Annotated in this window: 34 protein-coding genes (1 of these 34 running past the window's edge); 29 read left to right on the top strand and 5 right to left on the bottom strand. The window is 35.6% G+C overall.

Features of this window, described 5'->3' with window-relative positions:
- Both Q9Q97_RS22015 and Q9Q97_RS22010 read left to right on the top strand, forming a co-directional pair.
- On the top strand, positions 1-3,925 hold the 3' portion of the coding sequence (locus Q9Q97_RS22015; RefSeq protein WP_306161082.1) for an HYR domain-containing protein. The gene continues 3,446 nt to the left of window position 1, outside the view; the window shows 3,925 of its 7,371 coding nt (coding positions 3,447-7,371); its start codon lies off the left edge, out of view; it ends in the stop codon at positions 3,923-3,925.
- Positions 3,926-3,928: 3 nt separating this feature from the next.
- Positions 3,929-4,846 (top strand): type IX secretion system membrane protein PorP/SprF, encoded by a 918-nt coding sequence (locus Q9Q97_RS22010; protein ID WP_306161080.1) that lies wholly within the window; start codon positions 3,929-3,931, stop codon positions 4,844-4,846.
- Here Q9Q97_RS22010 and Q9Q97_RS22005 read toward each other — a convergent pair whose 3' ends face one another.
- Positions 4,847-5,488: a response regulator transcription factor gene (locus tag Q9Q97_RS22005; protein WP_306161078.1), complete on the bottom strand. Its 642-nt coding sequence runs from the start codon at positions 5,486-5,488 to the stop codon at positions 4,847-4,849.
- 12 nt (positions 5,489-5,500) lie between these two features.
- Complete coding sequence (locus Q9Q97_RS22000) at positions 5,501-7,690, bottom strand: sensor histidine kinase (RefSeq protein ID WP_306161076.1); 2,190 nt, start codon at positions 7,688-7,690, stop codon at positions 5,501-5,503.
- A gap of 301 nt (positions 7,691-7,991) precedes the next feature.
- On the opposite strand from Q9Q97_RS22000, the gene Q9Q97_RS21995 reads away from it, so the two are divergent.
- The 19 genes from Q9Q97_RS21995 to Q9Q97_RS21905 all read left to right on the top strand — a co-directional run bounded on the left by Q9Q97_RS21995 (position 7,992) and on the right by Q9Q97_RS21905 (position 40,135).
- Positions 7,992-8,441: a PepSY-like domain-containing protein gene (locus Q9Q97_RS21995; protein ID WP_306161074.1), complete on the top strand. Its 450-nt coding sequence runs from the start codon at positions 7,992-7,994 to the stop codon at positions 8,439-8,441.
- 320 nt (positions 8,442-8,761) lie between these two features.
- Entirely contained in the window at positions 8,762-9,790 is a 1,029-nt protein-coding gene (locus Q9Q97_RS21990; protein ID WP_306161072.1) for a LacI family DNA-binding transcriptional regulator, read from the top strand.
- A 482-nt stretch (positions 9,791-10,272) separates the two neighbouring features.
- Positions 10,273-12,426, top strand: coding sequence for an alpha-glucuronidase family glycosyl hydrolase (locus Q9Q97_RS21985; RefSeq protein ID WP_306161089.1), 2,154 nt, complete (start codon positions 10,273-10,275; stop codon positions 12,424-12,426).
- Positions 12,427-12,591: 165 nt separating this feature from the next.
- Positions 12,592-13,329 carry an SDR family NAD(P)-dependent oxidoreductase gene (locus Q9Q97_RS21980; RefSeq protein ID WP_306161069.1) on the top strand — a complete coding sequence of 246 codons (738 nt, stop codon included), beginning with the start codon at positions 12,592-12,594 and terminating at the stop codon, positions 13,327-13,329.
- Positions 13,330-13,549: 220 nt separating this feature from the next.
- On the top strand, positions 13,550-14,713 hold the full coding sequence (gene uxuA, locus Q9Q97_RS21975) for a mannonate dehydratase (RefSeq protein ID WP_306161087.1): 1,164 nt from the start codon (positions 13,550-13,552) through the stop codon (positions 14,711-14,713).
- A 248-nt stretch (positions 14,714-14,961) separates the two neighbouring features.
- Positions 14,962-17,577 (top strand): glycosyl hydrolase 115 family protein, encoded by a 2,616-nt coding sequence (locus tag Q9Q97_RS21970; RefSeq protein ID WP_306161067.1) that lies wholly within the window; start codon positions 14,962-14,964, stop codon positions 17,575-17,577.
- Positions 17,578-17,744: 167 nt separating this feature from the next.
- Positions 17,745-18,854 carry an endo-1,4-beta-xylanase gene (locus tag Q9Q97_RS21965; RefSeq protein WP_306161065.1) on the top strand — a complete coding sequence of 370 codons (1,110 nt, stop codon included), beginning with the start codon at positions 17,745-17,747 and terminating at the stop codon, positions 18,852-18,854.
- 267 nt (positions 18,855-19,121) lie between these two features.
- Positions 19,122-20,555: an MFS transporter gene (locus tag Q9Q97_RS21960; protein ID WP_306161062.1), complete on the top strand. Its 1,434-nt coding sequence runs from the start codon at positions 19,122-19,124 to the stop codon at positions 20,553-20,555.
- 21 nt (positions 20,556-20,576) lie between these two features.
- On the top strand, positions 20,577-21,611 hold the full coding sequence (locus tag Q9Q97_RS21955; protein WP_306161060.1) for a glycoside hydrolase family 43 protein: 1,035 nt from the start codon (positions 20,577-20,579) through the stop codon (positions 21,609-21,611).
- Positions 21,612-22,100: 489 nt separating this feature from the next.
- Positions 22,101-23,108 (top strand): GntR family transcriptional regulator, encoded by a 1,008-nt coding sequence (locus tag Q9Q97_RS21950; RefSeq protein ID WP_306161058.1) that lies wholly within the window; start codon positions 22,101-22,103, stop codon positions 23,106-23,108.
- Positions 23,109-23,112: 4 nt separating this feature from the next.
- Positions 23,113-24,594 carry a xylulokinase gene (locus tag Q9Q97_RS21945; RefSeq protein WP_306161056.1) on the top strand — a complete coding sequence of 494 codons (1,482 nt, stop codon included), beginning with the start codon at positions 23,113-23,115 and terminating at the stop codon, positions 24,592-24,594.
- 9 nt (positions 24,595-24,603) lie between these two features.
- Positions 24,604-25,929 (top strand): xylose isomerase, encoded by a 1,326-nt coding sequence (gene xylA / locus Q9Q97_RS21940; RefSeq protein ID WP_306161054.1) that lies wholly within the window; start codon positions 24,604-24,606, stop codon positions 25,927-25,929.
- Positions 25,930-26,562: 633 nt separating this feature from the next.
- Positions 26,563-27,219, top strand: coding sequence for a fructose-6-phosphate aldolase (fsa, locus tag Q9Q97_RS21935; protein ID WP_306161052.1), 657 nt, complete (start codon positions 26,563-26,565; stop codon positions 27,217-27,219).
- A 577-nt stretch (positions 27,220-27,796) separates the two neighbouring features.
- Positions 27,797-30,964: a TonB-dependent receptor gene (locus Q9Q97_RS21930; protein WP_306161050.1), complete on the top strand. Its 3,168-nt coding sequence runs from the start codon at positions 27,797-27,799 to the stop codon at positions 30,962-30,964.
- Between the two features lie 10 nt (positions 30,965-30,974).
- Positions 30,975-32,606 (top strand): RagB/SusD family nutrient uptake outer membrane protein, encoded by a 1,632-nt coding sequence (locus Q9Q97_RS21925; protein ID WP_306161048.1) that lies wholly within the window; start codon positions 30,975-30,977, stop codon positions 32,604-32,606.
- Positions 32,607-32,637: 31 nt separating this feature from the next.
- Positions 32,638-34,002 carry a glycan-binding surface protein gene (locus Q9Q97_RS21920; RefSeq protein ID WP_306161046.1) on the top strand — a complete coding sequence of 455 codons (1,365 nt, stop codon included), beginning with the start codon at positions 32,638-32,640 and terminating at the stop codon, positions 34,000-34,002.
- Between the two features lie 15 nt (positions 34,003-34,017).
- Positions 34,018-36,228 carry an endo-1,4-beta-xylanase gene (locus Q9Q97_RS21915; protein WP_306161044.1) on the top strand — a complete coding sequence of 737 codons (2,211 nt, stop codon included), beginning with the start codon at positions 34,018-34,020 and terminating at the stop codon, positions 36,226-36,228.
- Positions 36,229-36,440: 212 nt separating this feature from the next.
- Positions 36,441-38,063 carry a DUF5597 domain-containing protein gene (locus Q9Q97_RS21910; RefSeq protein ID WP_306161042.1) on the top strand — a complete coding sequence of 541 codons (1,623 nt, stop codon included), beginning with the start codon at positions 36,441-36,443 and terminating at the stop codon, positions 38,061-38,063.
- Positions 38,064-38,221: 158 nt separating this feature from the next.
- A complete protein-coding gene (locus tag Q9Q97_RS21905) occupies positions 38,222-40,135 on the top strand; it encodes a sialate O-acetylesterase (protein WP_306161040.1) in 1,914 nt (637 codons plus the stop codon).
- A 153-nt stretch (positions 40,136-40,288) separates the two neighbouring features.
- Here Q9Q97_RS21905 and Q9Q97_RS21900 read toward each other — a convergent pair whose 3' ends face one another.
- Positions 40,289-41,164, bottom strand: coding sequence for a LysR substrate-binding domain-containing protein (locus tag Q9Q97_RS21900; RefSeq protein WP_306161038.1), 876 nt, complete (start codon positions 41,162-41,164; stop codon positions 40,289-40,291).
- Between the two features lie 103 nt (positions 41,165-41,267).
- Here Q9Q97_RS21900 and Q9Q97_RS21895 point away from each other — a divergent pair, with 103 nt between their 5' ends.
- Positions 41,268-42,023, top strand: coding sequence for an MBL fold metallo-hydrolase (locus Q9Q97_RS21895; protein WP_306161036.1), 756 nt, complete (start codon positions 41,268-41,270; stop codon positions 42,021-42,023).
- A gap of 95 nt (positions 42,024-42,118) precedes the next feature.
- On the opposite strand, the gene Q9Q97_RS21890 is transcribed toward Q9Q97_RS21895, so the two are convergent.
- Positions 42,119-42,730, bottom strand: a complete 612-nt coding sequence (locus Q9Q97_RS21890) for an RNA polymerase sigma factor (RefSeq protein ID WP_306161034.1) — start codon at positions 42,728-42,730, stop codon at positions 42,119-42,121.
- A 279-nt stretch (positions 42,731-43,009) separates the two neighbouring features.
- On the opposite strand from Q9Q97_RS21890, the gene Q9Q97_RS21885 reads away from it, so the two are divergent.
- The 7 genes from Q9Q97_RS21885 to Q9Q97_RS21855 all read left to right on the top strand — a co-directional run bounded on the left by Q9Q97_RS21885 (position 43,010) and on the right by Q9Q97_RS21855 (position 57,202).
- Positions 43,010-44,161, top strand: a complete 1,152-nt coding sequence (locus tag Q9Q97_RS21885; RefSeq protein ID WP_306161032.1) for a FecR family protein — start codon at positions 43,010-43,012, stop codon at positions 44,159-44,161.
- Positions 44,162-44,406: 245 nt separating this feature from the next.
- Positions 44,407-48,003: a SusC/RagA family TonB-linked outer membrane protein gene (locus Q9Q97_RS21880; RefSeq protein WP_306161030.1), complete on the top strand. Its 3,597-nt coding sequence runs from the start codon at positions 44,407-44,409 to the stop codon at positions 48,001-48,003.
- A gap of 17 nt (positions 48,004-48,020) precedes the next feature.
- Positions 48,021-49,424: a RagB/SusD family nutrient uptake outer membrane protein gene (locus Q9Q97_RS21875; protein ID WP_306161028.1), complete on the top strand. Its 1,404-nt coding sequence runs from the start codon at positions 48,021-48,023 to the stop codon at positions 49,422-49,424.
- 66 nt (positions 49,425-49,490) lie between these two features.
- Positions 49,491-50,693 carry a TlpA disulfide reductase family protein gene (locus Q9Q97_RS21870; protein ID WP_306161026.1) on the top strand — a complete coding sequence of 401 codons (1,203 nt, stop codon included), beginning with the start codon at positions 49,491-49,493 and terminating at the stop codon, positions 50,691-50,693.
- Between the two features lie 213 nt (positions 50,694-50,906).
- Positions 50,907-52,040 carry a TlpA disulfide reductase family protein gene (locus Q9Q97_RS21865; RefSeq protein WP_306161024.1) on the top strand — a complete coding sequence of 378 codons (1,134 nt, stop codon included), beginning with the start codon at positions 50,907-50,909 and terminating at the stop codon, positions 52,038-52,040.
- Between the two features lie 122 nt (positions 52,041-52,162).
- Positions 52,163-54,952 carry a pitrilysin family protein gene (locus Q9Q97_RS21860; protein WP_306161022.1) on the top strand — a complete coding sequence of 930 codons (2,790 nt, stop codon included), beginning with the start codon at positions 52,163-52,165 and terminating at the stop codon, positions 54,950-54,952.
- Positions 54,953-55,195: 243 nt separating this feature from the next.
- Complete coding sequence (locus tag Q9Q97_RS21855; RefSeq protein WP_306161020.1) at positions 55,196-57,202, top strand: cytochrome c biogenesis protein CcdA; 2,007 nt, start codon at positions 55,196-55,198, stop codon at positions 57,200-57,202.
- 134 nt (positions 57,203-57,336) lie between these two features.
- Here Q9Q97_RS21855 and Q9Q97_RS21850 read toward each other — a convergent pair.
- Positions 57,337-57,671, bottom strand: a 335-nt coding sequence (locus Q9Q97_RS21850; RefSeq protein ID WP_306161018.1) for a leucine-rich repeat protein, incomplete at its 5' end; no start/stop codon positions are given.

Here is a 57,671-nt window from a genome sequence, read left to right as displayed (position 1 = left end):
TACGACTAGTAATGCTGGAGATATTAATGGAGATGGAATTCAGGATTTTCTTATTGGTGCAATAAATGAGGGATGTTATGTCATATTCGGAACTTCGTCGGGATTTCCTCCTAATATAAATTTAGGAAAACTGAATGGGATTGACGGATTCAAAATTTTTGATGATGCTGTTACTCCGCCTTCAGAATTTGCTTATGATGTCAGCTCTACAGGAGATATAAATGGAGACGGCATTGATGATTTGATGCTTAGTGACCGTCAGAAAAGAAACGCAGCGAAGAATTTTGCTGGGGCAATCTATGTTATTTACGGAAAAAAGACAGCGTTTTCAGCACAATTCCCTATTTCAGTTATAGATGGAAATAACGGATTTAAAATTCTCGGGGACACTAAAGATGAATTTCTGGGATCAGCTTTAGTTAATATTGGTGATTTTAATAATGATTCATATAGCGATATAGCCATTTTATCTGCCAATGAAGGATCGGGGGGAATTAAAAAATGCTATGTGATTTTTGGGCGCAGTTCTAATTTTCCTGCTTCCGCTACAATTGATCAGCTTATAACTTCTCCTTCCTTTGTAATTGAAGGTGATGTTGGACAAACAGTCGAAGCTTCAGGCGACATCAATGGTGACGGTATAGCCGATTTAATTTTTTCAGGAGATTATACAAAGTATCGTTATGTGGTTTTTGGGTCTTCTAGCTTACCTTCAAAAATAAATACTTCAAGTTTAAACGGATCAAATGGTTTTAGAATAGAAAATTCGGCAACTGCACTCAACACAAGTCAGTATTATCAGTTTAAGGCATTAGGAGATTTAAATGGAGATTCTTTCAAAGATTTAGCCATCGATAATTATATTTTATTTGGAAAACCTTCTTTTTCATCGACTGTTGATTTAAAAGATCTAGATGGAACAAATGGTTTTAAAATTGATGCCTTCATGTTAGATTATCTTGATTTCTACACAGGATATGGCGATTTTAATGCAGATGGTTTGGATGATATGGCAGTCGTTTATATTAACAATATTTATATTGTGTATGGTAAAAAAATCTGGAGCCCTAGCATTAAAATTCAAGACTTAAACGCAGCAGAAGCATTAAAAATAAAAATTCGTTATGCAGCAAATTACAGTATAAGCTATTTAAAAGATATAAATAAAGATGGAATTGATGATCTTTTAATTGGAAGTACCAATCAAACCTATACATCTGATCCAAATGAAGAACCTGGCATTTCGTATTTGATTTTTGGAAGTAAATATACAGATCTAACACCTCCAGTAATTAGTAATTGTCCGACCAACCAAGTTTTACATTCAGGAGATTTAATTCCAGATTTTACAAAGATTATTACAGTTAAAGACAATTGTGACGTCAAACCTCAAATTGCACAAACACCAGTGGCGGGTTCAGTTTTTGACGGAAGTGATGTAGAAGTGCTTTTAACAGCAGTTGATGCAACAGGAAACCAATCAGAATGTAAGTTCATTATTTCGAGTACAGCAGATACAACACCGCCAGTAATAACTTGTGTTGTAGATCAGACAATAGCCTGCAATACAAAAGTAATTCCTGATTTCACAAATCTTATTGCAGTTACTGATGTACAAGATCCAAATCCTTCACTAACACAAAATCCAATTGCGGGAAGTCCTTTCACAGACGGAATAACCATAACCATAACAGCCAAAGACATTTCGAATAACGAATCCTCTTGCAGTTTTAAAGTCAACGCTTTCGCGGATGTTATAGCGCCCGTAATAACCTGTATCGGAGATCAGAATTTATCATGCGGAGCTGTAATTCCAGATTATACCGCTTTGATTACGGTAACGGATAATTGCGATGCATCTCCAACTTTAACTCAAAATCCAATTGCGGGAAGTACTTTCACAGACGGAATGACCATTACAATCACAGCAAAAGACATTTCGAATAACGAATCCTCTTGCAGTTTTAAAGTCAACGCTTCCGCGGATGGAATTGCGCCTGTAATAACCTGCATCGGAGATCAGAATTTATCATGCGGAGCCGTAATTCCAGATTATACAGCTTTAATTACGGTAACAGATAATTGCGATTCTTCGCCAATTCTAACTCAAAATCCAATAGCGGGAAGTCCGTTCACAGATGGAATGATCATTACAATTACAGCAAAAGATATTTCGAATAACGAATCGTCTTGCAGTTTTAAAGTTAACGCTTCCGCGGATGGGATTGCGCCTGTAATGACCTGTATCGGAGATCAGAGCTTATCATGCGGAGCTGTAATTCCAGATTATACCGCTTTAATTACGGTAACGGATAATTGCGATTCATCACCAATTCTGACACAAAATCCAATTGCGGGAAGTGCTTTTACAGAGGGAATGACCGTAACCATAATAGCAAAAGACATTTCGAATAACGAATCGTCTTGCAGTTTTAAAGTCAACGCTTCCGCGGATGTTACAGCGCCAGTAATAATCTGTATCGGAGATCAGAATTTATCATGCGGAGCTGTAATTCCAGATTATACCGCTTTAATTACGGTTACAGATAATTGCGATGCATTGCCAATTCTAACTCAAAATCCAATTGCTGGAAGTGCGTTCACAGACGGTATGACAATAACCATAACAGCAAAAGATGTTTCCAATAATAGTTCAATTTGTAGTTTTAAAGTAAACACTTCCGCAGATGTAAGCGCGCCAGTAATTACTTGTATCGGAGATCAGACATTATCATGTGGCACTATAATTCCAGATTATACGCCTTTAGTTACAGCAAATGATAATTGCGACGCTTCGCCAATAATTACCCAGACACCAGCTGCGGGAAGTGCTTTTACAAACGGAATGGCGATAACCATAACCGCCAAAGACGCATCAAACAACGAGTCGTATTGCACATTTAAAATCAATGTTTCTGCGGATCTTATAACGCCTCAAATAGTTTGTATTGAAGATCAAAATGTAAGTCTAGGAGCGGTTTTACCCGATTATCGTTCGCAGATTACTTCAACAGACAATTGTGATTCAAATGTAACGATCACACAAACACCAGTCGCAGGAACAAATGTTACAAACGGAATGAGTGTTACGATGAATGTTTCTGATAACAGTGGAAACTCTGCTTCTTGTTCGTTTAAAATTAACGTAATACAAGATACAGAAGCACCAGTTTTTGCCTGCATTGAAGATCAAATTTTTGATTGCAACGTCAGTACAGTTCCAGATTACACCAAAATGATTTTTGCAACAGACAATACCGATCTAAATCCAGTAATTACGCAGACACCAACTCCAGGAAGTGCATTTTCTGATGGAATGACGATTACTATAAAAGTTTCAGATAAAAGCAATAACAGTTCGAGCTGTTCTTTTCTACTGTATACCAACCCAATTTTAGTCGATCTTGGAGACGATTTACAAATTAAAGAAGGCGAATCGACTCTGCTTTATGCTTTGGCTTTACAAAACGGAACTTTCTCTTGGTCGCCTTCAACGGGATTGAGCAATAGCAAAATAGGAAATCCAATTGCAAAACCTACAGAAACTACAACGTATAAAGTGATTTTTACCAATGAAGATGGCTGTCAGGCAGAAGATTTTATTACCATAACAGTTATTCCAACAGCAAAAGACGAAACAAAATATGGTTTTTCTCCAAACGGAGACGGCATCAATGATTTTTGGGAAATTGACGGCATAACCGATTATCCAGAAAACGAAGTGCTGATTTACAGCCGTTGGGGAGATTTGGTTTTTCAAACTAAAGGTTACGATAATGCAACAAATGTTTTTAGCGGAATCGCCAATAAGAGTAGAAATTTAGGCGCCAGTCAGCTTCCAGAGGGAACTTATTTCTTCGAAATCCGCACAGAACAGCCCAATCATTTTAAGAAAACCAAGGGATATCTTGTTTTAAAACGTTAATTCATGAAAAGTAAAATCAATATAATCTTAGCTTTATTTATACTAATCATTTTTTTAGAAAGGGCTTACGGACAGCAAACTCCAGTTTTTTCCAGTTATAATTACAACGCCGTTCTCATCAATCCTGCACACGCTGGCTATTATGATGATATTGATATGGTTATGACTATAAATGGCTATTTTAATTCAGTTGACGGAAGTCCAAAAAACTTTGATCTTTCGGTAAATAAATTAACTTGGGGCGAGAAAATCGGTTTGGCAGCAGGAATTTCATACGACGAGATAGGAGTAACGAATACCACAACTTTCTTCACATCTTATTCCTATAAAATCTATTACGATTCTGAATATAAAAACGGAAAATGGTGGGCGTACGATCCTTCTATAATTTCATTTGGAGTTACAGCAGGAGGAATGCTATACAACGAAAACCTAACGCAATTAGGAATCGAAAACGATCCAGAATTTCAGGAAAATGTAAATAGTTTTACGCCCACTTTTGGAGTCGGATTTTTATACAACCGCGATCAAATCTATTTCGGATTATCATCGCCAAATCTGTTAAGTTCGGCATTTAATTCAAGTAACAATACGAACTTAAAAAACGTGTATTACAGTTATTTCGGTTATAAATTCTTCACCAACCGTTTTGAAGAAATCTTGGTCAACCCAAGCGTTTTGTTCAAATATGTAGAAGGAGCACCCTTTCAGGCCGATTTGAATCTTTTAATCAATTACAAAAATAAAGTAGAATTTGGTGGCGGTTACAGAACATCGCAAACGTTGAACTTTCTGGCTGGTTTTCATCTTTCAGATAATTTTAGGGTCATCTGCACGTACAATAAATCAATTGACAATGTAGTGATTCCAGACACTTTTGGATTAGTTTTAAATTACAGATTTGGAAAAGGATTTGAGTAATTAATCGACCAAACCATTCTCAACTGCGTATTTTACAAGACCCGCCGTATTTTTAGCATTCAATTTCGATAATAAATTACGGCGGTGCGTATTTACGGTATTCAAACTGATAAAGGTTTTTTCGGCAATCTCAGCCGTATTATATTCTTGAGCAATCAAAACCAAAATCTCTTTTTCACGCGAACTCAATTCAGTCAAATTTGAAACCTGTTTTTCAATTTTCGAACTATTCAAAAGATATTTTTCTTCGAGTTCTTCAGCAAAATAATTCTCGCCCGATGCAATTGTATTGATCGCTTTCAGAAGTTCCTCTTTTTCAGCATTTTTCAACAAATAACCATTCACGCCAATTCGAATTAATCTCGAAACAATCATCACATTGCTATGTGTGCTTACAATCAGGATTTTTACATCAGGATGCTGTTTTTTTAGAATCTTACTCAATTCAATACCATCCATTTCTGGCATGCTGATATCCAAAATAATAAAATCGACAACGCCTTTTTTCACAATTTCAAGCGCCTCGATTCCGTTTACCGCTTTGTCAACAATTGTAATATTCGGTTCTTGTTCCAGCAGTGAAATAATTCCCTGCAAAAACATGGTGTGATCGTCGGCAATAAGTAGGTTAATGCTATTCATTCAACAAATATATTAGTTGCTTTTCAATTCGTCAAGCTGATTTTTCAAATCAATTCCTTTTACTTTGGCTTTAATTTTCGGTTCCAAAACCGGGATTTCGATATTCACAATCGTACCGCGTTTCAATTTAGAATCAATTACAAATGAGCCTTTTAATTTATGAATTCGGCTTTCGAGATTGATAAAACCAATTCCTTTGGAATGATTTTCGGTTTCAAAACCAATTCCATTATCTTCAAACAAAAGATTTAGAATATTCTCAATATAATTCAGCTGAATTTCAACTTCAGAAGCTTTGGCGTGTTTAATCGTATTCGTCAAAAGTTCCTGAATCATTTTAAAAACTTCAATCTGAATATCCTCATTCAATTCATTAATTTCCTTTTTCGGATACGGAATAAATGCAATTTTGAGCTGACTCGCTTCGCTGATATTTTTCAAATAAGAATCAACCACTTCTAAAAACTTATTTTGGCTGAATTTCTTCGGAAGAAGCGAATGTGAAATACTGCGAACCTGCTGATACGTCTCGTCAAGCTGTAAGCTAATTTTTTGAACATTAGAAAAATCAGAAGCGCTTAAATGATTTACTTGCAGTTTTATAGCCGCCAAATTCCCGCCAATGCTGTCATGAAGTTCCTGCGAAATGCGCTGTCTTTCATTATCCTGCCCGCTGATCGAAGCTTTTATCAATTCCAATTCCTGCTCTTTTAAAATGCCGTCGATTTTTTGTGAACTAATTTCAGCTTGTTTGATATTCAGCAAACGCTGTGCTTTAAGACGTTTATAATATTGAAATAAAAGTCCCGTAATCGGAATCAAGAAAACTAGAAATCCAGCAATAGTAAAAAATCTAATTTTCTTCTGCTGGTCAATTTCCAAAGTTTTCAATTGCTGATCTTTTTTTAAAAGCGAAATCTCATTTCGTTTTTTATTCGATGAGTTCTGAAAAGCTAGAATCGTATTTTCATTATTTTTCTTCGAAATTTCCTCTTGAAGCAGCATATTTTCCAAAGCTTCTTCCTGATTCGCCAAAGCTAATTTTTTGGCTTCATTTTCAAATTTCAAAACCTCAATTTCTTTCTGTTTCTGTGCTGTTTTATATTTGACTTCCAGTTCGTTGATTTCTTTTATTTTCTGAAGATTATAAATCGAATCTTTTACGCGGGTTGATTTTTCGAAAAACGAATACGCACTTTTATAATCATCTTGTAGAATGGCAATTTTTCGCAATTCATCATAAATGGAACTCTGATTTTGGAGCAGTCCGAAATGAACCGATTTTTGAAGCGCTTCAGAAAATATCAATTTGGCATCTTGGTATTTTTTCTGCGAAATATAAACATCACCAATACTGCTTCGCGAAACAATCGATAACTGATTCAGTTCACTTTTATCAGCAATGGAAAGCGCTTCTTGAAACATTTTTAACGCTTCCTGAGGCTTATTTTGCAACTGATAATTCTCGCCAAGTCCCAATAAAACAATAACTCGTCCCTGATTATTATTTGTTTTTTCGCAGAGTATTTTTCCTTTTTTATAAAAAATATTCGCATTTTCATAATCCTTTAGCTTCGAATAAAGATCACCAATATTAATATAACTGCCCAAAATGATTTCGCTATCCGCTTTGTATTCGAGACATTGTTTAAACAATTTCAACGCATTATTATAATCGCCCAATTCGCTGTACGTTTGTGCTAATCCGTGTGTATGCGTATAGAAAAGATTTTGTTCGTTATACTTTTGCGAAACTTCAATGCCTTTAATATGCCATTTTTTACTTTCGTTAAGCAATCCTCTTTTTTTATAATTGATTGCCAGTAAATTATAGCCGAGCGAAAAAAGTCGATTCTTTAGAGAATCATTAACAGCCGTATTGTATTTTAAAGCCTGATTGGTATAAAAAATAGAAGAATCGATTACCGCCCTTTTATTAAAATAATAAGCCAAGAGCAAATTGGTTCGGGCAAGAGCTCGGTTGTCAACTCTCGATTTGAGAATTAAATGCGCTTTTTTATAAGCCTTTTTCTCTTCGCCTTTATTGTACAAATCGTAAAGCGCGAGTGTATTTTTATCTTCTCTAATGGGAACTGGCTTTTTGGAAACAAAAGCTTTCTTCTTACCTTCAATCTGAGCTTGCAGAGCGAAGGATAAAAAGAGGAAGAGCAATAAAAAAAGTCTTCTGAACCAGATTTCCATAGCATTTGTTTTCTACTCAAACAGAAGAGATGAGTAATTTAAAGTCTTGTAAATTTGGGATTTATAAGATTAAATCAGTTTTTGAATAAGCGATAAAAGTACTACAAAAGAATTGAAAATACTTTTCTAAAAATAAAATTTTTGAATGAAGTTGTGATATTATGAATCGTTTTGAAATGATTTCAATTTGCTGTAAATTAAGAGATTATCAATGTTTCGAAATTCTAAAAGTTTCTTAAATAGATTTGAATGTATTTTTTCTTGTCGTAAATTAGTGAGAGTATACTTAAAAATTTAAACGATGAAAAACAGAATATTTTTAGCCATTGCATTGTTATCGTTAACAATCTCGGCCAGCGCACAAAAGAAAATCGAAGTCACGGAACTGCCAAAACCGGCACAGGAATTTCTGCAAAAACACTTTAGCGATGTTGCTGTAGAAAGTGCTCAAAAAGACGCAGAACATGGTGAAAAAGGATACGAAGTAAAACTAAAAGACGGGACAGAAGTAGAATTCTGGAAAGATGGTTCGTATCGCGAAGTTGATGGAGACGATAAACCAATTCCGACCGCATTTATTCCGAAAGAAGTAAAAGATTATGTGGCGAAAAATTATCCAAACGAAAAAATCACCCATATTGATTACGGCCACAAAGATCTTGATGTAGATTTAACCAACGACATCGATTTGGAATTTACCAAAGATGGAAAAATCCTAAAAGACAAGAAAAATAACATTGGTAAAAAATAGTATAAGATTAACTGTTACTATAAAATTTTTAACACATAGATACATATTTTTTTTGGAGCTTAAGAAAGGCGTTTCACTTTTATTAATTCACATAGCTATGTGTTAGAAACTAGTTTCTTTCAATCATCTTTTTAAATTGGTAAAAAAAATCTATGTTTCTATGTGTTGAAATTATACATTTTGAATAGTTACGCAACGCATTGAAAAAAAATAGAAATGTCCCCAACTAAGTATTGAGGACATTTTGTTTTATGCCAATTTGGGAAAAGATCATCTTGAGAGAAAATAGTTTATATTTACATCTTCTATTTATTTGATTTATGGAAGAAAATAAACATGTCACGATTTACGATATAGCCGAAAGACTTAATTTGGCTACGTCTACGATTTCAAGAGCTTTAAAAGACCATCACACCATAAGTGATAAAACCATAAAAAAAGTCAAGAAAACTGCTGAAGAAATGGGCTTTGTTCCGAACACTTTAGCGGCAGGGTTGCGTGGCAACAAAACCAAAACAATTGGAGTTTTAATTCCGACTGTTACACAGCCTTTTTTGTCATCCCTTATTAGCGGAATCGAAATTACAGCCCAAAAATCAGATTATACGGTAATCATTATGCAGTCGCACGACTCGTACGAAGAAGAAGTCAATATGGCGAAATCCTTGTACAGCAATCGTGTAAGTGGTGTAATTTGTTCGCTGGCAATGGAAACGCGTGATACGTCTCATTTTCATCAATTCTCAAATAACAATATTCCATTAGTTTTTGTCGATCGTGTGCCTAAAGATTATAATACTTTTAGAGTCGTAATCGACAATTATACAGCAGGTTACAAAGCTACAAAACATCTTATTGAGCAAGGCTGTATTCGAATTGCACACATTACAGCAGGATCAGAATTAGGAAATTTATATAACGAAAGAAAAAGAGGTTACATTGAAGCCTTAAAAGACCATAACGTTGATATTGACGAAAAACTGATTATCAATTTAAATTCAGTTACCTACGAAGATGGTGTAAAAGCAAGCAATGCTTTGTTTGACTTAGATCCAATTCCCGACGGACTTTTTGCTCCTGGAGATATTCTGGCCGTAAGTGCCGTGCAGACCGCTAAAAAACGCGGAATAAAAGTGCCAGAAGAATTTAAAGTAATTGGTTTTAACAACGACCCAATTTCGCAGATCATCGATCCAAATTTATCGACAATCACACATCCCGCAGAAAAAATGGGAAAAGCCGCAGCTGAAATTATTATCAAAAACCTAAAATCGGCTAAAAATGATGACGCCAAAGAAATTACTTTTTTAAACACAGAAGTACTGGCGAGAGAATCTACGCAGAAATAAATTTAATAAAATATTTTTGTTTTTATTTTGAATTGAACTGGTGCAAATAATGCACAAGTTCATAACTAGCGTCAAGCGGATTTGCTACCATAGATAAAATGGATTTATATGTGAAATTTAAAAAAATCCGTGTTAATCTGCGTCTTAGTGATAACGAATCCGTCTTATCTGCGTCCGATCTTCAATTTAATAAGTTGTGTAGAAAAAAATCTAAAATCTAAACTCAAAAATCTAAAATTGAACCTTACTATAGGCAGGATAGTTTTTATAATTATCCTGCCTTTATTTGTTAAATGGAATTATTTTTTGAAAAAAACAGAGCTAAAATTTTTTTCTTCAATAACAATCCTATATTTTTACGCAACCGATTGCAATTGTTGTTTTATTTGTAATAATGTATTTTTTAAATTAAAAATTTGTCAAATATTTTTAAATGGAAATAAAACGCTGTAGATGTAAAAATGAGAATTAATAAAACCAACATGGCTTCATTACGATTTGTTTTCCTTTTTCTTTTGACTTCCTTTTCAGCTTCGGCACAAAAGGATTATAAACTGTGGTTGCAATACAATTCGGTTGCGAATGCTTCAATGGCTAAAGAATACAAAGACAATCTAAAAGGATTGGTAGTTTTAGGAAATTCGGAAACCATAAAAATCGCCGAGAAAGAACTTAAAACCGCAGTTGTTGAAATGTTGGGAATTCTACCTGAAATTAAATCTGATCTAAAAGGAGAAAATAATCTAATCATAGGTTCTCAATCTAATTTAAATTCCGAAATCAAAAGTCAGCTGCAATCTGATTTTGATATAATAAACGATGAAGGTTTTATCATCAAATCCATTTCCTTTCAAAATAAAAAACAAATCATTATTACAGGAAAAAATGATATTGCGGTTTTATACGGTGTTTTCAATTTTCTGAGAATGCTTCAAACCAATAAATCAATTAAAAATTTAAACGTAACCGATTCTCCAAAAACAAACATTAGAATCCTGAATCATTGGGATAATCTGGACAGAACAGTAGAAAGAGGTTACGCCGGATTTTCGCTTTGGAACTGGCAGAAACTTCCTGATTTTATAGATCAGCGTTATATTGATTACGCTAGAGCGAATGCCTCAATCGGAATCAACGGAACGGTTTTGACGAATGTAAATGCCAATGCACTGATTCTAACCCCGCAATATTTAGAAAAAGTCGAAGCTTTGGCAAATGTTTTCAGACCTTACGGAATCAAAGTGTATTTAACCGCAAGATTTTCTGCGCCAATCGAAATTGGAAACTTAAAAACTGCCGATCCAAAAGACCCAGAAGTGATCAATTGGTGGAAAAATAAAGCAACAGAAATCTACAAACGTATTCCAGATTTTGGTGGTTTTTTGGTGAAAGCCAATTCAGAAGGACAACCAGGACCACAGAATTACGGTCGTGATCATGTCGACGGAGCCAATATGCTGTCCGATGCCGTTGCGCCTTTTAACGGAATTGTGATGTGGAGGGCTTTTGTATATTCGGAGCACGATGCCAACGACCGCGCTAAACAAGCTTATGCCGAATTTCAGCCATATGACGGAAAATTTAAAGACAATGTAATCGTTCAGGTAAAAAATGGAGCAATCGATTTTCAGCCCCGCGAACCTTTTCATCCTTTATTTGGAGCGATGCCGAAAACACCTTTAATGATGGAATTTCAAATTACTCAGGAATATTTAGGATTCAGCACGCATTTAGTTTTTCTTCCTAAATTATTTCAGGAAGTTTTAGAAGCCGATACGTATCAAAAAGGAAAAGGCTCAACCGTTGCCAAAGTCGTTGACGGAACTTTATTTCAAAACAAAATTACCGGAATCGCAGGTGTTGCCAATATTGGAAACGACCTCAACTGGACAGGACATCCTTTCGCGCAGGCGAATTGGTACGGCTTCGGGAGACTGGCTTGGAATCCGTATTTGGATTCTGAAATTATTGCAGATGAATGGTTGAGAAGTACTTTTTCAAACGATGAAAATTTCATTAAACCCGTAAAAACCATGATGATCGAATCGCGTGAAGCTGTTGTCAATTATATGACACCGCTTGGATTGCATCATATTATGGACACGGGACATCATTACGGACCTGGACCTTGGGTTTCCGATTTGTCAAGACCAGAATGGAATCCGACGTATTATCATAAAGCAGACAAAAAAGGAATAGGTTTCGACCGTTCTAAATCGGGTACAAATGCTGTCTCGCAATATGCACCAGAAGTTGCCAAGCTTTTTTCTACTTTAGAAACTTGTCCAGAAAAAGACCTTTTATGGTTTCATCACGTTCCGTGGAATTACAAACTAAAAAACGGTCAAAGTTTATGGAACGGAATGGCATTAAAATATCAAGAAGGTGTTAATCAAGTTGAAAACATGCAGAATGTCTGGAAGAAAACTGAAAAATATGTTGACGCTGAACGTTTTCACGAAATCGAAATGTTATTGCAAATTCAGTACAAAGAAGCAAAATGGTGGCGCGATGCTTGTCTGCTGTATTTTCAGCAGTTTTCGGGAAAAGAACTTCCTGCGGGAGTAGAAAAACCAACGCAGACTTTAGGGAATTTTAAATCATTAAAATTCCCGTATGCACCGGGAAATGGATAAATTAGTGAGATTAATTAAGAACGCAGATGACGCTGATTCGCTATCGCGAAAACGCTGATTTATACGGATTTTTTATTTTTATTGTTTAGAAAAAAAATCCGTTTTTTTCCGTGTCTTCGCGATAGCGAATCTGCGTCATCCGCGTTCCATACCAAACAGCAAATTATGAGTAAAAAAACGGCAATTGTAACCGGAGGAAATTCGGGATTAGGTTTTGCAACCGCTAAAAAACTTTGTGATAACGGAATCACAACCTACATCATCGGAAGATCAAAAGAAAAAACAGAAGATGCCTGTAAAGAAATTGGAGAAAATGCCATTCCGGTAATTTTCGATTTAAATAATCTAAGCGGAATTCCTGCCATGATTGAAAGCATAACACAAAACGGACCAATCGATATTTTGGTCAACAACGCCGGAATCAACATGAAAAAAGAGATTCCAGACGTGACTGATGAAGATTTTCTTTCGATTATTCATACCAATTTATTGAGTGTTTTTGCCGTGAGCCGTGAAGTAATCAAAAACATGAAAGCCAACGGAAGCGGAAGTATCGTCAACATCAGTTCAATGGCATCGCAATACGGAATTCCTAAAGTGATTGCTTATTCGGCAAGTAAAGGCGCAATCGAATCTATGACGCGCGCCATGGCAACAGAATTGGCTCCAGCGGGAATTCGTGTAAACTGTATTGCTCCGGGATTTATAAAAACCAAAATGTCAGCTGCTGCTTTGGATAATGATCCAGAAAGAAAAAATAAGGTATTGGGAAGAACACCAATGGGATTTTTAGGCGAACCATCTGACATTGCAGATGCGGTTTATTATTTCGCTTTAAGCGAATCAAAATATACTACTGGTACAGTTCTGCCCGTTGACGGTGGAAATAGTATTGGATTTTAATTTAAAGTTGCAAAGTAGCTAAGTTGCAAAGTGACAAAGGTCTTTTAAAGGCTTAAAAAAGGTTTTGTGTTTTAGTGTTTTTGAGGCTTGAGAGTTTTAAAGTTGAAGAAATTAGCTCGCAAAGTCGCGAAGACGCAAAGTTTTACTAAAAAAAGCTTAAAATAAAAACTTTGCGTCTCTGCGACTTTGCGAGATTAAAAAATATAGGAGTATGATAAAAATGCAGCAAACTATGCGTTGGTTCGGTCCAAATGACAACGTAAAGCTTATCGACATAAAACAAGCCGGAGCAACTGGAATTGTAACCGCTTTGCATCAGATTCCAGTGGGTGAAATCTGGTCAGTTGCAGCTATTCAGGAAAGACAGGAAATTATTCGAAATGCAGGTTTGGAGTGGACTGTAGTTGAAAGTCTTCCTGTTCATGAAGAAATCAAACGGGCTTCTGGAAACTATTTGCAATACATTGAAAATTATAAAATGAGTTTGCAAAATCTGGCCGATTGCGGGATTAAAATTATAACCTACAATTTTATGCCGATTCTGGATTGGGTTCGCACCAATCATAATTTTATAAATGAAGACGGAAGCAAAGCTTTACTATACAATCAAGATGCGTTTACGTATTTTGATGTTTTTCTTTTAAAAAGACCGAATTCTGAAAACGATTATTCAGATACTGAAAAAGAAAAAGCATTGCAATTTGGAAATCAATTGTCTGAAGACGAAAAAGCATTGCTGTTTAAAAATGTTTTACTCGGGTTACCGGGAAGTAAAATCAATTTTACAGCAGAACAAATTTTGTCGCTTTTGAATAATTATGCCCAAATCGACAATCAAAAACTAAGAGAAAATTTGATTTATTTCTTATCTGAAATAACACCATTTGCAGAAAAAAATGAACAGAAATTAGCGATTCATCCCGACGATCCGCCGTTTTCGGTTTTAGGATTGCCAAGAATCGTTTCAACAGAAGAAGATTTAAAAGCAATTTTTAACGCCATTCCTTCAACTGCCAACGGATTGTGTTATTGTATAGGTTCACTTAGTGCTGACCCAAAAAATAATCTGGAAAAAATAATCGACGATTACGAAGAGAGAATTCATTTTTTACATCTAAGAAATACCATCCGCGAAAGTGAAACTATTTTCAGGGAATCAGAGCATTTGTACGGAGATGTGAAAATGGAAAAGATTGTAGAAAAGATTTTGCTTGTAATGAATAAAACAAAAGTCAGTTTGCCGATGCGCCCCGATCATGGTTTTTTGCACGAAGTTGATGAAAAAACAGAAACCTATCCTGGTTATTCTTTGACCGGGAGATTGAAAGGTTTGGCTGAATTGCGAGGTCTGGAGATGGGTATTGGGTATAAACTGGGTTTGTAATATTCTTTGGAATTAGACCAGACAGATTTTAAAAACCTGTCTGGTCTCAGATGAGAAGAGTAAAACGTTCTGTTTGTCATTCCGAGGAACGAGGAATCTTCACAAGAAACTCCTCATAGAATGTCGCCAATCTTTGTAGAGCTACTCGCGAAGATTCCTTGTTCCTCGGAATGACAAAATTTGTGAAAAAACTATGTGCATTTGAATAAGTGAAACGCCTTTATAAGCAAAGAAAAATCTATGATTCTATGTGTTTAAAAATTAAAACATACTACATTATTCTGTCGCTTTTCCTAATCGGATTAAGCACAAAATCGTATGCCATAAATCCAGAAAAATACGTAGTCAATCAGGCTTCTGCAGAAAATTTTCCTTTGGTTTCAAAAGGAAAAACAGCTTCAATTTTAGTTAGCGATAAAGATTTTTCGGGAGTTTTAAAAGTGACGGGACATTTAGAAAATGACATTTTTAAAGTTTCCGATTTGCATCCGAAAAGAATAAAAAAAATATCTGAAGCAGAAGATTTTGTGGTCATTATCGGAACATTAGGAAAAAGCGAAATCATCGATCAATTAGCCAAAAAAGGAAAAATTGACGGAAGTCAGCTTCAGGGGAAATGGGAAAAATTTACCACGCAGATTATTGAAAATCCGTTTAAAGGAATCAAAAAAGCGTTAGTAATTGCAGGTTCAGATAAAAGAGGAACGATTTACGGAATCTATGATTTATCCAATCAGATCGGGATTTCGCCTTGGTATTTCTGGGCCGATGTTCCTGTGAGAAAACAATCTGAACTGCACGTTTTGCCTGGAATTCATTCGCAGGGAGAACCAAAAGTAAAATACCGCGGCATTTTTATAAATGATGAGGCTCCAGCGTTATCTGGCTGGGCTTTTGAGAAATACAGCGGATTCAATTCGAAGTTTTATGATACTGTTTTTGAATTGATTCTAAGAATGAAAGGCAATTATTTGTGGCCAGCGATGTGGGGCAGAATGTTTTATGTCGAAGATCCGCAGAATGCTGTTTTGGCTGACGAATACGGCATTGTAATGGGAACTTCGCATCACGAACCCTTAACAAGAGCACATGCCGAATGGGGAAAAACCAACGGGAAATGGGATTTTACTACCAATTCTGAAGCTTTGATTCAGTTCTGGAAAGACGGAATTAAAAGAATGGGAAATAAAGAAACCATCGTAACGATTGGAATGCGTGGCGATGGTGACGAACCTATGACAGAAGGAACGGCAATTGATCTTTTGGAAAATATTGTAAAAACGCAGCGAAATATCATTCAAGAAGTTACTAAAAAGCCGATTGAAGAAACACCTCAAATGTGGGCGCTTTACAAAGAAGTTCAGGATTATTACGATAAGGGAATGCGGGTTCCAGACGATGTAACGTTATTATTATGCGATGACAATTGGGGAAATATCCGCAAACTTCCAGAGCTGAACGCCAAACCAAGAAAAGGCGGTTACGGCATTTATTATCATTACGATTATGTGGGCGGTCCACGAAATTACAAATGGATCAACACGAACCAAATAGAAAGAGTTTGGGAACAAATGGATTTGGCGTATCAATACGGAGTCGATAAAATCTGGATTGTCAATGTGGGCGACATCAAGCCAATGGAATTTCCGATTGAGTTTTTCCTCGATATGGCTTGGAATCCAGAAAAGCTTAATGCGGGAAATCTACAGGATTATTATGTGAATTTGGCAGCAGCCAATTTCGGAAATCAGTTTTCGAAAGAAATTGCAGAAATTCTAAAATTGTATACGAAATACAACGCACGCCGAAAACCAGAATTGTTAGATGCTAAAACCTATAGTGTTACAAATTATAATGAAGCAGATAATGTTGTTGCTAATTATCAAAAATTGGTTGAAAAAGCCAATTCGATAAACGAGAAATTACAGCCAGAATATAAAGATGCTTTTTATCAGTTGGTATTATTTCCGGTTTTGGCAAGTTCAAATTTAAATGAAATGTATGTTGCAACTGCGAAGAATTATATATATGCAGAGCAGGGAAGTGCTGTTGCAAATGATTATGCTCAAAAAGTAAAAAAGTTATTTGAAAAAGACAGTCTGCTAACTAATTATTACCATACCGAATTAGCAAACGGAAAGTGGAATCATATTATGTCTCAGACGCATATTGGTTATGACAATTGGCAGCAACCCGATAAAAATGTGATTCCGAAAACTAAAAGAATCGAGCCTTCAATTCAAGTTGTGAAGGAAAGAGATATCACGAATCCTCCAAAGAATGAAAAATCAATTAGTAAAAATCCAGATTTAGCTCTGGCTCATGGTTTTATTGAAAACGATGGATATATTTCGATAGAAAGTAAAAATTATTCTAAAGCAATTAATTCAGATGCGGCAAAATGGACTGTAATTCCGAATTTAGGAAAAACAGATTCTGGAGTAACAATTAAGCCTTCGAATATTCAGTCCATTGAGATTTCAGAACAATCGCCGAGATTAGAATATGAGGTTCATTTTTTTAGTAAAGGAAAAGTAAAAGTTCATGCGTATTTTTCGCCAACAATTAATTTTAAGTTGGGCGACGGTTTAAAATACGGAATTGCTTTCGACTCTGAAAAGCCTCAAATCATGAACCTCAACGCTGATTCATCAGAAAAAAGTTGGGCGAAATCTGTAGCAGATAATATCAAAATTATAACCTCAACACATCAAATTGAAAAGTCAGGAAATCATGTTTTGAAGATTTATGCGGTTGATCCGGCTTTGGTGTTGCAGAAAATTGTAATTGAAACCGCGGAAGGGAAATTATTGGAGTCGTATTTGGGACCGCCAGAGAGTTTTAAAAAAGATAATAAGCAGTAACATCACACGTCCTGTTTGTCATTCCAAGGAACGAGGAATCTCCACAAGAAACTCCTCACAGAATGTCGCCAATCTTTGTAGAGCTACTCGCGGAGATTCCTCGTTCCTCGGAATGACAAAATGACGATTAGTCTATAAAAAATACACTAACTAAAAACCACAATAATATGAAATTAGTAAAACCTTATTTATTAGCAGTCACAGCGATGCTAACGTTAAGCTGTTCCTCGCAGAAAGAATCTCTTTCGCTAAAAGACGCTTATAAAAATGACTTTTTAATTGGAACCGCATTAGATGTCAATCAGATTCAGGAAAAAAATAGCAAAGAAGATTCGCTGATTAAAAAAGAATTCAATGCAATTACGGCTGAAAATATCATGAAATCGATGTACACACATCCGCAAAAGGATAAATACGATTTTACTTTATCGGATAAATTTGTGGCGTATGGGAAAAAGAATAAAATGTTTGTTCACGGGCATACTTTGATCTGGCACAGCCAATTGGCGCCGTGGATGGAAAAGATTGCAGATAGTACAGAAATGAAAGCTTTTATGCAGGATCATATCAATACCATTGTTTCTAGATATAAAGGCAAAATCGATTCTTGGGATGTGGTGAATGAAGCTTTAAATGAAGACGGAACTTTGAGACAATCTGTTTTTTTGAAAACTCTTGGCGAAAAATATTTAGTTGACGCATTTAAATTAGCTGCAAAAGCAGATCCAAATGTTGAACTGTATTACAACGATTATAATATTGAAGAACCTGCAAAAAGAGCGGGAGCTATTGCTTTGATCAAGAAAATAAAAGCCGAAGGCGGAAAAGTCGATGGAGTAGGAATTCAGGGGCATTGGCGATTAGAAAGTCCGTCTTTAGAAGAAATCGAAAAGAGTATTTTGGAATATTCCGCTTTAGGAATTAAAGTGGCATTTACAGAATTAGATATTACCGTTTTGCCGAATCCGTGGGATTTAAAAGGCGCCGATGTGAATCAGAAATTTGAAGGAAATCCAAAAATGAATCCGTATCCTGATAAATTGCCAGATTCAGTGCAAAACAAACTCGCAGAACGTTACGCTTCGATTTTCAAGTTGTTTTTAAAGCATAAAGACAAAATTAGCCGTGTTACTTTTTGGGGCGTTCATGACAAGCAATCTTGGTTAAACGACTGGCCGATTAAAGGAAGAACGAATTATCCGTTGCCGTTTGATGCCGATTTGAAACACAAAAAAGCGTACGACAGTATTTTAAATCTTAAAGAATCTAAAGAATAACAAAGAAAAAGGCTTTGTTTTGATGAATTAATCAACAATCGGTTGTGAATTAAAAAATAACTTAAATAAAGCAAACTAAATTTGCATAATATGTTTTTTTGTCTAATTTTACACAACCGATTGTTTAAAATATTATTTGCATTCCTGTAAGGTTTCCAAAACCTTGTAGGTATGTTTAAGAAAGCATGTAAAAATAGAAAACCTACAAGGCTTTGAAAACCTTGCAGGAGAAAACTAACTAACCGACAAATGACCACAAACCCACCAATGAATAAAATTTCACAAAAACTATCCATCAAAGAAAAAATTGGATACAGCTTGGGCGACTTAGCTGCCAATCTCGTTTTTCAAACTTTGATGACGTATCTAGCTTATTTTTATACCGACATCTACGGATTATCGCCAACAGATTCTTCTATTATCATGCTGGTTGTGGGTTTAATTGCCGCCTTTGTTTTTAATCCGATAATTGGAGTTTTGGCAGACAGAACGAGTACCAAATGGGGAAAATTCAGACCGTGGATTTTATTGACTGCAATTCCGTTGGGAGTTGTCGCTTTAATGGCATTTTCAACTCCAAATTTTTCGTATCAGGGAAAAGTAATTTATGCCATTGTAACCTACACTTTATTATTGCTTTTTTATGCTGCAAATAATCTGCCTTATTCCGCTTTAAGTGGTGTAATTACAGGAGATATGGGCGAAAGAAACAGTATGTCATCGTATCGTTTTGTTGCCGTAATGTTTGCTCAGTTTTTTGTTCAGGTTTTTATGCTTGGCATTATCAAAAGTGCTGGAAATGGCGATAAAGCGGTTGGAATTGAAAAGGTAATGACCGCTCTAGCAATTATAGGAACGATTATGCTTCTGATTACTTTTTTAACTACAAAAGAAAGAATCATTCCAAAACCAGAACAAAAGTCAAGTGTGAAAGAAGATTTAAGCGATTTGATTAAAAACAGGCCGTGGGTAATTATGCTTTCGTTGACAACTTTGGTTTTTGTAACGCTCGCAATGAAAGGCGGTTCGTATGTTTATTATTTTGAGAATTACGTAGACAAAGAACAATTAGCCATTTTTATTCAGCCTATTTTAGATTTTCTAACGAATATTGGATTGAATCATTTCGGGAACGATCCAGTTTCTGCGGGTTTCGGACTTTTTAATGCGGGCGGAATCATCTTTATGATTATCGGAATTACATTGTCTAAAAACCTAGCAGACAAATACGGAAAGCGAAATGTATTCGGACTATTTTTATTCATTTCGACCTTGTTTATTATTGCTTTTTACTTTTTCCCAGCGACTTCAATTTCGCTTATGTTTTTCTCTCAAATCTTACATGGCTTTTTCTACGGAATCACAATCCCAATCCTGTGGGCGATGATTGCCGACGTGGCCGATTATTCAGAATGGCTGAACAACCGTCGTGCCACTGCTATTATTTTTTCTGCCATGATGGTGGGGTTAAAAGCAGGTTTGAGTATTGGCGGAGCTGTGACCACTTTGGTTTTAGGAGCATTCCATTATGTGGCCAATGCTGAGGTTCAGACTGAATCTGCTGTAAACGGAATCAAATTACTAGTGAGTATTTTCCCTGCAATTCCTTTTTTAATTGGAGCCGGATTGCTGTTTTTCTATAAAATCAATAAAGAAATGGAAGTGCAGATCGAAACAGACCTTAAACAAAGAAGAACTTAATTACTTAAACAAAATATTACTATGCCTGAAGACAGCATTGAACACATTAATTTTGAGGAAATTAATGATTTGGCGATTTCAAAGCCTTTAGTATCCCATATTTATACAGCCGATCCTTCGGCGCATGTATTTAATGGTAAAATCTATATTTATCCTTCGCACGACATTGATGCGGGAATTCCGTTTAACGACAATGGAGATCATTTCGGGATGGAGGATTACCACGTTTTTTCGATGGAAGATATTTCGTCAGAAGCCGTTGACAATGGCGTTGCATTACATGTAAATGATGTTGCCTGGGCAGAGAAGCAGATGTGGGCACCCGATGCAGCTTGTAAAGCGGGAAAATATTATTTGTATTTCCCAGCTAAACGTGCTAGCGGTATTTTTCAGCTTGGAGTTGCCATAAGCGATTCGCCAGTCGGACCTTTTGTTCCTGAAAAAGAAGCTATAAAAGGAAGCTACAGCATTGATCCAGCAGTTTTTGAAGACGAAGATGGCAGACATTATATTTATTTTGGCGGAATCTGGGGCGGTCAGCTTCAGAAATATCGAAATAATATTTATGACGAAAATAACGAAGAGCCAACAGCCAATGAAAAAGCCTTGGGGCCAATTGTAGCAAGACTCCGTGAAGATATGCTGGAGTTTGACGAAGATCCGAAAGAAATTAAAATTCTGGATGAAAACGGAGATGAAATTCTTGCAGGAGATAACGACCGTCGTTTTTTTGAAGCTTCATGGGTTCATAAATACAACGAAAAATATTATTTTTCGTATTCTACAGGCGATACGCATTTTATCTGTTATGCTATTGGCGACAATCCGTATGGGCCGTTTACGTATCAGGGAAGGATTTTAAATCCCGTTGTGGGATGGACTTCGCATCATTCGATTTGTGAAGTCGAAGGCGAATGGTATTTGTTTTACCACGATTCGAGTTTGTCGAAAGGTGTTACGCACTTGCGAAGCATGAAAGTGACCAAAATCGATTATCTGGAAGATGGTTCGATTATCACAATTGATCCGTACGGGATTAGGAGGCTTATTGATTAGGAGCTAATCCCGCTATCCGTTGCAATCTTTTTTATTTTTAAAGAAAAAATAAAAAAGGATTTCCACTTCTATCGGGGCTAGGGTATAGGTTTTCATAAGAATTTTTCGTTCAGTCTGTCATCCTGACAAAGGAAGGATCTCCGCAAGTAGCTCAACAAGCTAAATCGCCAATCTTTGCCCCATTCTGAGTGTGATTGCTTCGTTCCTCGCAATGATGATTGTTGTGATGAAACCGTTCGCGTGAGGGATAGCAGTGGAAAGCCCACAGCCTGACGAAGGAAGAGCGAGGACTTGAAACGAATAGCCCGACCCGCTTTTTTCAAGCGGGGCACGCCCAAATTATTTAATTAAAAATCTGGAATTAAAAATTAAAAATGGTTTTTGATAATGGTAAACGGCAATTTTAAAAAATAACAATTTTAATTTGAAAAAGAGTTTTTTGTAAAAGATTTTTAGCTACTTTAGCATAACAGAACGGAACAGAACGGTATGCCAAAAGAAGACGAAAAATTTGAGTTTATAATTAATCACGAAAGTGATATTCCGAAGTACCAGCAGTTGGTTGACGGAATTACAAATGCGATTGCGGAGAATATTTTGCAAAAGGGCGATTTACTGCCTTCTGTAAATGTGATTTGCAAAACGTACCAGCTTTCGAGAGATACGGTTTTTAAGGCGTATTCGATTTTGAAAGAGCAGAATGTGATTGATTCTGTGCCGAATAAAGGTTATTATGTGGCGGGAGAAACCAGAAAAGTGCTTTTGGTTTTGGATACTTTTAAGGCTTATAAAGAGGTTTTGTATCATTCGGTTGTGAATAATCTGGCTGATAATGTGATTATTGATGTGCAGTTTCATCATTATAATATTGATGTTTTTAAAACGATCATTAATAACGGAATCGGGAAGTATTATAAGTATGTGGTAATGAATTTTGACCACAAAGAAATTCCTCCTGCATTGTCGGCGATTTCTAATGATAAACTGCTTTTGATTGACTGGAATATTCGGGCGGATAAAACGAATAATTATGTTTTTCAGGATTTTGGAAAAGCGTTTTATGAGGCGCTGACAGAAGCAGCTGATTTGTTTAAAAAGTATAAAAAAACTGTTTTTATCTATCCCGATTTTACGAATCACCCATGGGAAACGGTAGAATATTTTAAGAAGTTTTGTACTGATTTTGGTTTTGAAAATGAAATTATTACCGATTCGAAAAAGTTTCAGATTGAGAAAGGAATCGCTTATATCAGTGTAAGTGACCGAATTTTAGGAGAATTTTTGGAACAATGCAAAGAGAAAGATTTTGAACCCGGAAAAGATGTAGGTTTCTTATCGTACAACGAAACGCCGATGAAGAAATTTATTTACAAAGGAATTTCGGTTGTATCGACCGACTTTAAAGAAATGGGAACCAAAGCGGCAGCATTTATCACACACGACGAAGAAACGAAGTGTTATGTGCCAACGAAATTAATTTTAAGAGAATCATTATAAAAGTATGTATTATATAGGATATGACATTGGAAGTTCTTCTGTAAAAGCGGCAATCGTTGAGGCAGAAACGGGCAAAAAAGTAATTGTTTTGAATGAGCCTCAAAACGAAATGGAAATTGTTTCCCTGCACGCAGACTGGGCGGAGCAAGATCCTGAAATGTGGTGGCAGTACATTTGTACAGCAACCAAAAGAGCGGTTAAAGAATCGAATATTGATCCGTCTAAAATTCAAGGCGTTGGTATTTCGTATCAAATGCACGGATTGGTGATTGTGGATCAAGATAAAAATGCACTTCGAAACTCAATTATTTGGTGCGACAGCCGTGCGGTTGAAATCGGAAATAAGGCTTACGCCGAAATCGGTCAGGAAAAATGTATGGAACATTTACTGAATTCGCCTGGAAATTTTACGGCTTCTAAACTGAAATGGGTCAAAGAAAACGAACCTGAAGTTTACAATAAAATCTACAAATACATGCTTCCGGGAGATTACATCGCTTTGAAATTGACAGGCGAGGTAACGACTACCAAAAATGGTTTGTCTGAAGGAATGCTTTGGGATTATAAAGAAAATAAAGTAGCCGACTGGCTTTTGGAATATTACGGAATTGATACTTCACTGACTCCAAATATTGTAGAAAATTTCACCAATCAAGGTGTTATTAACGAAAAAGGAGCTCAGGAATCTGGACTTCCAGCAGGAATTCCGATTGTGTATAGAGCGGGAGATCAGCCAAATAATGCTTTGGCCTTGAATGTTTTGCATCCGGGTGAAGTAGCTGCTACGGGCGGAACGTCTGGTGTTTTTTATGCGGTAAGCGATGCGACTTCTGGAAAAAGTACGAGAGTCAACAATTTCGTTCACGTAAACTACGAATTAGAAACGCCGAGAGTTGGTAAACTGTTGAATATAAATGGAGCAGGAATTCAGTACAGATGGCTTCGTAATAATATGGGTAATGAAAGTTACGAAGCAATGAACGAAAAAGCTTCTGAAATCGAAATTGGTTCAGAAGGTGTTGTCGTGATTCCGTTTGGGAATGGTGCTGAGCGTATGTTCAACAATAAAAACATTGGAACTCATTTCTTGAATTTAAACCTCAACATTCACAATAGCGCGCATTTGTTTAGAGCTTCTTTGGAAGGAATTGCGTTTTCATTTGTGTACGGAATGGAATGTCTGAAAGACGATAACGCTGTTATAAATATCATTAGAGCAGGAAATGATAATCTTTTCCGTTCTGAGATTTTCTCGAATACGGTTGCAACTTTAATTGGTCACGAAATTGAGATTTACAATACAACCGGAGCGGTTGGCGCAGCGAGAGCAGTGGGTTTAAAAGACGGCGATTATGATAAGTTTAGTTCTGGAATTACGACTAACGATCACGTAATGACATTTTTACCACTGAAAAATAAAGAAGAATACGTGAAAGCATACCAGAAATGGAAACAAGGATTAGAATTAGTATTAACAAATAAATAAAAAAATAAAATGATAGTTTTAGGAGATAAAGAATACTACAAAGGTATTGGTCAAATTAAATTTGAAGGAAAAGAATCTGACAATCCGTTAGCGTTTAAATATTACAATCCAGACCAAGTTGTAGCTGGAAAAACAATGCGTGAGCACTTTAAATTTGCAATCGCTTACTGGCATACTTTCTGCGGACAAGGAAGTGATCCGTTCGGACCAGGAACACAAAATTTTGCTTGGGATGCATCATCAGATCCGTATCAGGCTGCAAAAGATAAGGCAGATGCTGCTTTTGAATTTATCAGCAAAATGGGATTCGATTATTTCTGTTTCCACGATTACGATTTGATTAACGAAGGGCCAACTTTCGCAGAATCAGAAAAACGTTTGGCTTTCATTACAGAATACTTAAAACAGAAAAAAGCAGAATCTGGAATTAAATTACTTTGGGGAACTTCAAACTGTTTCTCAAATCCAAGATTTATGAACGGTGCAGCTACAAATCCTGATTTTAACGTAGTTGCTCGCGCGGGCGGACAAGTAAAATTAGCTTTGGATGCTACAATCGCTTTAGGCGGAGAAAACTATGTATTCTGGGGAGGAAGAGAAGGTTATATGTCTCTTTTGAACACGGATATGGGAAGAGAATTAGACCACATGGCACAATTCTTAGCAATGTCTAGAGACTACGCTAGAGCACAAGGTTTTAAAGGAACTTTCTTTATCGAGCCTAAACCAATGGAACCTTCTAAACACCAATACGATTTTGACTCTGCAACTGCAATTGGTTTCTTAAAACAATATGGTTTAGACAAAGATTTCAAAATCAATATCGAGGTAAACCACGCTACTTTGGCGCAGCACACTTTCCAGCACGAACTTGAAGTGGCTGCAAAAGCTGGAATGTTAGGAAGCATTGATGCAAACAGAGGAGATTACCAAAACGGTTGGGATACAGACCAGTTCCCAAACAACATTCAGGAAACAACGGAAGCAATGTTGGTTTTCTTAAAAGCTGGAGGATTACAAGGCGGAGGAGTTAATTTCGACGCTAAAATCAGAAGAAATTCTACTGACTTAGAAGATGTTTTCTTAGCACACATTGGCGGAGCGGATACTTTTGCAAGAGCATTATTGACTGCAGATAAAATTATTTCTTCTTCTCCATACGAGAAATTAAGAAAAGAAAGATACAGTTCATTCGATTCTGGAAAAGGAAAAGATTTTGCTGATGGAAAATTAGGACTCAAAGATCTTTACACTATCGCTCACGAAAATGGAGAATTGAATCTTCAAAGCGGTAAACAAGAATTGTTTGAAAACATCATCAACCAATATATTTAATTGGTTGTAGGATCCAATTAAACCCGACAGATTTTAAAACCTGTCGGGTTTCTTCCAGAAAATAAAATACCCGAAATAAATTCGAATTTTAATATGATAGTCGTAAATCGTTAAAATTCGTTTTTTATATAAAAATGAAAAATGTGTATGGAGATTATGGCTTGTTTTGAATTTTAGATTTGATGAAAATAGATTGAAGGTTTAGTTACTATTTCAGATAAATTTAAAAGAAAAAAAATAAGTCAGTTTGATAAAAATTATAGTGAGTTAAATTTTTATTGAAGGTTTTTTGAAGAGCAGAATCAAATCGAAATGCACATTTTTTCCTCCTAGAATTTAAAACGCACTAAAGTGCGTTCCTCCTTATTTACACAAAGAAACACACAGTCTTGTCATTTCGACGAAGGAGAAATCTTCGTAAGTAGCTCCGCAACGATAAACCAATCTTTGTAGAGTTTCTAGCGAAGATTTGCTTCGCCTGTTCGCTATCGCTCGGGTCTCCTTCGTCAAAATTGACAAAACTATACGGACAAACTTTGCGTAGACGCACTGCGGTGCGCCTCTACAATACGAAATTTGGGCAAATGCATTAAATTCTATTCAATTACTAACCAAAATAAAAACTAAAAAACCATGAAATTTTTTATTGACACTGCCAATCTTCAAGACATTACAGAAGCTCAGTCAATGGGCGTTTTAGACGGCGTAACCACCAATCCGTCCTTAATGGCAAAAGAAGGAATTACCGGAAAAGAAAACATCTTAAAACATTATCTTGATATCTGTAATATCGTTGATGGTGATGTGTCTGCTGAGGTTATTTCTACAGAATTTGAAGGAATGATTAGAGAAGGCGAGGAGCTGGCGGCACTGCATCCACAGATTGTGGTAAAACTGCCTATGATTGGCGATGGCGTAAAAGCGTGTAAATATTTTTCTTCAAAAGGAATCCGTACCAATGTAACTTTAGTGTTTTCTGTGGGTCAGGCATTGCTTGCCGCGAAAGCTGGAGCTACTTATGTTTCTCCATTTTTAGGACGTTTAGATGATGTTTCGACAGACGGAATGCATTTAATTGAAGAAATCAGACAGGTCTACGATAATTACAATTATCAGACTCAGATTCTTTCGGCTTCAGTTCGTCATACGATGCATATTGTAAACTGTGCCAAAGTGGGATCTGATGTAATGACAGGGCCGCTTTCTGCTATAAAAGGATTGCTGAAACATCCGCTAACCGATATTGGTTTGAAGCAATTTGTTGAAGATGCCAAAAAGATGAATCTATAGTATATTTTTATTTCCATTTTTATAGTTTTAAAACTCTCTTTCAGTTATTTGAAAGGGAGTTTTTTATGAAATAAAAGCAACCGATTGTCTCTTTTTGGCATTTGTAAGAAATATATGCTTTCATTTTTAGTGTGCTGGTTTTCAGTTTCTAATAGGTTGCATGTCCCATTTTATAAGGGATGAGAAAAGATTTGATTTCGAACGCTTTTTAGAAGTTCAACTACAACGTTTTAGTGTTTTTTAGTAAAAACCGATATTTTAACATTTTATGGTTTTTTTAAGATTTTCAATTAAACGATTTATTATCTCTAACGTTTTCGTTGTAATGAATACTCTTTTTAATGATTGTTTAATGTTTTGCAAATATAAATATAGATTATTCTTTTTTTTAATGGTATTTTTTTGAAATTGAGAAAAAAAATTAACGCAACCGATTGTGTGTTGTTGTTTTTTGCATATATTTGTTTTGACTATAAGCTGTTATTTATTGTAAAATGTTAAAATAAAAATGGGCATAAAGTCATTAAAAAATAAAAACTAACTAAACCATACTATTAACTCATTAAACCAATTATTTATGACTAACTTTTTAATTACTAAAAGCAGATCTAAATACTTCAAGAATTGGGGACTCTTGATCCTGATGCTGGTATTTTCTGCTGCAGTAAATGCACAAATTACCGTTACAGGTACTGTATCTGATGGTGTTGGACCAATACCGGGTGTCAATATTATTGTAAAAGGAACCAAAACCAGTACTGTATCTAATTTTGACGGAACTTATACGCTTCAGGCTATTCCAACCAATAGTGTTTTGGTCTTCAGTTTTATTGGATATAAACCGTATGAAGTTGCCGTAAACAATAAAACTAAAATCGATGCTTTACTAGAAGAAAACTTAAATGACTTAAAAGAAGTTGTTGTTATTGGATACGGAACATCAAAAAGAGCAGATTTAACAGGAGCGATTTCTTCTATTTCTAGTTCAGCGGTAACCCAATCTGTTTCTACAACTATAGATCAAGTATTGCAAGGTAGAGCTGCGGGGGTGCAAATACAGCAAAACAGTGGTACGCCTGGAGGAAGCTCTTCGGTTCGTATTCGTGGTATCAGTTCTATTACAGGTTCTAACGAGCCAATTTATGTAATTGATGGTGTTATTATAGATGGTAATTCAGGGTCTTTAAATTCAAATCCGCTTTCTGGAATTAACCCTAATGATATTGCTTCTATCGATATTTTGAAAGATGCTTCTGCAACTGCCATTTATGGTTCTAGAGCGGCAAACGGTGTTATTATGGTCACTACTAAAACGGGAAGAAAAGGAGATTTGGTTTTAAATTTTGACAGTTATGTAGGATGGCAGCAAATGCCAAAAGAATTGCAAGTGCTTAATTTAAGAGAATACGGAGAGTTAAAAAATACACGTGCAGACTTAGGCATTGTGCAAAGAGATCCTTATTTTATTCGTCCTGATTTATTAGGAGAAGGAACAAACTGGCAAGACGAATTATTTCAGACAGGTTTAATTCAAAGTTATAATTTATCTGCTTCTGGCGGATCTGATACTACTACGTATGCATTAGGAATGTCTTATTTTGATCAGGAGGGAACAATAATTGGATCTTCTTTCGACCGTATGACTATTCGTGGTGTAATCGATTCTCAGGTAAAGAAATGGATGAAAGTTGGAGTGAACTTAAATGCTTACAAAACCAATCAGGTTACGACGGTTAATGACGATTCTGTGATTTTAACGGCTTTAAAGCAAACTCCAAACGTAGCAGCTCGTAATGCAGACGGAACTTTTGACGGACCAGATACTACAGAATTTGTTCAAACCAATCCGCTTGGAATTGCAATGCTGAAAGATAATCATGGAAAAGATTACGGAATTAGAGGAAATGTGTATGCAGAAATTGGTTTTACAAAAAATTTAAAACTTAAAACACAATATTCTATAGATTATGGTTTTGGTAATCGCTATACTTTTAATCCATCTTATACTTTTGGAGCATTATCTAATGAAGTGAGAGAAGGATCAAGAACAAAATCTACCAGCGAAAACTGGATTTGGACTAATACTTTGACTTATAATAAAGTTTTCGGGAAACATAATATTAATGCATTGGTAGCTCAAGAGCTTCAAGAGCAAAACTGGGAAAATCTTTATGGATACCGTTCTGGTTATTTAACAAACGGAGCAACCGATTTAAATGCAGGAGATCCGACAACTGCTAGAAATTCAAATGCAAGTTCTACAAAATCACTTAGTTCTTATTTTGCAAGAGCAACTTATTCGTTTGATGACCGATACTTTTTAACTGGAACCATCAGAAGAGACGGATCTTCACAGTTTGCTGAAGGCAACAAATGGGATTGGTTTCCATCTGCTTCTTTAGCTTGGAAAATTTCAAATGAATCATTTTTGAAAGAAAGTCAGACTGTCAGTAATTTGAAATTGCGCGCAGGATGGGGAGTAACAGGAAATTCAAGTGTTCCAAACAATGCTTATACGTCTGTTTATGGCACTTCTGCAACCAATTGGGGAAGCGGACAAATTGCAACCAATACCGCAAATCCAGATTTGAAATGGGAAAAATCAAATCAAGTGAATGTTGGTTTAGACCTTGGATTTTTGGACAACAGAATTGAAATTACAGCAGATTTTTATCACAAGAAAACAGACGATTTATTATTAAGATTATCACTTCCAGCTTATGTGGGAACAACGGGTCAGGGAGCTACATCACCGCCTTTTGCAAATGTCGGATCTCTTGAAAACAAAGGTTTTGAGTTTACCATAAACACAATCAACATGCAGAGAAAAGATTTTCTTTGGAAATCGAATTTCAATTTCTCTATGAATAGATCTAAAGTGTTGAAATTAAATTCAGAATCTGGAGTTTACGATCAGACATTACAACAAGGTTCAGACGTAACAGTAGTTACTCGTACAGCTGTAGGTCAGCCATTGGGTCAGTTTTACGGATATAAAGTAATCGGACGTTTTGAAAAAGCAACAGATTTCTATTATAAAGATGCTAACGGAACGGTAACACCAACAGCATTGCCAGAAGGAATGGTAATTGGAGAAAATGGAGTTTGGATTGGAGATTATATGTTCGAAGATGCTAATAAAGACGGTGTAATCAACGAAAAAGATGCAGGTTATATTGGTAATCCAAACCCAGATTTTACATTTGGTTTCAACAATAGTTTCTCTTTCTTAGGTTTTGATGTGAGCATTTTATTTACAGGTTCTTATGGAAATGAAGTTTTAAACTACCAAAGAAGATGGTTAGAAAATCCACGTGAGAATACGAACTTATTGAAAACGGCTTTAGGATATGCGCAATTAGAATTAATCGATCCGAATGGGCCAAACGATTATCGCAACGTGCAAATTGTTGGCGGAGACCCTTACATGCCTAGAATTGGCGCTTCTTCAGCTTCATCTGCATCAAATTATCGTTTGAGCAACAGATTTGTAGAAGACGGCTCGTATGTAAGACTTAAGAACATTTCAATCTCTTACAATCTTCCAAAAGATTTATACGCTAAGTACGGAATCACAAATGTAAAAGTGACTTCAAACATGCAGAACATTTTAACTTTTACAAAGTATAAAGGTTACGATCCTGAAGTTGGGGCAATAAACCAAAACCAGCTTTTAAATGGTATCGATAACGGACGTTATCCTTCACCAACAATTACCACACTAGGCTTAACTGTTAATTTCTAAAAAACGCACAATGAAAACAAAGAAAATATTTTACACGGCTCTAATTATTGCATTGCCATTTGTTTGGACGAGTTGCAGCGACCTTTTAGACGTTGAACCAAACGATGTAATTACAAAAGAGAATTTTTATAAAACAGAGTCTGATTTTCAGGCTGCAACGGGACCATTGTACAATAAAGTATGGTTCGATTTTAATGATAAATTTTACTACGGATTAGGAGACGGACGTGCGGCAAACATGTACGCACCGTTCTCAGATTACGTATACCCATTTACTGATTTAACAGAAACAGGATTAACGGGGCCATTAGTTTCGGCTTGGGCATCTTTGTATAATGTTGTACAGCAGTCCAATAATGTGATTATCGGTATTTCTGGAAGTCCATTAAATGAAACTATTAAAAATAGATACATTGCAGAAGCTCGTTTTATGAGAGGAACGGCATATTGGTATCTAGCTTCTTTATGGGGAGATGTAATTATCTCTACAGATCCGAGTGAATTGGTTAAAAATCCGCTTGTAAATAAAAATCCAATGAAGGATGTTTACGAATTCTCTATTCGTGATTTAGAATTTGCTGCCAAATACCTTCCAGAAACTGCGGGTCAGGCTGGGCGTTTAACAAAATATAGTGCATTCGGAATGCTTTCTCGCGTTTACCTGTCATTTTCAGGAGTTAGCGATAACCCGAACAGCGGAACTCGTAACCAAGAATATTTGGATTTAGCCAAAAAAGCGGCAGAAAAAGTAATGAGTTCTGGCCCTTACAGCTTAATGACAAATTATGAAGATTTATTCATGATCGATAATAACAACAATACAGAATCGATGTTTGCACTGCAATGGGTTCCAAACGGAGATTTTGGAGTGAACAATACACAGCAAGCCTATTTTGCATTAGGTTCTGACATTACAGGAGACGATGCTGCTTGGGGATATTGGACAAGAGCTTCTTATAATGTTTTGCAAGAATACGAGTCAAAAGATCTTCGCCGTAGAGCAACTTGGATGGGAGATGATGACCATTATGCTGAAATTAATAAAGCAAATGGCGGTTATACGGTTGATCACAGTAAAGATTTCTTGACTGTTAAAAAAGGAGTTGTAGGTTCTACAAAAGACAATTCTAAAATTACCCGCATGAATTCGGCGCTGAATACGTACATGTTGCGTTTGGCAGAAGTCTATTTAAATTACGCAGAAGCAGCTTTAGGAAATAATGCTTCAACAGCAGACGCTACGGCTATTTCAGTGGTAAACAGACTTCGCACACGCGCAGGTTTAGATCCTAAAACAATGTTGACTTATGCAGATCTTGCTCACGAAAGAAGGGTAGAATTATGTATGGAAGGACAATACTGGTACGATTTAGTTCGTAGAGCGTATTACAAACAGCAAGAAGTAATTAATTATGTAACAGCTCAAAACAGAGGAGTAATTACTCCAATTTTGTATGATACAGCAACAAACACCGTTACAGTCGATGCTTCAAAAAGTACAAGCCCAAGAGCCATTGGTGTAATCGATGCGACCATTTTTACGCTTCCTTATCCAGAATCTGAATTAGTTCAGAATCCGTTATTGAGAGAAAATCCTGTTCCGTATCAGTTTACAGAAGAGAAAATAAAAGACTTATTCTAGTTTCAGAAATAAAAAACTAAAAGACATAAATATGAAATATATTTTAAATAAAAAGTATTGGGCGCCCATCGCATTGCTTAGCATGATGGTTTTCAGTATGCTGTTTACTTCTTGCGACAACAACGATTCAGAAGGAGGCGCAATTACAATTACAAAAGTATTTTTAGAAGATGTAAATTCATCTGTACCAGATAGAGAAGTTACTTTTGCCCGTTTAGGACAGCTTTTGCGTATTGAAGGTTCAGGATTTGAAGGTTTGAAAAAAGTATACATTAACGGATATTCAACTTATTTTAATGTTGTTTTTGTATCCAATAATTCAATGTTGGTAAGCGTTTCCGCAGATACGCCAATTTTAGATGCAGATCCATCAGTAAGAAACACAATTCGTTTTGTAAATGATTCTAACGAAGTGACATTTCCTTTTCAAATCCGTTCAGGGAAACCAGTAATTTCAAGTATTTCGAACACTATGCCAAATCCAGGAGAAACGATTATAATTGCTGGAGCTGGTTTAACAGAAGTAAGCAAAGTAGTTTTCCCAGGAAATGTTGAGGTTACAACTGGAATTGTTTCAGATGAAGAAGGAGAATCATTTACAGTAACAGTTCCAAATGGAATTTCAGACTTAGGAGGTTCAATTTATGCTGAAACATCAAACGGAGGTGTTTATTCTCCAAGATATTTCAATTTCAAAAAAGGTCTATTATTAAATTTTGACGGACAAGGTCAGCACGGATATTGGGGATCTTCAACAAGCATGATTCAGCCAGCAGATTTAGAGTCAGCTGCAATCGGAACAGGAAACGTTTCGCAAGGAAAATATGTACCTCATCGTCCAGCTCGTATTGCTTCTTTTGATGCTGCAAAAAACCGTTGCACAGAAGTTTGGACAGCAGGAAATGGAGTAGACAACTGGAGAGCGCAGTTAACGCCATATATTCCGGCAAGTACAGCATTAGATAAAGTAGCCTTTCAGTTTGATATTTATGTTCCAGAAGTTTGGCAGCAGTCAGGATTCTTAAAAATATGCATGATTAACAATTTTAATGGAGGAGAATGGGCAGGAGCTTGTTACAATTACGTTCCGTGGATTGTAGATGGAAAATCTGTCGGAGTAAAAACAGACAAATGGATTACCGTTACAATTCCATTAAACAAATTCTATGCATGGTCTAAAGAAGCTTTTACTTTCGAAACAGTTTTAGCTTATCGTGAAGCAGCAACATACCAAAACTTTGGAATTTATTTCGAAAATTCTGATGTAAAACTGTCTAACGTAACAGGAAATGCAAGCGAAGTAGAATTCCCTTCAAAAGCAACTTCTGTAAAAGTGTACACAGATAATTGGAGAATTGTACCGTTGGATGCTCCAGTATACAATGATTTTAACTAACTCAACAGCCACAAAATGAAATCTAAATATATCATACCAATAATTGCTTCATCACTAATGATTTTGTCATCTTGCGATGACAACTTGATGGAGTGGGGAAAAGACCCAGAACACGGAGAAGTAACAGGAGCTGAACTTCCGCTGGCTTTAGTTGAAAAAATAGGCCGTTACGAGCCATTAAAAAACTATTCTGATTTTCCTCTAGGAAACGGAATCGGAATAAGTTTATATATGAGCGATGCTAATTATAGAAAAATCGTAAACGAGAATTTTGATGAGGTAACGCCAGGCTACGAAATGAAGCACGCCGCAATGGTAAACTCAAAAGGAGAAATTAATTTTACCAATGTAGATGCTTTTATCGCAGCCACAAAAAGCGCTGGATTAAAAGTTTTCGGCCACACATTAATTTGGCATTCGAACCAAAATGCAAGTTATTTAAACAGTATTATTGCCCCAACAGTAATTCCAGGTTCGAGCGGAACAAATGTTTTGGATCTAACACCAATTAAAAACGGAACTTTTACAGGATGGGCTAGAAACAATCCAGGAAAAGGAATTACAACTGTTGCCAATTCAGGATTAACTAGTGCTTCTGCAGCAATTCAATTAGCGTCAAGTGCAAGTTCGTCAGCAGCTTATAGTTTGCAGTTGACTTCGCCAAACGTGCCAATCGTTTCAGGACATAATTATGAAATTTCATTTTATATCAAATCTGATGTTGCCGGAAAAGGGCGTATTTCATTTAATGCTTCATTAAGTAACCAATATCCATATAAAGATTGGTTTGCTACGGGAGGGTCATGGACAGAAGCTTTCGCAACAACTTCATCTTGGCAGCAAGTAAAAATTAAATTAGCACCTGGTGATTTCAAAGCAGGAAGCACAACATTTCAATTTAATATCGATTTAGGATACTTGCCAAACGTAACCTATTTGATCGATGCAAATACATTGGCAGTTGTAGATCTTGACGCGGCTACAGGGCCTGTTAATTTGGTTTCTAATGGAAATTTTAATTCTGGAATAACAGGATGGACTAAAGCCAACGGAGCGGCAGATGCTTTAAGTGCTGCAACAGGAGCTTCAAATGTTTATGAAGGAAGTGGAGCAATGAAAGTGGTAAACGCTACATCTGACGCTTCAAACCAATGGAAAACTCAAATTCAGACTACTTTTACTTCTCCGTTAGTTGCAGGAAAAAGTTATACCATCTCTTATATGATTCGTTCTGAAGCGGCTGGTTCTGTAAGATGTTCAACTACACCAGGAACAGTGGCAAGTTATCAAGGAGATCAGGCAACAACAACTACTTGGAAATTAATCGAATGGAAAATCACAGCAAAAGGCGGTGAGACCGGTTTTGGTTTTGATTTAGGTGGAGCAGCAGGAACGTACTATATTGATAGCGTTACTGCAACAGACGGTTCAGTTGCTGGCGGTGGCGCAACAGCTCCTGTAACAATTGAAAAAACAGAAGCAGAGAAAACCAAAATTATTACTGATGCTATGACAGATTGGATTTCTAAAATGATGACCCATTACAAAACAAGCGTTTTCTCTTGGGATGTTGTAAACGAACCAATGAAAGAAGACGGAACGTTGAGAAACGGAACAGAAGGCGACACTGCTTCAGACTATTTCTCATGGGTAAAATATCTTGGAAAAGATTATGCGGTAACCGCTTTCAAATTAGCACGCCAATACGGAAATGCCACAGATAAACTGTTCATCAACGATTATAACTTAGAATCTAGATTAGACAAATGCGACGGATTAATCGAATACGTAAAATATATCGAAGGAAAAGGCGCTACCGTAGACGGAATAGGAACGCAGATGCACATTGGTTTAACAACAGACAAAGACAAAATTGTTCAGATGTTCCAAAAATTGGCAGCTACAGGAAAATTGATTAAAATTTCTGAATTAGATATCAGATTAGGAACTGCTACACCAACAGTTGCCCAGCAAGCATCTCAGGCAGAAATGTACCAGTATGTTATTGATATGTACAAAAAATACATTCCTGCGGCTCAGCAATACGGAATCACGATTTGGGGAGTTTCAGATAATTCTAAAGAACATGAATACTGGCTCCCAAATGAATCTCCAAATCTTTGGGATGCAAATTATGTTCGTAAGCATGCATATAAAGGCGCGGCTGATGGTCTAGCAGGAAAAGATGTAAGTTTAGAATTTTCTGGAGAATTGCAAAAACCGTAAATATTCTTGAGTTGTTACGATTTTGTCAGGCTGAGCGGAGTCGAAGCCCACGCAAGTAACTCTACAATATTGCAGAACATAGCCCAAGGTTTCAACCGTGGGTACGCAATGCATTATCACAATCCATCTGCACAATAAAAGCAAAAGCTTTGTCAAAATTTAAAACTTTGACAAAGCTGCTTTTTTTATTTTTAATGTTAAAAACAAAAAACATGTTTCCATTTTCAAAAAACAGTTTTCTCCTCGCGGCTTTATTTACAATCCATTTCGGATTTTCCCAAAACATACCTCATCTCCAGAAAACAGGAAATAAAACGCAGTTAATTGTAAACCAGAAACCATTCTTAATACGAGGCGGTGAATTAGGAAATTCCTCGGCAACAAGTATGGAAAGCATGGAAACCATCTGGACTAAACTGACCGATATGAACCTCAACACGGTTTTAACGCCAATTTATTGGGAATTGATAGAACCGCAAGAAGGAAAATTTGATTTTAAATTGGTTGATGATTTAATGCTTCGTGCGCGAAAAGAAAACCTAAAACTCGTATTTCTTTGGTTCGGATCTTGGAAAAACAGCATGTCAAGTCACGCTCCAGAATGGGTAAAACTTAACCAGAAAAAATATCCAAGAGTTAAAGATGACAAAAACAAAAGCCAAGAAATTTTAACGCCTTTCAGCGAAAACAATCTACAAGCCGATTTGAATGCGTTCAAAAAACTGATGGCACATATCAAAGATTTCGATCAGAAAGACCAAACCGTAATTATGGTTCAGGTTGAAAATGAAATCGGAATGTTGCCAACGGCTCGTGATTATCACGCTTTAGCGAATTCGGAATTTCAAAAACCAGTTCCAGATGAGCTGATGAAATATTTAGAAAAAAACAAACAAAAACTAGTTCCCGAATTTTTAGAAATCTGGAAGAAAAACGGATTCAAAACCAAAGGAAATTGGGAAGAAATATTTGGAAAAGGATTACATACAGATGAAATTTTCATGGCTTGGTATTTTTCAAAATTCACCAACATCATTGCAAAAGCAGGAAAAGACGCTTATTCCATTCCGATGTTTGTCAACGCAGCTTTAAATGCACCAGAAAAAAAGCCCGGACAATACCCAAGTGCTGGCCCGCTGCCACATATTATGGATGTTTGGAAAGCCGCAGGAAATGCGATAGATTTTTTAGCGCCAGATTTCTACAATCCGTCATTCAAACAATGGAATGATTTGTTTACGCGTCAAGGCGATCCGCTGTTTATTCCAGAACATAAATTTGACGAAACAGCGCCGTTCAAAGGTTTGTACGCCATCGGACATTACGAAGCCATTGGTTTTTCTCCGTTTTCGATAGAATCTGTTGCCGATGCTAAAAAAGAACCTCTAAGTAAAATCTACGATTTAGTAAAACAGTTAACTCCAACAATTGAAAAATATAAAGGACAAGGAAAAATCGACGGTGTTTTATTAGACAAAAAAAATGATACCCAAATTATTAAAATGGGCGATTACGAATTCACATTCAAACACGATTATACCTTAAATTGGTCAGACGGAGCAAAAGCAGAAGTTTGGCCTATGTCGAGTGCGATTATTATAGAAATTGCCAAAGATGAATTTTACATTTCAGGTTCCGGAATTGTGGTTACTTTTAAGTCTTTAAAAGAAAACCTAAACGCAGGAATTTTAAAAACAGATCAAGGAATATTTGAAAATGAAGTTTGGAAAACGATAAGACATTTCAATGGAGATCAAACCCATCAAGGAAGACATTTAAGAATCTCAGTTGGCGATTACGAAATCCAAAAAATAAAATTATATACGTATGAATAATACAGATTCAACGTTCAGTTTGTCATCCTGACGAAGGAAGGATCTTCGCAAGTAACTCCACTATCTAAGTCGACAATCTTTGGCGAGCTACTTGTGAAGATTCCTCGTTCCTCGGAATGACAAAAAAATCGGATAAGATTTTTCAAAAACAAAAAATAATGAAGAAAATACTATTACTAATTCTGTTAGCATTAAGCTTTGTAATAAATGCCCAAATAAAACTCCCGCGACTTATAAGCGATGGAATGGTTTTACAGCGTGATACCAAAGTCAATATCTGGGGTTGGGCATCGCCAAATGAAAAAATCGAACTCGATTTCAATCATAAAACCTACAAAGCAATAACAGCTCCAGATGGCAAATGGTCGATCCAAATTCCATCACAAAAAGCAGGCGGACCGTACGAAATGACCTTGAAAGCGTCAAATACAATTGTTTTAAAAAACATTCTTTTTGGTGATGTATGGCTGTGTTCAGGACAATCGAACATGGAACTTCCAATGAATCGCTTGAAAGACAAATACAAAGAAGAAATCGCTAAAGCTACAAATCCGAATATTCGACAATTTTTGGTGCCAGACGAATATTATTTTGCGAAAGAAAGAAACGATTTTTCATCTGGGTCTTGGGTAGAGGCAAATCCTATAAATGTTTTGCAATTTACAGGTGTTGGATATTTCTTCGCTAAAGAAATATACGAAAAGTATAAAATTCCAATTGGTTTAATCAATGCAGCTTTGGGCGGTTCTCCAGCAGAATCATGGATCAGCGAAGAAAACATTAAAAAGTTTCCAGAATATTATCAGGAATATTTGAAATTTAAAGACGGAAAACTCGAAAAACAAATCGATGAAAACGATCGTAAAGTAAGCTCAGAATGGTATAAATTAGTAAACAATACCGATCTTGGATTAAAAGATAAATGGAAAAATGAGATCGATAATTCTGATTGGAAATCGATGAATATTCCCGGTTATTGGGCCGATGGCGAATTGGGAAAAACAAACGGATCGGTTTGGTTTAAAAAAGATTTTGCTCTCGAAAAAATAAATGAAAATCACGCAAAATTGATTTTGGGAAGAATTGTCGATGCCGATTCGGTTTTTGTAAACGGACATTTCGTTGGAACAACTTCGTACCAATATCCGCCAAGAATTTATTCTTTTAATGCCAATGTTTTAAAAGAAGGAAAAAACGAAATTACCATTCGAATCATCAACAATTCTGGAAAAGGAGGTTTTGTAACCGATAAACCTTACGAGCTAATTTTGGGCGATAAAACCATCGATTTAAAAGGAACTTGGAAATATAAATTAGGTTCAAAAATGGAACCGCTTCCGGGACAAACTTTCGTGCGTTGGAAGCCTGTCGGACTCTACAATGCCATGATTGCGCCACTAAAAGATTATCCAATAAAAGGCGTTTTATGGTATCAAGGCGAAGCCAATACTAGAAAACCGTTGGAATATGGTGCTTTAATGGGAGCTTTAATTTCGAACTGGCGTGCACAGTGGAAACAGGAAAAATTGCCATTTTTATTGGTGCAGCTACCTAATTTTATGGAGCCAAAAACAGAACCAGCTGAAAGTAATTGGGCTGCTTTGAGGCAACAGCAATTCAATACGCTGAAAGTTCCAAACACAGGATTAGCTATAACTATAGATTTAGGAGAATGGAACGATATTCACCCTTTAAACAAATATGACGTTGGAAAAAGATTGTCGCTCCAAGCCAGAAAATTGGTTTATGGCGAGAAAAATTTAACAGCTTCTGGTCCGCTTTTTCAATCGATGAAACAAAATGGAAATAAACTAATTTTAAGTTTTTCTGATATTGGAACAGGACTACAAATCAAAAACGGAAATGAATTGAAAGAGTTTGCGATTGCAGGATCTGACGGCAAGTTTGTCTGGGCAAAAGCAATTATCGAAGGCGATAAAATTGTAGTTTGGAATGATGCCGTTGCAAATCCAGTAAAAGTACGCTACGCTTGGGCTGATAATCCTGCAGAAGCTAATTTATACAATAAAGAAAACCTGCCAGCTGCGCCTTTTGAGGCTAGTTTGAAATAAGTTTTTTTTTTAGCCACGAATTTCACGAATTACACCAATTCTTTGCAATTCAAAAATCAATTTCTCTAATTTTCAATTCGTAAAATTCGAATAAATTAAAACACAAAGTGAATAAATTAGTGCAATTCGTGAAATTCGTGGCTAAAAAAAAAATCATTTCAAATTCTCTGTCAAAACCTTTAAAAACGCAGTAACCGCTTTTTTCTCATAAACTTCCTTCAAAGAAATCAGCATTGCGGTGCGCGTCATGTTTTTGCCGCTTATCGGAATTGCGTACAAATCATTTTCGTTTTCGATAGTCGTTTTCGTTAAGATTGTATGCCATTTTCCTGTTTTAATCAACTCGAGTAAAGTCGGAATATCGTTTATTTCGATAGTGACTTTTGGATGTAAATTACTTTTTTCAAAAGCCTTGCTAATAAATTGAGTCGTGCTGAAACCGCCCGCTGGCATGGCAAGAGGCAATGTGCTGATTTCTTCTAGAGAAATGGTCTTTTTATTTTTTAAAGAAGTTTCAGAAGAAGTAACCAAAGCCATTGGCGAAGTAAACAATTCCAGATATTTGAAATGCGCTTCAGAAGCAATTTCTTCAAAAGTCAGAATAACATCAAGCTGAAAATGATTGAGTTTTTGAATGAGTTCTTGCGAAGTTCCAAAGATAATTTCAAACTGTATTTTCGGATATTCAGAGCTGAATAAAATCAAAGCTTTTATTACCACGTGGCGGAGTGCATACGTTACGCCAATTGCCACTTTTCCTATTTCCAGATTATTCAGATCTTTTAATACTTCTAATCCGTCAGAAGCTTTGTTGACCGATTGCTGTGCATAAACGGCAAATAAATCTCCAGCTTCAGTAAGCGTAATTCTTTTTCCGATTCTATTAAAAAGTGGCACTTGAAGTTCGTCTTCCAACTGTTTTATTTGTTGCGATAATGTGCTTTGGCTGATGTAAAGTGCAGAAGCAGCTTCGGTGAAATTCAGTAATTCTTTTGCTTTCAGAAAATATTTTAGCTGTCGAAGTTCCATTTATAAATCGGTTTTATCGATTGATTTTATCGAAAAATAAGGTTTTACAAATATAGAAAATCTTAAGAACTTTGTAATGTTGTAAAATTACAAGCAGAACAAAATGAATATTATAGCTTTACAAGAAGGAAATTATATTGTTAATTCTCAAAAAGAATTTCAGCTTTTAGAAGAGAATACAACCGAAACGGGTTTAAAAATGGCAATTCAGCCGTTTCTTGTTATTACAGATCATGATGTTATTTTAATAGATTTCGGTTTAGGATTTGTGAATAATGGCGTTCCGTTTATTCATGAAATGCTAAGAAATAATAATATCGAACCTCAACAGATTACTAAAATTCTGGTTTCGCATCTGCATAAAGATCATATTGAAGGAATCGGTTATTTCGAAAATAATCAATTCGTCCAAAATTTTCCAAATGCGAGAATTTATATTCAAGAACGAGAAATAGATTTCGCTTTAGAACAATTGCAAAATCCATCTTACGTTCCTGAAATATTAAATGAGCTGAAAAATTTGCCAAACGTTGAATTGTTAAATGAGAACAGCGGACAAATTACAGACGAAATTTCCTTTGAAGTTACGGCAGGACATACCAAGTTTCAACAAGTATTCTGGATTAAAGCTGATGGCGAAATTGTTTTTTACGGAGCAGATGATTTGCCACAAAAAAGATATTTAAAAATTCCTGTGGCCTACAAAACTGATTTTGACGGAAAACGTGCCATGGAATCTCGAAAAAAATGGGAACAGCAAGCCAAAGAAGAAAACTGGAAAGTGCTTTTGTACCATGATATGAAGACGCCTGTTTTGGATTTTGCAGAAGAAAGAAGCGAGATGAGAGACGCTGTATAGAAACAAGAAGCAAGAGACAAGATTTTATTTTGAGCCAAAATAGAGAAGGAAGAAATAAGATATTCATTTATGCTTTGAAACAATAAAAGGAAAATTCAGATTAAATTATTTAGTCTGAATTTTTTTTTAGCAGAAAACAAAAGAAACAAAACACTTCTAACTTTTTCCTCCAAAGAAGTACGCAGAATAGAAAAAGCTTTAGTAATCTGTGCTTCAACCGTTTTTATGGAAACATCCAAATGTTCTGCAATTTCGATATTGGTTAAACCTTCTTTTTTACTCAGAATAAAAACCTCTTTACATTTTGGCGGTAAGTTTTGAATCTCTTTGTTTACCGCGTTCAAAACCCTTTGAAAAGATTCAGAATCTTCTTCCTGGACAATTCCGTTTAAGGCATCGTAATATGATTTTTCTAGAGAAAAGAGAGATTGGTTTTTTCGATATAAATCGATAAACTCATTATAGGCCAGTTTGTAAAGAAAACTTTTCAGCGAATGATCTGTTTTTAATCTCGTGCGCTGTTCCCAGACTTTAATAAAAACATTCTGCACGATATCTTCGGCGCTGTAAACATTCTTAACCAGACTGTTGGCATATACGCAAAGTTTATGATGATAGGTGTCAATAAGATACGTGTAAGCGCTTTCATCTCCATTTCTAAGAGACTCAATTAGAATAGTATTATCGCTGTAATCATCAATCTTCATAAAAACAAATATATAAATTAATAGTTTTTTAGGTCAAAAAGTGAACTGAATTTGCTTAAAACGACCTCATTTTTATCTTTCTATTTGAAAATTAGTACAAATAGAAAAGGAAAAAAATGCAAATATAAATCATTTACTTTATAATTTCTACCAAATTAGTCGAGTTTTGTTGAAAGAAAACACTTGTGAAAAATAAAAAATTCATCAAAATGAAAAAAACTTTATCAAATTGTTAGGGTTTTGTTTTTTGGCTTCGTAATAATATTAAAAACGACTAAAATGACAGTAAAAAAGTCAGAGCGACTAATTGTTAAATTTATCACAAATCAGGCTTCTCAAGAAGAAATTGAGCAGCTTACGGAGTGGTTAAAAGAAGAAGAGAATCAGCTTGTATTTAAGGATTTTGTAAAAACCAATTATGCAATTGATACTGCTTTGAACACTTTTGATTCTTCTGAAGTTAGAAAACAGCTTTCAGCAAGAATTTCGAAAGAAAATAATGTTTTTTATAAAAGAAGATTTTCATCATACTATAAATATGCCGCGATTTTGGTTGTGGCTTTGGGCGGATTTTATTTCTATAAAAATTCTGGTTCCGAGCAAGTTAAACAAAACGTTATTATTCCGAGAGTAGACGAGATTGTTTTACAATTAGGAAACGGATCGTCGGAAACTATTGATATTTCTGGTGCAAAAAATGTAACGGATAAAGATGGAAATATTATTGGAAAACAGGACAAAAATAAATTGGTTTACAACAACACTTTTACGGAAGGAGAATTGGTTTACAGTACATTGAAAATTCCGTATGGAAAAAAATTTGATGTGCAATTATCAGACGGAACCTTGGTGCATTTAAATTCTGGAACTTCATTTAAATATCCTGTGCAGTTTGTTAAAAATAAAAACAGACAAGTGTATTTGACAGGTGAAGCTTACTTTGAAGTAAGTAAAGATAAAAATCATCCTTTTACGGTAAATGCGCAGGAAGTCAATGTTGAAGTTTTAGGAACCAAATTTAATGTAGACTCGTATAGTAACAATAGCAGTACTGATGTTGTGCTGGTTGAAGGTAAAGTTTCGCTTTATAAAGAGAAGAAAACAAATCATAATCAGGTTTACTTAACGCCAGGTTTTAAAGGTTCGAGCGAGAAAGGACAATCTGATATAAAAATTGAACAGGTTAATACAGATTATTATACCGATTGGGTAAAAGGAAGTCTGGTTTTTAAAAATGCTTCTTTTGATGCTATCATTAAAAAATTGGAGCGCCAATACAACGTTACTTTCATTAACAGAAATAAAACACTCGGAAAAGAGATTTTCAACGCTCGTTTTGACAATGAACCGATTGAAGTGGTTTTGAAATATTTTAGCGACAGCTACGCCATTGATTATACTATTGACCGAGATAAGATTACTATTAAATAGAATTAAGAATTAAGAATTAAGAATTAAGAATTAAGAATTAAGAATTAAGAATTAAGAATTTCGATAATCCACAAAGAATTAAATCTAAAATCTACAATCAGAAATCTAAAATAAAAAAGCCTATGTAACAAAAATCCAAAATGAAGGATCGTTATAAAAAAACCGGAAAATGCGCCAACATTTCCCGGTAGAGTATATGCGGTCAGTTAATTAACCAACCAACATTAAAAAAAACATTTAAAAGTATGAAAAAACTCTTGAACAGAATCAGGTTTGATAAGCCTTTTTTGAAATTTGATTTGAAAATGAAATTGACCACATTATTTCTGCTAACTGCCTTAACAGTAATGCACGCCGGAACCACTTATTCTCAAAAAAACAAGATTTCTTTTAATGCCAGCAACATGACCGTTGCCAAAGTGATTGAAAGATTGGAATATACTACAGATTATAGATTTGTCTATAATGTAAGATCTGTAGATTTAAACAGAGTAATCGACGTAAATGCATACGAAACCTCAATCGAAGTTATTTTAAATAGGATTTTTAATAATACCAGTACCGATTTTAAAGTATCTGGAAACCATATTATTTTGACTCCCAAAAAACTCTCTGCCGATAAACCAGCGGAAGAGAAAAAGCCTGTAGCCGATTTTATCGTAAAAGGTAGAGTTACCGACGAAAAAGGGATGCCTTTGGTAGGTGCAGCAATTTCTGATAATGGTTCAGGAAGAGGCGTTCAGACCGATTTTAATGGAGACTACCAGATTATTACGGTAGGCAGTGAAACGACTTTGGCTTTTGCTTATTTAGGATTTGTAAGACAAGAAATTAAAGTTGAAGGTAGAAGTGTTATCAATGTTGTTTTGAAAGAAGATGTTTTGGAGCTTGAAGGGCTAGTTTTAAAAACGGGTTATCAGGATATCTCTGCAGAAAAAGCAACAGGGTCTTTTTCTAGTTTAAAAGCTAAAGATTTTCAAGAGCAGCGTTTAAATAGTTTAGACAAAATTTTAGAAGGACGTATTGTTGGATATCAAGACGGAAAAATTCGTGGTACGACCTCTATGAACGCTAATGCCACAGCTCCGTTATATGTTATTGACGGTTTTCCTGTTGAAAATACTAGATTAACTCCTTATTCAAATATCGAAGAAAATCTTCCTAACCTAAACTTAGAAGACATCGAAACGATCACGGTTTTAAAAGATGCGGCAGCTTCTTCTATTTATGGTGCTCGTGCGGCAAATGGAGTTATAGTAATTACAACGAAAAAAGCAAAAGAAGGAAAAACAAACATTTCGTTTTCTAGCAATTTGACTGTTACGCCTTACCGAAATTATACTGGCAATCTTACTAGTTCTGCTGATATTATTGGATTAGAAAGAGGATGGGCAGAAGGAAATCCTAATTTGAAAACCGCTAACGCCAATACATACGCACAATCTTTATTGAATAATGCTGCATTTACCAGTTTGGGAATGCAAACTATTTTAAACGGTTACGCGGGAAATATTTCTCAAACGGAAATGAATAATCGTTTAAACCAATTGGGTTCTCAAGGATATAAATACTACGATGATGTGGCAAAATACGCAAAACGCGATCAGTATTTTATGCAGCACAACCTTAGTTTAGGTAAAGCGAGTCAAAACAATACATTTAATGCTTCGATCACTTACAAAGACAATCAGTTGGAAGATATGTATTCTGAAAATCAATCGGTTGGTATTAATTTGAAAAATTCGACTCAGATTAATGACTGGCTGTCTTTAGATTTGGGAACTTATTTAAACTACGGTATAGGAGATACACAGTATTATAAACCAATTAATCCAGCAGCTGTTTCAGATAATCCTGGATTTAAATGGCAACCATACAATCAATTAGTAAATAACGACGGAACTAATTTTGTTTCTACTGCTGCTTCTCGCTACAATAATTTTACGCTTAATTCTATGCAGACTTATGGTCTTTACAACATGGATATTACGCCGATGGACGAATTAGGAAGAAATTTAACTGAAAACAAAAATTTCTTAAACAGAACATTTGCCAAGTTTAATGTAAAATTCAGCCACGCTTTTACTTACAACGCTATGTTCCAATACGAGTTTGCTTCAGATCGTGCAAGTCAATTGTTTGCAAAAGAATCTTACTATGTTAGAAGTAAAGTAAATGGTTTGGTAACACTTGCTAATAACAAAGCAGTTTACAATTTGCCTTATGGAGATATCATTAAAGAAACCAACCAATTCTCTAACGCTTATAATTTCCGTCAGCAGTTAAATTTCAATCAGACTTTTGCAGAAAAGCATGATTTTTCTGCTATTGCTGGTATGGAAATCCGTCATTCTAAACAAGAATATAACGATAATACACGCTATGGTTACGATTCGCAAGCCTTATCTTTTACAGCAATAAATCAAGCCGATTTATTAAAAGTATACGGAGCTGTTTTTGGTGGATATATGTCACAAAATGATTTTGGATTACAAAAAGAATTACAGAACCGTTATGTTTCTGTTTATTCTACAGGAGGTTATACGTATGACAAAAGATATTCTCTTTCTGGAAGCATTCGTTGGGATCGTTCCAACCTTTGGGGAACAGATAGCAAATACCAAAACAAACCAATCTGGTCTGTAGGTGCGGGCTGGAATATTAACAATGAATCATTTTTTGATGTTGATTGGGTTGATGCTCTTAAACTGCGTGGTTCTTACGGTATTGCAGGAAACATTGCTAAAGATTCTGCTCCTTATTTAACCGCTTTTTATTATGCTAATGCCAATGTTGGAGGAACTTATGGAAGTGTTGGTAAGCGACCAAATCCTGAGTTGTCTTGGGAAAAAACAACAACAACCAATATTGGTTTAGATTTTTCATTCTTTAAAAGCAGACTAAGCGGAACTCTAGATTTGTACAACAAAAAAGGTCAAGATTTGTTAGCGACTAGTCAAGGAATTCCAACAGAAGGATTTGGATATTCTTCTTACACGCTTAATAATGGAGAAATGACCAACAAAGGTATTGAAGCTACTTTAAGAGGAACAATTGTAAAAACTCCTTCATTCGCTTGGGATGCCGCTGTTTTATATGCCTATAATAAAAACACAGTAGATTTTGTAAATGTAAAAGCTCCTGTGTACTATTTACAATTAGATTACCCAACGGCTTATCCTAGAATTGGAACCAGTTTTAACGCCATTTATGGTTACCAATGGGCAGGCTTGAGCGATACAGGAGTACCTCAGGTTTATGATGCTTCAGGAACTGCAGTAAAATATAATCCAGGCCAGTTAGACGCAATTAAAGATTACGGTTCAACAGTTCCTACACACAGTGGTTCTTTTCATACTTCTGTCGATTATAAAAACTTCTCGCTTTCGGCTCTTTTCATTTATGAGCTAGGACATAAAGTGAGAAACACATTCCTGCCGATGTTGAGTAACACTTACAATGGTGCACTTGGAGGTTATGTAACGGATATAACGGTGGTAAACAATAATATCGCAAATCGTTGGATGCAGCCAGGAGACGAAGCTTTTACTAATGTTCCAAGAGCGGTTTACGAATATGAAGCCGATTTTAATTCAGAATCTCGTACTATTTATTCTTATGCAGATATTAATATTTTGGATGCTTCAAATGTAAGATTGAGTAACATTTCGTTAGCATATCAAATGCCAAAAGACATTATTAAAAGAGTAAAACTAGACGGAGTACGATTCAATTTGAATGCAGAAAACGTATACACTTTTGCCAAAAGCAGAGATGCCAAATACATGTTAGGCGGTTTTATATCTCCAAGTTTTGTTATGGGAGTAAATGTTAATTTCTAATTTATAAAGACTAGACGATGAAAAATATATATAAAAAAGTAGCGTGCGTATTGGCTTTAGGATTGACTTTAGCATCTTGCGAAGACTATTTGAACGATGTGCCAAAAGGAGCAAAATCGCCAGAAACATTAGCAGATTATGAAGCTTTTTTACGCGATGAATACAACACAAGATTAGATATTCTAGGAGCTAATCACGTATTAAATGACCAATTTGTAACAGCCGCTTCACTAACAAGCAATAGATTGTATAATGCCAATTATATGTGGGACGAAAATGCAGATCGTATTGCAATAAAGGTATCAGACGAATCGTACTATTATACAGCTTATAGCGGAATTTCAGCTTTTAATTTAATTATTGAAAATGCGCTTTCGACAACCCAAGCGACTGAGCAAGAACAGAGAGTGGTTTGGGCACAAGCAAAAATAATGCGTGCCATGAACTTCTTTTATGTAACTAATTTTTATGCAGATACTTATGTAGCTTCTACAGCTTCTACAAAATTGTCAGTTCCGTTAATTACAAGTGCCAATATCAATGCGCCAAGCAAACAAGTAACCATTCAGGAAATGTATGATTTTATTCTGAATGATATTAAAGAAGCATTGCCTTATTTGCCTAAAGTTTCTCAAACCGCTTTGCATCCAAATTTAGGAGCCGGTTACGCTTTTTATTCAAGAGTTTATCTACAAATGAGTAACTACACAGAAGCTTTAAAATATGCAGATTTGGCATTAGCAGAAAATAATAAATTGTTTGATTGGGTCGCTTTTTACGAAGCAAATAAAACAACTATAGATGTCCCAAATTCATACACAACTGCTGTATCGCCAATGGGTTATAACAATGTCGAAAATTATATGTTTAGACACGGCTCAAATCGCTCATTAGGAAGAGAACCAAGTATTCCAGTAGAAAGAGCGGCGCGTTTTGAAACGGGTGATTTACGTTTAAAATCTCGTTGGAAAATAAGAACTGTGGGCGCTGACACTTATTACTATTCAATATTGTCAGGAATGTACAATTTTGGCGGACTTACAACTGTTGAGGTTTATTTAATAAAAGCCGAATGTTTGGCACGTGATAATAAAATCAGCGAAGCATTAGCAATTTTAAATGCAATTCGTAAAACGCGTATTCTTCCAGCATCGTATCAGGATATTGCAACTACAGATAAAACAACTGCTTTGAATGCCATTTTCAAAACAAAAAATAATGAATCTGTACAGACTCTTATTCCTTATGCAGATGCAAGACGTTTAAATGCAGAAGGTGTTTATAAAGTTAGTTTTAGCAAAGTGGTAAACGGAACCACTTATACATTAAAATCGGATTCTCATTTATGGACATCGCCTTTCCCGCAAGGAGCAACGCAAAATCCAGGAAACGGAACAATTACACAAAACGTAGACAAATAATAATCTAAAAGCTTCCCGATTAGATTTCCCCGAAAGGGAAGCTTTTTCTAAAAATATCAATCAAAAATGAAAGCAATTCAAAACAAAATACTAGGATTATGCATCTGCTTGTTTATGGTTTCAATAAACATTCAGGCACAAAAGAAAAAAACGGCACCAGCTCAAGCTTCTTCTTATACAATTGAAGGAAACATCACAGGTTTAACCGACGGAACAGCCGTAAAATTGATTCCGGGCGCAACACATTCATCTGAACTGCCAGTTGCTGAAACAGCATTAAAAGACGGGAAATTTACTTTTGAAGGAAAATTAAAAGAACCTCGTTTTTTCTATGTTGTCTTTGGTAAAAACAAAGGAAATATTTCTGTAATGGTCGAAAATTCAAAAATAAAAATTACAGCGGCTGGAACAGTTTCAGATAACGAAGGAGAATGGATTTCGTTTAAAAATGTTGTAATTACAGGATCAAAATCTCATGATTATTATGTGAAAGAAACAGCTTTTAAAGAAGAATTGAATAATGATTATGCTGAATACCATAAAGGGACTGAAGAATTAGGCAAATTGTATTCAAAAGCTAGAGTTGCAGGAAACAAAAAAACAATGGATTCCATTGCAAATACTCCAGAATGGAAAGCTTTTGAAGCAAAAGAAAAAGCCTTTTTTGCGAAAGTAGAAAAAACAACATTAGACCTTATAGCAAGACATAAAACTAACTGGTGGGGGCCATTTTTTATGATGACGCAATACAGCTATTTTACTCCAGAACAAAAACCGATTTACGAGCAATTTTCAGATGCGGCAAAGAAAAGCTATTATGGTCAAGTAGTAGATAAAGATTTGAATCCAAAATCATTAATCGGAACAAGCATTGCCAATTTTGGATTAAAAGATAAAGACGGAAAAGTATTGAATGCAAAAGACATTGTTGCAGGCAAAAAATATATTTTGGTAGATTTTTGGGCTTCATGGTGCGCGCCTTGCCGAAAAGAAATTCCGAATTTAAAAACAGCTTATACAGAATATTCCAATAAAGGATTTGAGATTTTAAGCATCTCGATTGATAAAGACGAAAAAGCTTGGCAGAAAGCGCTAGGTCAAGAAAACATGCAATGGCCGAATTTATATGATGATGATAAAGTTAGCAAAGCATTCAATGTAAAAACCATTCCAGCAACTTATTTAGTAGATAGTAAAGGTGTAATTATCGGGGACAATTTAAGAGGTGCAGAATTGGAAGCGAAATTGAAAGAACTTATGAAATCTTAAGGATTTTAGTGGTCAGTGATCAGTATTTTAGTGTTCAGTTTGCCAAATGAACTGATCTATAATATTGAAACATATAAAGAAATTTATTTCTTGCACATAGAAAGCTATGTTCATTTTAATAAGTGAAATGCCTTTTAAAAGGCTTACAAAATCTATGATTCTATGTGTTTAAATAAAAAACATCGCAATCGAACAAACAAAAAAAAATATAACATGAAAAGTACCATTTTAAAATCAAGTCTATTCGCTTTAGCGATAGCGACAGCGCTTACTTCTTGCGCTAAAAAAGAAGGATATACCATCAGCGGAAAAATTGCTGGATTGGACAAAGGAATCGTCTACTTGGAATATGCAGACGAAAAAGGAGATAAAAAAATCATCGATTCTGCTGAGGTAAAAGAAGGTGCATTTACTTTTACTGGAAAAACGGGAGAGCCTTTATTTCATACAATAAAAATTAAAGGGCAAGAATACGGAGCGTATTTTCTTTTAGATAATGAAGATATTACTGTTGAAGCAAAAAAAGATTCTGTTTTTAAAGCTAAAGTAACAGGAGCAACTCAAAACGAATTCTACAAATCGTACTACGATAACGAATTCAAAAAAATACAAGCAATTGCAGGTCCGATTTACAAATTATCTGATTCGCTAACACAAGGCGGAAAAGTAAAACTAACTGCAGAACAGCAAACCATGATGGATAAAAAATGGAAAGATTTGGGCGCTTTCGCGGATGATCTGACAGATAAATTCATTAGAAAAAATAAAGATAATTTAGGAGGAGCTTTAGTAATTGAAGACCGAATTGTGTCTTACGGAACTCCTGAAAAAGTAAAAGAATATTACACAATTTTATCTCCAGAAGTTCAAAAATCATTCTACGGAAAAAAATTAAAAGCATCAATCGATCTTAACGAAAAAACAGCAATTGGCGTTGCAGCTCCTGAATTTTCTCAAACGGATATTAACGGAAAAGTGGTGAAATTATCAGATTACAAAGGAAAATATATTTTAGTAGATTTTTGGGCTTCTTGGTGCGGTCCATGCCGAAAAGAAAATCCGAACGTAGTTTTGGCTTACAAAACTTACCATGATAAAGGTTTTGATGTTTTGGGAGTTTCTCTAGACGACAAAAAGAAACTTTGGGAAAAAGCAATCGAAAAAGACGGGTTAACTTGGACACACGTTTCTGATTTGAAAGGATGGCAGAATGAAGCTGCTGTTTTATACGGTGTGAAAATGGTTCCAACCAACTACTTAATTGGTCCTGACGGGAAAATCGTAGCTAAAAACCTTAGAGAAGCTGAGTTGCAATCTAAATTAAAAGAGATTTTCAGCAAATCATAAATGTTTAGTGTTCAGTGATCAGGTTTTTAGTATTCAGTTACAATTCGGTATCGGACTGAACACTAAAAAACTGAACACTGAGCACTAGATAAAGAACACTCCAATAAAAATTCTCATAAAAAATGAAAAAATACATCTTTCTGGGCTATTGCTCATTAGCTTTCTGCGCCCTTATGTCAGCGCAGGGCAAATCGGTTAACTTTAAGAAAATTAAAGAATTAGGCGGAATAGAAGAATACTTATACCAGCCAAACGGAATGAATGTTTTGCTTTTGCAAGACAATGCGTCGCCTGTTGCAACTGTACAAATTGTATATCGCGTAGGTTCTAAACATGAAGTTTTAGGAAACACGGGATCAACGCACCTTTTAGAACATTTAATGTTTAAAGGAACGCCAACTTTCAACAAGAAAAACGGAAACACAATTACTGATGTTCTGCAAAATACGGGAGCGCAGTTAAATGCGACAACTTGGTACGATCGTACGAATTATTTTGAAACATTGCCAAGTGATAAAATCGAATTGGCGCTTCAAATTGAAGCCGACAGAATGCGTAATTCTTTATTATTGAAAGAAGATAAAGAAGCAGAAATGACGGTAGTTCGCAACGAATTTGAGCGTGGAGAAAACAATCCGAATAGTTTATTAGACAAAGAAATCTGGGCTTCAGCATATATCGCGCATCCGTACCATCATTCTACAATTGGCTGGAAATCGGATATTGAAAAAGCTCCGATTGAAGTATTGAAAAATTTCTACAATACCTATTATTGGCCAGATAATGCCACTTTGACTATTATTGGAGATTTCAAAAAAGAAAATGTTTTTGAATTGATCGAAAAGTATTTCGGAAAAATTACAAAAGCGCCAAATGTAATGCCTCAGCCTTATACAGAAGAGCCTGAACAATATGGCGCGCGTAAAATTGTAGTGAAAAAACCTGGCGAATTGGGCGTTGTAAGCAAAGCCTATAAAATTCCGGGAGCGTTACACGAAGATCTTCCTGCGTTGAATATTTTAGCTCAGATTATTGGTGTTGGACCTTCGGCAATTTTGAGTAAAACTTTCGTAGACACTCGTTTGGGAATTTATTCTTATGCTGAAGCAACAAACTTTAAAGAAGTTGGACTTTTCACGATTGGAGTTGGTTTCCCGACAACTTCTATACACGAAGATATCGATGCTAAAATAAGCGAAGTTGTAGCTAAAATTCAGAAAGAAGGCGTGACTCAAGAAGAAGTAAATCGCGTTGTAGCAAAAATCAGCGCACAGACTATTTTAGCGCGTGATGGTTCTGGTGTGATTGCATCGGCATTAAACGAAGCCATTGCTTCTGGCGACTGGACAGATTATATTACAGGAGTTGACCGATTGAAAAAAGTAACTCCTGCTGATGTTTTGCGCGTAGCCAATAAATATTTGGTTGAAGACCAAAGTACAACAGGATATTTTATTCCGAAACAAGCTGGTGCTCAAAATAATGATTCGGCAAAAGCTAATAATTATATGCCAGAAAATGGTCCGTTTTATTACAGACATTCAGAAGAAGGACATATTCACGAAGAAAAAACTTCAGTTCCAACTTCAACTAAAAATACATCAGAAGAATTAATTTCTACAGAAACTTTAATAGAAAAATCGGCTTCTGCTTTTAAAAGAGAAAAAGTATCTGGAATTGATGTCGTTTCAGTTAAAACTTCCGCAAAAGATTTCGTTACCGTTGCTGCGAGCATTTCGTTAGGAAATTATGCTAGCGAAACTAAAAATGATATTATTCCAACTTTAACCGCGTCGATGTTATCAAAAGGAACAACACTGAATGACAAGTTTAAATTCTCAGAAAAATTGCAAAAATTAGGAGTTTCCTTAAATGTGAATGCTTCGACTTTTAAAGTAAATATCGGATTCAAATGTTTGAAAAAAGACTTAGATCAGGTTATTGCTTTATTGGCTGAAGAATTAAGAAATCCGTTGTTTGATGCTAAAGAATTCGAAAATTTAAAACAGCAATTTATCGGAAATACACAACAAGATTTGAATGATCCAGGCGAAAGAGGAAGCATTGCTTTATCGCAAGCCATTTATCCGAAAGGAAATCCAAATTACAATTTAAGCGTTGAAGAAAATATTGAAAATATCAAAAACGCAACTTTAGACGAAGTAAAAGCTTTCCATAAAAAATATTTCGGAACAGCATCTATGCGTCTCGTAATTGTAGGTGATACAGAAGGAGCAAACTTAAACGCTTCTTTAAAAAAATCATTCAAAAACTGGAACGGAGGAGTTACGGAAAAACTGAAATTTGAAGAAGCGACAAAAGCTGCCGCAAAAACAGAATTAGTAAACATTCCAGAAAAACCAAGTGCAGAATTATTCATCGGTCAGTTTACAGGATTAAAAAGAGCCGATGCAGATTATATTCCGTTTTACATAGGAAATTACACTTTAGGTGCAGGTTTCGCTGGACGTTTAATGCAGACGGTGCGTGACAATGATGGTTTGACCTACAACATTACTTCAGGTTTGGGCGGTAACATCGAAACAGGAGGCTACTGGTTTGTAAATGCTTCTTTCAATCCAAATTTATTTCAAAAAGGTCTGGATGCGACAATGGTTCAGGTAGATAAATGGGTAAAAGAAGGCATCACAGCATCTGAATTGGAAAACAAGAAAACAAACTTAATTGGAAGTTTTAAAGTAGGAATGTCTACCACAAACGGAATGGCGAGAACGATTTTAAGTTTTATCGAAAGAGGTTTGGAGCCAAGTTACATCGATCAATATCCGAAAGATATCGAAAAAGCGACTTTACAGCAGGTAAACGACGCGATTAAGAAGTACATTCAATTGGATAAAATGATTATTGTTAAATCGGGATCTCTTGATAAAAACGGTGAGCCTTTGAAATAGTTTTTTTTTGCCACAGATTAAAGGATTTTTTTGATTAATCATTTTAATCTTATAATCTGTGGCAGATTATTTTACAGTAAGTACCGCAAATGTTAAAATCTAAAATCAACAATCTAAAATTTTTAATAGTCGTCTTTCATTATTTCATTTTAGAAACTGAATTAGTAAGCCATTTTCTATGAAAGACCAAAAGAGCTGTTTTGCCGACAGCTCTTTTTTTCAACAAATCAAACCAAAAAACAAATGAGAAATACCATAATTGCATTCCTGTTATTGCTCTCGGTTTCCATGTTCGGACAAATGTATAATCCCGTAAAATGGTCGACAGCTGTAGAAAAAATTTCAGATAAAGAATATATTTTAAAAGCCCAGGCCGTCATACAATCTGGCTGGCATTTATACGGGCAATATATTGAAGAGGGTGGGCCGTCGCCAACAGCTTTTACCTTTAAAAATCAGTCCAAAAAATTCGAATTGATCGGAAAAACGAGTGAAGACAAAGGACACGAAACGGTGGATAAAATCTTCGATATGAAAATTAAATATTTTCAAGATAAAGCTGTTTTTACCCAAAAAATCAAATTCACTTCTGCCGATATTTCGAATATTGCTGCCGAAGTTGATTTTATGGTTTGTGATGATAGCAATTGTTTGCCGCCGTCTACAGAAGAACTGACTTTTAAAATTCCGAGCGAAAAGAAATTGGCTTCCACCGAAGAAACTCCTATCATAAAAGAAGATTCTGTAATTACAGAAGAAAAAACGGTTGCTGAGAAACAAGAAAAAAAATCGAAAGAAATTACAGATGCGCCAAAGAAAACAGAATCGAGAGGATTACTAACTATTTTTATTTTAGCCTTTTTATCAGGATTTGCAGCTTTATTGACACCTTGCGTTTTCCCGATGATTCCGATGACGGTGAGTTTTTTTACCAAACAAAGTAAAAGCAAGGCAGCTGGAATTAGAAATGCAATGATTTACGGATTTTCAATCGTGATTATTTACGTTTTATTGGGTTCGATCGTAACCGCAGTTTTTGGTGCCGATTCGCTAAATGCGCTTTCAACCAATGTTTGGTTCAATCTGATATTTTTTATTTTATTGGTCGTTTTTGCCTGTTCGTTTTTGGGCGCTTTCGAAATTGTTTTGCCAAGTTCATTTGCCAACAAAATAGATTCGCAAGCCGATAGAGGAGGATTGATCGGGATTTTCTTTATGGCATTGGCTTTAGCGATCGTATCATTTTCTTGTACAGGACCAATAGTAGGAACGTTGTTAGTTGAAGCCGCTTCAAAAGGTGGAATCGCTCCAATTGTCGGAATGTTAGGATTCTCGATTGCAATTGCGTTGCCATTTTCATTATTTGCTGCTTTTCCAGGCTGGTTAAACGCACTGCCAAAATCGGGTGGATGGCTGAATACGGTAAAAGTAGTTTTAGGATTTTTAGAACTGGCTTTGGCTTTCAAATTTTTATCCAACGCCGATTTAGTGTTGCAATTGCATTGGTTAGAAAGAGAAGTTTTCCTTGCGGTTTGGATTGCCGTTTTCGGAATGCTGGCTTTTTATTTATTTGGAAAAATTACGTTGCCACATGATTCTCCATTAAATCATATTTCGGTCGGAAGATTAGTTTTCGGATTAATCGTTTTGAGTTTCACGATTTATCTAATTCCAGGGCTTTGGGGTGCACCGTTAAAACTAATCAGCGGATTTCCACCACCAATGCAATACAGCGAATCTCCAAACGGACTTGGAGTTTCAGGCAATTCAGAATTAAAAATAACAGGCTCGTTACCAGAAGGAGCAGAGCACGGTCCGCAAAATATTATCACTTTCCACGATTACGACAAAGGAATGGAATATGCTAAAAAAGTCGGAAAACCAGTTTTATTAGATTTCACAGGATATGCTTGCGTAAACTGCCGAAAAATGGAAGAATTGGTTTGGTCAGATCCAAAAGTTTTAGGCGTTTTAAACAATGATGTTGTTTTGATTTCGCTTTACGTAGACGATAAAAAAGAACTTCTAAAAAGCGAACAATATGTTTCTGAAACAACTGGAAAAAAGATTAAAACCATCGGCAACAAATGGAGCGATTTACAGATTAAAACCTATAAAGCAAATGCTCAACCTTTCTACGTAATTGTTGATCATAAAAGTGCAAACTTGGTTGAGCCGTCTGCTTATAATCCGAATATTGAGGAGTATTATAGTTGGCTGCAGAGTGGGGTTGGGAAGTTTAAGAGGTAAATAAAAAACCTCCAAATTCAATTTGATTTTGGAAGTTTTTGTTTTTTATTCGTATCCTGCTTTTCCTTTACAGGAATCTTCAGCATCAGAATCTAAAAGAAGATTTTTTATTATCAAATTGATATAGCTTGCTTTTAAACATAATATATAATTGCATTTCTAGAAGTTTGAGCATACACCAGATCGCCATCTGGTTCTCCTGCATTTGCAATCTGCAAGGCGACAGGTACGGTTATATTACAACCTAATTTAATTCCAAAAAACACATTGTTGTTTGCTGTGGTATCGCCACATGTAGTTAAAGATCGAAGATTTATGTTATTGATACTAGAACAATTATAAAAAGCGTTTGTTCCAATTGACGTTAAATCATTAAGTGTTAAAGATGTCAGAGAAGAACATCCAGAAAAACAACTTGGTCCTATACTTGTAATTGGACCAACTGTAAAATCATTTAATGACGCGCATC

The sequence above is a fragment of the Flavobacterium sp. DG2-3 genome, from assembly GCF_030730925.1.
GTDB lineage: Bacteria > Bacteroidota > Bacteroidia > Flavobacteriales > Flavobacteriaceae > Flavobacterium.
The sequence above is the reverse complement of the archived record's forward strand: the minus strand, read 5'-3'. Positions and strand labels throughout refer to the sequence as shown.

Bases quoted from the DNA above. Each gene is read 5' to 3' on its own strand.
- Q9Q97_RS21920 (WP_306161046.1), top strand. From the start codon at position 32,638: ATGAAATATATTTTAAATAAAAAGTATTGGGCGCCCATCGCATTGCTT.
- Q9Q97_RS21890 (WP_306161034.1), bottom strand. From the start codon at position 42,730: ATGAAGATTGATGATTACAGCGATAATACTATTCTAATTGAGTCTCTT.
- Q9Q97_RS21980 (WP_306161069.1), top strand. From the start codon at position 12,592: ATGAGTAAAAAAACGGCAATTGTAACCGGAGGAAATTCGGGATTAGGT.
- xylA (WP_306161054.1), top strand. From the start codon at position 24,604: ATGATAGTTTTAGGAGATAAAGAATACTACAAAGGTATTGGTCAAATT.
- Q9Q97_RS22005 (WP_306161078.1), bottom strand. From the start codon at position 5,488: ATGAATAGCATTAACCTACTTATTGCCGACGATCACACCATGTTTTTG.
- Q9Q97_RS21885 (WP_306161032.1), top strand. From the start codon at position 43,010: ATGACAGTAAAAAAGTCAGAGCGACTAATTGTTAAATTTATCACAAAT.
- Q9Q97_RS22000 (WP_306161076.1), bottom strand. From the start codon at position 7,690: ATGGAAATCTGGTTCAGAAGACTTTTTTTATTGCTCTTCCTCTTTTTA.
- Q9Q97_RS21970 (WP_306161067.1), top strand. From the start codon at position 14,962: ATGTGTTTAAAAATTAAAACATACTACATTATTCTGTCGCTTTTCCTA.
- Q9Q97_RS21915 (WP_306161044.1), top strand. From the start codon at position 34,018: ATGAAATCTAAATATATCATACCAATAATTGCTTCATCACTAATGATT.
- Q9Q97_RS21865 (WP_306161024.1), top strand. From the start codon at position 50,907: ATGAAAAGTACCATTTTAAAATCAAGTCTATTCGCTTTAGCGATAGCG.
- Q9Q97_RS21905 (WP_306161040.1), top strand. From the start codon at position 38,222: ATGAAGAAAATACTATTACTAATTCTGTTAGCATTAAGCTTTGTAATA.
- uxuA (WP_306161087.1), top strand. From the start codon at position 13,550: ATGCAGCAAACTATGCGTTGGTTCGGTCCAAATGACAACGTAAAGCTT.
- fsa (WP_306161052.1), top strand. From the start codon at position 26,563: ATGAAATTTTTTATTGACACTGCCAATCTTCAAGACATTACAGAAGCT.
- Q9Q97_RS22010 (WP_306161080.1), top strand. From the start codon at position 3,929: ATGAAAAGTAAAATCAATATAATCTTAGCTTTATTTATACTAATCATT.
- Q9Q97_RS21900 (WP_306161038.1), bottom strand. From the start codon at position 41,164: ATGGAACTTCGACAGCTAAAATATTTTCTGAAAGCAAAAGAATTACTG.
- Q9Q97_RS21880 (WP_306161030.1), top strand. From the start codon at position 44,407: ATGAAAAAACTCTTGAACAGAATCAGGTTTGATAAGCCTTTTTTGAAA.
- Q9Q97_RS21870 (WP_306161026.1), top strand. From the start codon at position 49,491: ATGAAAGCAATTCAAAACAAAATACTAGGATTATGCATCTGCTTGTTT.
- Q9Q97_RS21895 (WP_306161036.1), top strand. From the start codon at position 41,268: ATGAATATTATAGCTTTACAAGAAGGAAATTATATTGTTAATTCTCAA.
- Q9Q97_RS21875 (WP_306161028.1), top strand. From the start codon at position 48,021: ATGAAAAATATATATAAAAAAGTAGCGTGCGTATTGGCTTTAGGATTG.
- Q9Q97_RS21990 (WP_306161072.1), top strand. From the start codon at position 8,762: ATGGAAGAAAATAAACATGTCACGATTTACGATATAGCCGAAAGACTT.
- Q9Q97_RS21995 (WP_306161074.1), top strand. From the start codon at position 7,992: ATGAAAAACAGAATATTTTTAGCCATTGCATTGTTATCGTTAACAATC.
- Q9Q97_RS21985 (WP_306161089.1), top strand. From the start codon at position 10,273: ATGGCTTCATTACGATTTGTTTTCCTTTTTCTTTTGACTTCCTTTTCA.
- Q9Q97_RS21860 (WP_306161022.1), top strand. From the start codon at position 52,163: ATGAAAAAATACATCTTTCTGGGCTATTGCTCATTAGCTTTCTGCGCC.
- Q9Q97_RS21955 (WP_306161060.1), top strand. From the start codon at position 20,577: ATGCCTGAAGACAGCATTGAACACATTAATTTTGAGGAAATTAATGAT.
- Q9Q97_RS21925 (WP_306161048.1), top strand. From the start codon at position 30,975: ATGAAAACAAAGAAAATATTTTACACGGCTCTAATTATTGCATTGCCA.
- Q9Q97_RS21910 (WP_306161042.1), top strand. From the start codon at position 36,441: ATGTTTCCATTTTCAAAAAACAGTTTTCTCCTCGCGGCTTTATTTACA.
- Q9Q97_RS21855 (WP_306161020.1), top strand. From the start codon at position 55,196: ATGAGAAATACCATAATTGCATTCCTGTTATTGCTCTCGGTTTCCATG.
- Q9Q97_RS21965 (WP_306161065.1), top strand. From the start codon at position 17,745: ATGAAATTAGTAAAACCTTATTTATTAGCAGTCACAGCGATGCTAACG.
- Q9Q97_RS21930 (WP_306161050.1), top strand. From the start codon at position 27,797: ATGACTAACTTTTTAATTACTAAAAGCAGATCTAAATACTTCAAGAAT.
- Q9Q97_RS21950 (WP_306161058.1), top strand. From the start codon at position 22,101: ATGCCAAAAGAAGACGAAAAATTTGAGTTTATAATTAATCACGAAAGT.
- Q9Q97_RS21960 (WP_306161062.1), top strand. From the start codon at position 19,122: ATGAATAAAATTTCACAAAAACTATCCATCAAAGAAAAAATTGGATAC.
- Q9Q97_RS21945 (WP_306161056.1), top strand. From the start codon at position 23,113: ATGTATTATATAGGATATGACATTGGAAGTTCTTCTGTAAAAGCGGCA.